Source organism: Mycobacterium sp. E136, from assembly GCF_001666865.1.
In the GTDB taxonomy this organism is placed as follows: Bacteria; Actinomycetota; Actinomycetes; order Mycobacteriales; family Mycobacteriaceae; genus Mycobacterium.
In genome coordinates, this window is record NZ_LZJE01000161.1 from 1 (window position 1) to 48194 (window position 48194).

Below are 48194 nucleotides of genomic sequence, written 5' to 3' on the forward strand. Positions count from 1 at the left end.
GGGTCGGCGTTGGGTCTGTGGTCGGTGGCCACGGGCGGCATCACTTCTTCGATGCTGATGCCGTCCGGCGCCGAGCCGTCGGACTTGCGGGCGAGCGCACCTTTTCCGTGGCGACTCGAGACCACGCCGTAGGGAACGCGCGGAATGGCCTGAAGCGTCTCGATTTTCAGCACGTCACCGGGCTCGGCGCCGGACGGCATCAGCATCGAAGAAGTGATGCCGCCCGTGGCCACCGACCACAGACCCAACGCCGACCCCACCGAGTACGGCAACGTGTCCACCTTCACCGCCGTCGAGGACGGTCGCGGCGTCATGTCCTACGGTGGCGCCCGGGTTCGATTCCCGTTGTCGCCCTTCATGGGAATCATGGGTGTCGCCTTCTCTCAGGATCGCGACCCCACCGCGGCGACCGCGAACTCGATCCCACCGACCGTCGGGGGCGGCAACATCGACATCCGGCTATTGGGGGAGGGCTCCACGTTCTATCTCCCCGTGTTCGCCGAGGGAGCGTTGTTCTATGTCGGCGATCCCCACATGGCGATGGGCGACGGTGAGGTGGCGCTGACCGCGATGGAGGGATCGCTGCGCGGCACCTATCGCCTGACGGTCTGTAAGCCGGGATCCGGTGACGCGCCGTCCGTCGCTTATCGCTATCCGTTCGCCGAGACCGAATCTGCGTGGGTGCCAATAGGATTATCCGATCCCGACGGCGCGATAGGAGGCAACAGCAGCGATCTGAACATTGCGATGCGGCGCGCAGTGGTCAATGCCCTCGACTTCCTGCAGAACGATCGGGGGATGGACCGCGCCACGGCCTACGCATACCTCTCGGCCGCATCCGATTTCGTGGTGTCACAGGTCGTCGACCGCACGGTGGGTGTGCACGGCCAGATCTACAAGACGCACTTCGCGGCGTGACTCTCGACGACCGGCGGCGCGTCAGCGCGACGACAGGTACTTCTCGAGTTTGTTGAGCGAAGCCTTGTAACCCCACTTCATCCCGAACGCCGCCATCTTGGCCTTGGTGCCGATGTTGGTGATCGTGACGTGCAGCGTGACAACGGTCTTACCGTCGCGCTCGGTGAGGACGACGTCGTTGGTGTGCTCGATGGTCGAACCGTCCTCTTCACCCTCGGTCCACGACCGCGCGTCATACGTCAGGCGCGAATGTTGTTCGATGCGGGTGAACGTCCCGCTCATCGGCCAGCGGGTGCCCTGGTACTTGCCCATGGCCTCGCCGGCCTCCATGACGATGTGAATCCTGCCGCCGACCACCAGGTCGATCTCGCACTCCGGCACGAAGGTTTTCTCGGGGCCCCACCACTGCCGCACCATGTCGGGATTTGTCCATGCCTGCCATACGGTTTCGATCGGCGCGGCGTACGAGCGTTCGAGATTCAGCTCCTTGGTCTTCTTGAACATCTGCATCAACATGGCGGATTCTCCTGTAGCGATCGGTGGGATTTGGCGGGGGGAGCGGTCAGTCTTGGGCGTGGCCTTCGGTCCTTTCGCTGATCGATTCGAGATACCGGCCCAAGGAGTCGAGACGGGCCTCCCACAGTTGTGCGAACGATTCGGCCCAGCGGCCGATTTCCTCGAACGGTGCGGACTCGAGGTGGTAGATCCGTCGCCGGGCCAGCGCTTCGCCGGCGACGATGCCCGAATCACCCAACACCCGAAGGTGTTTGCTGACCTGCGGCTGCCGGATGTCAAGCGCTTCGGCGATCTCGCCGACCGAAAGTGGCCCTGTGCGTAGCAATTCGACGATCTTCAGGCGGCTTGGCTCGGCCAGAGCTCCGAAGACCGTCGACTGCACGCTACGACGGTACGACCGGGGACATATTCCTGTCAAGGAATATGTCAGAGTCGGAGCGAGCTACCGTGGATGTATGGCACGCATTCTGATCATCGGTGGCCACGGCAAGGTGGCACTGCACTTGTCCGGCATCCTCAGTAAACGTGGTGATGAGGTGACCTCGGTGTTCCGCAACCCGGATCACTCCGAAGAGGTCATGGTGACCGGAGCGCAGCCGCTGGTGGCAGACATCGAGAACCTCGACACCGAAGCGCTCGCCGACATCGTGAAGGGGCACGACGCCGTGGTGTTCTCTGCGGGTGCCGGCGGCGGCAACCCGACGCGGACCTACGCGGTGGACCGTGACGCCGCGATCCGCGTCATCGATGCCGCCGAGCAAGCGGGCGTGGACAGGTTCATCATGGTCTCGTATTTCGGTGCGAAGCTGGATCACGGTGTTCCGAAGGACAACTCGTTCTTTCACTACGCCGAGGCGAAGGCCGCAGCTGATGCGCATCTGAGGCAGAGCGGTCTGCGTTGGACGGTGTTGGGCCCTGGCGGTCTGACGCTCGAGCCGGGAACCGGTCGCATTGCGATCGGGCCCGATGCCGCCGGTGGCCAGGTGTCGCGCGAAGACGTCGCTGCGGTTGCCGCCGCCTGCCTGGCGAACGACGCCACCGTCGGGCACACCATCGAGTTCAACAACGGCGATATGCCGATCGACGAAGCCCTGACTCGTCTCACGTGAGCGCTTCGAGCCGATCATGAAATAGGCGACTCTGCCCTTCGAAATTTTCGGAATGGTACGCCCGTCAGAAGAATGGCGTTATTGCACGTTTATTTCCGCAGCATGACGGGTGTTGCATTCCATCCGGTATGGTCCGTTCGCCGCAACGGCGCATTTGCCGAGTTGAGAGCGTCGGGGTCGAAATAGCGCTTGCCAGCCGATTCGAATTTCGGCTAGCCATTTCGCGAAATTCGTCCGCCAACCATTCCGTCGTGCCACGATTCGGCATGTTCATGGTCAACGACAGAAAGAACCAGCATGAAACCGAAATTCGTGGCAGCGATTTTGGGTGGCTTAACCGCGTCCGCCTTCATGTGTGCACCGTTAGCGACGGCCAGCCCTGAAGACGTCTGCGTGAACGTCCTCGAAGATGCGGGAGTCACCTGGCCGGGCGCCACTCCGGACAACATGGTCGAGGCAGGTAAGGGGGTGTGCACGGACTGGGCCAACGGCGCGACCCTCGACGGCGAAATCGCCGGTCTCGCTGAGCATCTCGATCCACATGATGCAGGTGTGCTCATCGGCGCGGCAACGGCGGCATTCTGCCCCGAATACGAAGACAAGGTCACCGCGGGCTGATCTCGCTGGTCGACGTTGCCCCGTCGCATGCGTGCCGGCCCCAGGATCGGCGCAGCATCCGCGCGTTCGGCGGACCGAGAAAGGTGCAGAGCCTGTGACAATTGAATCAACGGGAGAGTGCGTGCGCCGGGTGAGGCCGTCCCGGATTCTGCCCGTGGTGGCGGCCGCGGTGCTGATGTTGGGTTGTGGTGCTTCCGGAGGGGAGTCCTCGGACACAACCACCAAGTCGAAATCGCCTGACTCGCAACAGTCTCCGGCCGCAGAGAATCCCGATCCATCTCCGGACCCCAATGCGCCCGCCGACGGCGAGATGGTCATCTTCTACGACGCGGCCACGACGCCGGAAGCGACCAACGGACGCGACATCATTCAGAACGATCAACTGCTCGAAAGCCTCGCCGCCGATATCAACGAGACGCTCAAGCTGCCGCACGACATCTCGTTGCGCGGGTCGGAGTGCGGACAACCGAACGCGTTCTGGAGCGTCAACGACAACACCATCACCCTCTGTTACGAAGATGCGGACTGGGCGCAGCGGGTGTTCAGGGAGGCGGGGGATCCCGATCCCACCGAGTCGGCGTTGAATTCCGAGTACGCGACGTTCTACCACGAGGTGGGGCACATGACGATCAGCATCTACGACCTGCCCGCGACCGGACGCGAGGAGGACGTGGCCGACCAGCTCGCCGCATACATCCTGCTGGCCCCCGGCGAGGACGGTCGAGCCGATCCCGAATCTGTCCAGGCGGTCAAGGACTTCGCGCGTGCGTTCGGCGCCTCCGGTGCTCAGAACACGGTGATCAGCGCGGACGAATTCGCCGACGAACACTCGTTGGACGAGACCCGGATGTACAACCTCGAGTGCTGGATCTATGGATCGGACCCCAAGGCCAATGCCGATCTCGTCTCCAGCGGTGAACTACCCGAGGACCGGGCATCTGGATGCCCAGAGGAGTGGGAACAACTCGACAAAGCCTGGTCGACATTGCTCGACCCGTATTTCAAGTAGCGGTCAGTCCTCTGGCGGGTAGAGCAGGGAGTGCACGACACCGGCTGCCTCGTAACGGAATTCGTGCACGGGAAGTCGCAAAGGCTCGACGGTTCCGTCGTCGTGGACGATGAGCCCCCCGCCGGAGGGGATGCCGAGCCCCGCCGCGGCACCCTCCATCGTCTGGATGGTGCCCGCCAGCCGCGCCCACTCGGAGCGTTCGTCGTGCGTGTCGACAATGGCGGGAACGAACTTGAACACATTGAGCAACTCGGTTGCCGAGGACTGCGCTTTCTCGACGATCCCGTAGAGCCCGAGCTGGACCGCGCCCGCCGAGATCCCGATCAGCAGCGCGCCGTGCGCGTAGCGCGTCCGGATCACGTCTGCCATCCCGGTTCTCTCGAAGACGTTCCAGCCTCGCCGCACATCGCCACCCGCGAGGAGGATCACCCCGGCCCGCTCGAGGAACTCCCGATCGCCCGCGCCGAAGGACGAATCGACCATGCGTCGGTCGGTGATCCCGACGGCCTCCACGGCCGCTTCGAAGATCTCGTAGAACTCGGGACGATCGCCGTTCGAGGCGCCGATGTAGGCGGCGCTGACCGGCAGGTTGTCGGCCAGGTCACCGATAGCCGACTCGAGAAGCAGGTGGTCGCCGCGCTTCCAGAACAGCAGCTGGCTGTCGGCCAGGAGATAGAGCGGTTGCAAGCGGCCCGGGGAATTGGCCGTCAACTGGCGTCCCGCGACCGCGACCGGCCCAGCCGCCACTTGTTCTTCTTGGGGGTCTGGTACGCGTCATGTGTCCAGGCGTCCCACATGGCCTCGGACTCCTCCCGGACGGGGCTGTTGGTGATCTCCCATCCGAGGCTGACGACTTCCGTTGTGGACCACCGCATCAGATTTCCGTCGGCACCGATCTCCTGGGCGAGGAGCACTCGATCGTCGGGACTGAGCTTGTCGCTGAACGCCTGCATGGCTGTCTTCAAGCGCCAGTAGGGCACGGCCCCGTCGCACTGGCGGCACAGACTCACGAGCTCGACCCGCGCGTGCCCGAGCAACGACGTCGGCTCATCCTCGGTGCCGGGGCTGTCGTGGGCGATGACAACGTCGGGTTCGCGCTGACTCTCATCGTGCTCGGTCAGCCGACGGTATTCCGCGCGCAGTTCTTCGAGCTCGGCCTCGGCGGCCAGGGCTCGTTCGCGCCACCATGCGGCGTGGTACTCCGCCAACCTCGCTTCGCAGTCGGGGCAGACCGCCAGGTCGTTCGCGGCCTCGTCGTGCGTGGTCGGGCTGGTGAGCACGAGACCGCAGAGCGCCCGGTGGAGATCCCGGTTGAGGTAGTCCCCGTGGTGCACCACCGAAGCGGATGACTCCCGTACAAAGCTGTGGGGTGGTTCCACATGAGCCAAAGTAATTGAGCGGAACCGGCGTTTCCGTTGGTTCGATGAAAACGGTCGACAGCCCCGGGGCGCGATCGCCCCGGGGCTGCCGATTGGGTGAAGAACTAGTTGCCGGTGCCCGTCCCTTCGGTGCCCGACGGGCCGGTGCCCGTCGCTCCGGTGCCCGACGTGCCGGCACTCGACGTCCCGACACCACCCGACGACTCGGGGGTCGTCCCGTCGGCACGCTCCGCGTTGCCCTTCGGGCCCTTCTCATTGGTCTTGGCGCCCGGTGAGAAGTTGAGCGAATTCTTGATCACATTGATCGAAGGCGGCCGCAGCTTCGATAGCGGTTTCGACAACAGTCCGCCCAGCGGACGCTTGATCTGTTGAGTGGTCTTCGGCTGTTCCGAATCGAGCTTCAGATCGGAATCGTTGATCTCGGCCTTCTTTTCGACCTGCTCGACTTTCTCGACCTTGAGCGGCGTCACCGTGGTCCCCGAGTTGTCTTGGCGCTGGATGGTTGCCTCCGGCGCCGACCCCTCGACGGCGTCGTGAATTGCGCCGTTGACCCGCTCGGTCGCGCTCCACAGGCCGTTGCGGAAGTTCTCGACCAGGTTCTTCGGTCCGCCGAGCGGCGCAGGAAGCGCATCGCGCAGGCCGTAGAGGACCGGGTCGGCCACCCACAGCGGTCCGTCGACGATGTTCTCCACGGCCTTGAGCGCATCTTCGGTATTGCCCTGGGCGACCGCGGCAGCCACCTGGATCACGCCCACCGGGCCGAGAACGGCAGCGGCGGCGAGCCTCAGCGCGCTCGCGATGGTGCCTTGGGTGACACGCGAGAACGCGTCGATCGGTCCCTTGACCGCTACGTACTCGACCGGGCCCTTTGCTTCGAACGCTTCGATCGTCCCGTCGACGAAGCGCTGCACCATCGCGCCCGGATCCGCCAACCCGTCGTTGATCTCGGCGGTGAGCCGGTACAACTGATCGCGGATGGCCATGACGAGCCCGTCCTTGCCGCCGAGCGGCGCGGGCAACGCGTCACGCAACGCGAACAACGCGGGGTCGACCACCCACAGCGGTGCATCGACGATGTTCGTCACCAGTGCTCGGAAACCCTCTTCGCCTTTACCGTCGCTGATGGCTTGGGCGAGTTCGATCAGGCGAAGCGGGGCGAGCGCGGTGGCGCCCAGCCGCAGACCCGATGCGGCGACTCCCTGGCCGATGCGGCCGACCGCGTCGAGCCCGGTGACCGGGCGCGGGTTGTTCACGGCGTCGGCGCCCGAACGGTTGTACGCCTCGAGGGTGCCCTTGATGAAGTCCTCGAGCAGGCCGCCGGACGCGAGGTCCTCCAGCAAAGTCCGTGTGGCTTCGATTTGGCTGTCGATCTCGGTCTTCTGCGCGGCGGCGGTCAGCGCCACCTCGTACGACCGGCTGTCATCTGCGATGTTCGCTGGTGCCGGTGCGACCGGACCTGCGGCGATGACACCTGCCCCCACAAGTGCCACCCCGGCGGTCATGCATTTCTTGGCGCTGGCTTTCATAGCCCCTCCCCTGGTTGTTGCGCGTCGAGCTGCTAGCAACCTACGCCAGCGTTGATATTTATGGCAAGTCTCACAGCAGTTTGGCTGAATGATTGCTGTCAGGTGACGCCCAGTGTCGTGGCCACATCAGATATGAGCCTCTGAACTGGCTAAACGTCGAATTGATCGTCAGGGTCGATCATGAGCGCCGCACGAACTCTTCGCTGTCGAGGCGCGTGCCGTTCGATACGGAACGATCTTGGAATACCTATGGCAAACATGCATTGTAGGGCGATAGGTTGCTGGCCGCGTGACGGCCCTGCCGAGAGGGCAAAGGGCCAGGGGGCCAGGCGAGCCGCTCGGTCCACACCGCGACCACTTTGTCCAATTTGCGAAGCGGAGCACCCGCTGGTAGCTGCCAAAGCGCATGTCAGCGCGTCGGATCGCCGGGAGGGCTCGGCCTGCTCGGCGCATGAAGCAAATCAGCCGGCGAGGATCGTCGCTGTCAACCGAGTTGCGGTGGACGCCCGTCGCGGCCGTCCACAGTAACTACTGCACCAGCGACGGAATGTTGAACGGCTGGCCGTCCCTGGCGGCCAGGTACTCCGGCCGCGGGGTCTCGGCGGCGTAGGGCGAGACGAGTTGGTTCTCGACGGAGTTGAACACCAGGAAGACGTTCGACCGCGGATACGGAGTGATGTTCGACCCCGACCCGTGCATGATGTTCGAGTCGAACCAAAGGGCCGTGCCGGCCGGTCCGGTGACCTGGTCGATACCGTGGCGCGCGGCAGCTTCGGTGAGCGTGGCATGGCTCGGGACGCCGATCTCCTGTTTCACCAGTGACGACGTGTGGTTGTTCTTCGGCGTCGCACCGACGCACGGATAGAACGTCTTGTGCGAACCCGGCATCACCATCAGCGACCCGTTGTAGGGGAAGTTCTCGGTCAGCCAGATCGAGCAGGACACCGCCCGCATCGCAGGCATGCCGTCCTCGGCGTGCCACGTCTCGAAGTCGGAGTGCCAGTAGAAGCCGGTCCCGGTGAACCCGGGCATCAGGTTGATCCGCGCCTGGTGCAGGTAGACGTCGCTGCCCAGCAGCTGGCGGGCGACGGGCAACACGGTGTCGAGGGTGATCACCTCGGAGATGACATCGCTGAACAGGTGAGGTTGGAACACCGACCGGATGCTGCCGCCGGGTTCGCGGATGATCCGCTGATCTTCCCGATCGGCCTTGGCGTCGATGTTGTCCAGCTCGCCGCGCAGCGTCGAGATCCAGTTGTCGCCCACCGCCTCACGCTGCAGCAGGTAACCATTGGCGTCGATCGACTGGAGGTCGGCGTCGCCCAGCGGGCCGTCCGATTCGCTTCCCCAGACCGTTGGCTCGGCGCGGGGGATGGGGTCGGACGGTTCCGCGAGGCGCGTGGGATATCTGTCTACGGAGTCAGTGAATCGGGTTTCGCTCAACTTGCTTGCACCGCCGGGGGTGGATAGGTACCGGTTTCGTCGTGGACCTCTTGGCCGGTCACTGGAGGATTGAACACACACAGCATCCGAAGCTGAGTATCACACGTGACGCGGTGACGTTCATGCCCGTCGAGCAGATACATGGTGCCCGGGCGCAGGGGGTGCTCTTCACCGGTCTCGTGGTTGGTCAGGGTGCCGGTGCCCTCGACCACCCACACCGCCTCGACGTGGTGGCGGTAGTGGAACTCGCTGACGGAGTTCGCGTTGATGGTGGTCTCGTGGAAGGAGAAGCCGACCCCGTCACCCGCGAGGATGATGCGCTTGGATCTCCAGTCCTTCGCCGACACATCGCGATCGGTGCCGGTGATCTCGTCGGTGGTACGCACGATCATGTCGTGCTCCTTTCAAGTGAATGTGGTCAGGAAAGCGCCGCGGCGACGGACTCGGCGAGCACGTCGATGCCCGCGTCGAGGTCCGCCTCGGAAGTGGTCAGCGGCGGAAGCAGCTTGACGACCTCGTCGGAGGGACCGCTGGTCTCCATGAGCACGCCGCGATCGAACCCCGCGCGGCACACCGCCGAGGCCGTCGGCGCGTCTTCGAACTTGAGGCCCTGTGCCATTCCTCGTCCGCGCGCGCTGACGCCCGGATACTGCGCGGCGATGCTCTCCAGGCGAGCGCGGATCTGCTCACCCTTGGCGATGGTGTCGTCACTGAACGTCTCGGTCTGCCAATAGATTTCAAGCGCCTTGCTGGCAGTCACGAACGCCGGGTTGTGGCCGCGGAACGTTCCGTTGTGCTCCCCGGGGGTCCACACGTCGAGGTCCCTGCGGAACAGGGTCAGCGCCATCGGCAGACCGTATCCGCTGATCGACTTGGACAGCGTGACGATGTCGGGAACGATGCCGGCCTCCTCGAAGCTGAAGAAGCGACCGGTGCGCCCGCAGCCCATCTGCACGTCATCGACGATCAGCAGGATTTCGCGGCGGCTGCACAGTTCGGCGAGCGCCTGCAGCCATTCCATTCGCGCGACGTTGAGGCCGCCCTCACCCTGGACGGTTTCGACGATCACCGCGGCAGGATGGTTGAGTCCGCCGCCCGAATCATCGAGCACCCGCTCGAACCAGTGGAAGTCCTCGGTGGCGCCGCCGAAGTAGTTGTCGTATGGCATCGGTGTGGCGTGCACCAGCGGGATGCCTGCGCCGGCCCGTTTCATCGAGTTACCCGTGACCGACAGTGCACCCAGCGTCATTCCGTGAAACGCGTTGGTGAAGTTGATGATCGATTCACGACCGGTGACCTTGCGGGCAAGCTTGAGGGCCGCCTCGACGGCGTTCGCGCCGGTGGGCCCCGGGAACTGCACCTTGTAATCGAGACCGCGCGGTTTGAGGATCAGTTGTTCGAAGTTCTGCAGGAACTCAGTCTTGGCCGCGGTCGCCATATCGAGCGAGTGCACGATGTTGTCGTTGGTCAGGTACTCGATCAACGGCCGCTTCAACTCGGGGTTGTTGTGGCCGTAGTTCAGCGCGCCGGCTCCGGCGAAGAAGTCGAGGTAGCGCCGACCGGAGGTGTCGGTCACCCACGAGCCTTGGGCGACGGCCATGGTGGCGGGCCAGCCCCGGCAGTAGCTGCGGACCTCGGATTCGACCGAGGAGTACACCTCGGGGAGGTCGGATTCGTCGGGACGGGGGAGTGTTGCTGGCGTAGACATGTGTCCTTTCTGAGGTGTCTAGTCGGCCAAAGGTGTGGTGATGGGTCCAATTCGGACCGTCGGCTCGTCCTCGTGAGACTGGTCGGCGGCCAGGTGCGCGGCGGTGAAGCGGGGCTCCTCGATGAGGGGCACCCCGTTTCGCCGAGCGAACGCACCGAAGAACGCGCGGGACGCTGAGTTGCTCGGCGCGACCGTGGCTTCCACGGTGACGGGGTGGCCTCGACGCTCGGCGCGGACGCGATGGACGAGGTCGTCGAGCATTGCGCTGGCCAGTCCGGTTCCTCGGGCGCTCGCCGCGACGGCCACCTGCCACACGAAGAGCACTTCAGGTCGCGCGGGCGGGTGGTAGCCGGTGATCAACCCGCAGATCTGGCCGTCTTTCTCCGCCACAATCGAAGTACTGGCAAAGTCCGTGGCCATCAACAGATAGGTGTATGTGGAATTCAGATCGAGCACTTCGGTCTCGGCCACCAGGCGATGCATCGCGACGGCATCGCCCTCATTGGGCGACCGAAGATGATCGGTCCATGAAATTGGCTGCACTGCTGGCGCTTTCGAACCAGCATTCCGCTCATCCGGAGCCACGCCCGGGTCGCGAATGGTCACTTGCGTTGTCACCACCGAACAAAATTATCGAGTCACATCAGTTACGTCATCGGCGTTATGACCGTATGCCAGCAAAAAATGACAGGCAAGTTTCGACCCCTCGCTCACGCCCGTTTGGTGCGTTACGTAGCGGCGAATCACCTGCGCGGATGCCGATTCTTGAGACACCCGTCACGTGATCAACCGTTACCAAAACGTTATCTAGCGTCCGCCGTCAATGTTTTGATTGGCTAACGACGGGTAGTTTGTGACGCAACCGTCAATCCGCCTGGACTGACAAATGGAGTGTTCGGGGGTCCGCTCCGACGCTTTTTTCGTGCGCGGTCGATGCCGATGAGCGCGCGACATCAAGGAGGTATCGAAGGAGATTTTTCGTGCGACGCATCATCGGATTGCCGATCGCTGCCGGTGCCACCGCGGTCGCGTTCGCCGCGCCCGCGGCAGCCGACCAGGCCGACTTCGTGCGCCAGCTTCAGGAACAGTACGTGTTCCTCGGCGCGGATCAGCTGATCTCCGCGGGCAACTACGTCTGCGCGGAGGCGGCACGTGGCGTGCCGGCCGCCGAGACGGTGATGAAGATCCGCGACGACCTCGGAATCTCGACCGCCGCCGCCGGCGACATCGTCAGCCTCGCGGTAGTCGAACTCGACTGCTGACCGCGTGCCGGCGACGTCGCGGCTGACTTTCGGTAACAAGCGGGTCAAGCGGTGCGTGGCGCGCTCTGCGCAGGGACGCGGAATTGTTAGCTTCCCCGCGTGAATTCGTCTGCCGGCAGACTCTTGGTCGCTCTGATCGCGATGGTGCTCATGTGCGTGGGGTTCGAAATCCCCACGGCGGCTGCATATTCGCGGGATGGGCTCCCTGTGGAAACCCTCGACGTGCCGTCGCCGTCGATGGGCCGCAACATCCGCGTGCAGTTCCAGGGCGGCGGTCCGCATTCGGTCTATCTGCTCGACGGGCTGCGCGCACAGGAGGACGCCAACGGCTGGGACATCAACACCGGTGCGTTCGAGTGGTTCTACCAATCCGGCATCTCGGTCGTCATGCCCGTTGGCGGCCAGGCCAGCTTCTACACCGACTGGTACCGCCCGGCGGCGGGAAGCGCAGGCACCGTGACCTACAAGTGGGAGACATTCCTCACCCAGGAGTTGCCCGCCTGGCTCGCAGCCAACCGGGGACAGGACCCGTTCGGCAATGCCGTTGTGGGGCTGTCGATGTCGGGCAGTGCGGCGCTGACCCTCGCGGTCTGGCATCCGAGGCAGTTCATCTTCGCCGGTTCACTGTCGGGATATCTCAACCCGTCGAGCGGGCTGTGGCCCACGTTGATCGGCTTCTCGATGAAGGATGCGGGCGGCTACAACGCGACCGATATGTGGGGCCCGTCGTCGGATCCGGCATGGCGCCGCAATGATCCGATGGCCAACATCAACACGCTGGTCGCCAACAACACCGCGCTGTGGATCTACTGCGGCAACGGCGCGACCTCCGAACTCGACGACGGCGCAAACTTCGGGGCGCAGTACAGCGCGCAGTTCCTCGAGAACATCACCCTGTCGACGAACAAGGAATTCCAGCGCAAGTACCTCGCGGCCGGCGGACGCAACGCGGTGTTCAACTTCCCGCCCGACGGTACGCACACCTGGGCGTATTGGGGTTCGCAGCTGCAGGCGATGAAGCCCGATCTCGTGCGCATTCTCGGGCCCGCCCAACCCTGACCGCTTTCGGTCATACGATGGGCCGGGAAATCGATCCAGGGGTGGACATGACCGATGACTCCGGCGGTCTTCATGACGAGATCGCACGGCTGGCGCGCAGCCTGCACAGCCAAAAGGGCGCGGACGTGAGCGTCGACAATCTTGTCGACGAGGTCACGGCGACGGCGGTGCGCATCCTGCCGGGTGTCGACCATGCGGGCATCTCGCTGGTCGACCCCAAGAGTCGGCGCGTCCGATCGGTCGCGGCCACGGGTCCGGTGCCCAAGGAACTCGACAACCTGCAGGAGAGCCTTCAGCAGGGACCCTGCGTCGACACCATCCACGATCGGGTGACGGTGCGCGTCGACGACTACGAATCAGAGAACCGATGGTCGCAGTTCATGCAGCGTGCACTCGAAGTCACGCCGGTGCGCTCCAGCTTGTCCATCCAGCTCTACACCCATGAGTCGGAGATCGGGGCGCTGAGCCTGTACTCAGAGCGTGCGCACGCGTTCACCGCGCAACTCGAGGACCTGGGGTTGGCGGTGGCGGCACACGCCGCGATCGGATTGGCGAGCGCGCGCCGCGACGATCAGTTCCGGACCGCGCTGGCATCGCGCGACATCATCGGTCAGGCCAAGGGCATGATCATGGAGCGCTTCGATCTCGACGCCGCTGACGCGTTCAACCTGCTGGTGAAGCTCTCCCAGGAGAAGAACACGCCCCTGCATTTGATCGCTGTGCAACTGGTCAGCCGGCCGCATTCGCCCGCGTAGCCGCCGCTGCCCCTTGGCCGGCGCACCACCCACCACTCATCGACCATGTGGGCCCTGACCGGCGCGAATGGGTCCCCGTTTATGCATCGGTACCGTGAAGTCGCTACCCTATTGCGCGGGTTAAGACTGCAGCCTCGCGTGAACGGCCATGACCGCTACGGTGGTTGCCAAACAAGAGGTGAGGCTTGGACGGACAACTTTGTACCGAGAACTGGGTGGGACGCGTCGCTGTCGTCGCCGCCTCCGGTGACCTCGACATGCTCACGGCACCGCAGCTGCGGGAAGCCGTGCAGGCGGCGTTGGGTAAGGATCCGGTCGGTCTGATCGTCGACCTGACCAGCGTGGAGTTCTTGGGATCCGCGGGCATGCAGGTGCTGATGGAGACCCACAACCAGACCGACGGCACCGAGACCCGCTTCGCGGTCGTCGCGGAGGGTTCCGCCACCAGCCGGCCACTGAAGATTACGGGGATCGCCGATTTGATCGACCTGTTTTCCTCGCTGGACGTCGCGCTCGACAACATCACAGCTTGAGCCGCGGCCGGACGGGGTAATCAGAAGCGACATGAACGCTCCGACGGAACTTGGCTTTTCGAGTAACGGTCCTGCCGATGCGCAGACCGTTGCCGAGTTCCGCAATGCGTTCGCACAGTGGCTGAAGTCGAACTTCGCGCTCGACGCCGACCGCCTCAGTGACCTATTGCTCGCGGTGAACGAGGCCCTGACCAATGCCGCCGAGTTCGCTTACGTGGACTCCGAGCAGGCCGGGACGATGTCCGTGACGGCCCGTTATGACGCCCAGGAGCGTCGACTGACCGCGATCGTCACCGACCAGGGCGCCTGGTTGGAGAAAGAGCCGGACGCGGCGAGCACTCGCGGTCGCGGCATCCAGTTGATGCGGGCCCTGTCCGACCGCGCGACTGTCGACGGGTCGGCGTCAGGCACCCGCGTTCAGCTCGAGTTCGACGACTGCCGGCTCGCCTCGGAAGAGCCGTTCGCCACATCCGCCTGACGTGTGTTTGGTCCGCGGTCGACGCGGGTAAAGGCGCTTCGCTGACTTCCATCGCAGAAAGCGAGCGCAGGTATGGGTAATGAACCCCGGGGCGTCGACCGTCCTAAATCCGGTACCTGCGCCAAGCGCGGAACCCGGTAACCGGACGCGGTCGGGTACCGAGAAATGTCCGTCGTCGCGGTCCACCGCCCGCCATCGCAGCCCAGGCGGGTGCTGTCCGTCGTCTCCACCACCTGCGCCGTCGGTGGGCCAGACCACATCGTCGTGTCGGTGACGGGTGAAATCGATGCCGCAAACGTCAAGGACTTCGCGGCGATCGTCCTCGACGCGGTCACCGACGCCGCGCGTGTCACCCTCGACCTGTCCGGTCTGGACTTCTTCGCGATCGACGGGGTGACCGCACTTCACGCGCTCAACGCCCGACTGCTGCGGGCGGGCGTGTCGTGGTGCGTGGTCCCAGGCGTCGCGGCGTCGCGGGTGCTGGCGCTGTGCGACCCCGAGGAGCTGATTCCGATGGTTAATGTGCAGCCGCCGTCGCCGCCGCAAAGGCCGAGGCTGCGTCTGGTGCGGTAGTCGCTCTGCGGTCTGTGTGACGGTCGTGGCGCCTGTGGCCGATTTGCTGTCGTGTCGCCCTGTGATCTACGGCTCACTTTGGGCCCTAAAGCTAAGAATTCGTAATACGTGCCGTCGGCCACATTCTTCGGAACGCCTTGCGGCACCACCGTTTACACAGGTCATTAGCGGTTTATTCGAACTCACCAATAGGTAACAATCGGGTAACGGGCGCTTTTCTAAGCGGTGTCTGAGAGGTTCACAGGGGCGCTCGGTGCCCGCCTATCGCGTCGCCCGGGGATGTCCGAATTCGTCGCTAGACTCGTTGCAGACCGCGCCGAAACGGCGCGATACGACTTGGAATCTAGGGCCGGTACACGCATCCGGCGGAGGTACCGAAAGACAATGGCTGACTTTTTGATGCCCGAACATGGGCCCACCGCGCTGGGTGCCGTCGAGTTGAGTCGAGGGCCGATCGGCGACATCGCCGCGACCGGCGCGGGTACCACGCTGGTCACCCACCCCGGTGACGACAGCGTCGCCGTGCTCAATGCCCGCACCCTGGCGGCGGAGGCGATCGTCGCCGTTCACGGTGAACCGTTCGCGGTCGCGATCCACGACGACCGCGCCTACGTGAGCACCTCCTCGTGGAGCCACAAGGACGAGGTCACCGTGCTGGATACGGCGACCAGGTCGGTGATCGCGTCGTATCCGCTGGCGGACAACGTGACGGCGCTCGCGGTCAGCCCCGACGGTAAGCGGGTCTACGCCGGGCGCACCGGCGACGGGCGCATCGACATCGCGGTGATCGACATCCCCGCCGACCGTGTGGGCGCCATCGACGTCGCGACCGGAGCCGGCATCGGAATCGACGCACTCGCCGTCGACCCGACCGGAACCAAGCTCTACGTCGCCACCACCGATGCGCGTGGCAGCGCGGTCGTCACAGTCGAACTCGAGACCGGGCGCGTCGGCGGCGCGGTGCGGATCGGTTCCCCGATTCGCGATATCGCGCTCGCGGACGACACGGCGTTCGTCCTCAGCTCGGACCGGGCTCGCGGTGGCGTGGTGCACGTGGTGGACCTCACGACAACGGGGCGCATCACCGACATCATCGAGATCGGTGGTGCCCCAACCCAACTTGCGATGGGTGAGGACAAGAGCAGGGCATACATCGTCGACTACGACCATGTCGCGGTGCTGTGCACGCTCACCTTGCAGATCATCGACACGATCACCCTCGAAGCCCGCCCGTCCTGTGTGACGGTCGATTCGCGCGGTGGTCGCCTCTACGTGGCCGACTACGCGGGCGGTGTGACGATGTTCGCCGTCGATGCGACGATGCCGATGCTCTATTCGGAGTTCGTCGCGACCGACCCCATAGCGACGCCCGCGATGCGCGAATTGGAGACGCTCACGGCGTAAGACGTCGCGGCGTCTGGAGTTCGGCTGCCGCGACGGCGAATATCTCGTCGCCCGAGCCGATCGCGACGAAGTGACCGGCGCCCTCGACGGGGTGCCAGACCGCGCCCGGCATCGCATCGGACACCGCCTTGTTGATCGGGTCCGGCACGAGCCGGTCGTCGAGTCCCTGCCACAGATGCACGGGTCGGTCGATCCGCGAGACATCGAAATCCCAACGCCGATAGAGCAGTTCGGCGTCTCGTACCAAGCCGACCGATCCGGGGGCGAAGCATTCGGCCACCGCGTTCATGAAGTCGTCCGCGACCTCGGACCGGCTGAGGATCTCTTGGTCGTACTCGTTGACCGAGCCGCGAAGGGTCTTCAGGAATCCGTTGCGCATGTGCTTGGCGGACAAGCCCAGCGCGGCGTACATGAGCTTGAATCCCGCAGGGAACCGGAGCGCCAACCGACCACCCATGGCGTCGACCTTCGACAGGTACGGTGCTGCCGAGTTGTCGCCGAACGCGCCGTAACTGCCGGGCGCGATGCTGCTGACGTGACGTAACCGCTGCGGATCGATGTAAGCGGCCGCAGCCAGTGCCCACGGGCCACCCTCCGACCATCCGGTCACGCCGAACTCGCGGTGACCGAGTGCATCCGCAACGGCCGTCAGATCCTCCGCCCAGCCGCCGTAGGACCGGGCCTTCTGAACGCTGGAGCGTCCGATGCCCGGGCGGTCGACCCCGACGAGCCGGATGCCGTTGCTCGTCGCGGAATCGGCCAGAAGGCGAACCTCAAGGCGGCTGCTGGGCCCGCCGTGATTGTGGATGACGAGCGGCCCGTTCGGATCACCGACCTCTTCGTAGGCGAGTCGACGGCCGTCGCGCGTCGTCACTTCCGCCGTCACGCCATCCCTCCGGCAAGTGGTGTTGAACCTTTGGCGCCGCTAACCCGTCGTACCCCCTGAAAGGCCGCAGGGGCCTTCACGACACGAAGGGAGCGCGCCATGCGCGCAATACTGTTGACAATGACCGGGCTCGCCGCGGCGGCGTGCGGGGCGATCCTCACGCCCCCCGCGATCGCTTCGGCCGCCGAATCGGCCCAGCTGACCATCGCCACGCTCGAGGCGCAGGGCTTCGATGTCAAGGTCAACAGGATCGGGAGCGCGCCACTCGACGAGTGTGTCGTCACTGATGTGCGAAACGCCCGGGAGCGAACGGAATTGGTGCGGCGCGGCGACGACCTGATCCAAGTGGTCGCCCAGCGCACGATCACGGTCACCGCGGACTGCTCGCGCCGGTGAGGCGAATTCCTAACGACCGCTGCAGTCCAGCGACACCGAGATCGGTTTGCTGATGGTCACCGGGAACAACACCCCGTCCTGGTTGCCGCCCAGAAGCGGCACCAGCTGGGTGAACTGCTGGGGATTGCGCACGCTGGTGACCACGCATTCGGACATCGGGGCGGTGCCGATCTTGTCGATCGTCACGTTGTACCCCTGGTCCTGCAGCTTGGAGATGACCTGTTGCGCCGATTCCTGGTCGTCGGCCGACGCGAGGCCCGCGGGCGCGACGACTGTCGCACCCACGAGGGCTGCGGCTCCGGCGAGGATCCATGTGGTCCGCATGCGGTCCATGATTCCCTATCAGCGCTCGGCGCGCTGGTAAGCGGTCACAACGGCCGCGCCACCGAGCCCGATGTTGTGCTGAAGCGCCGCGGTGACACCCTCGACCTGCCGCTTGTCGGCCGTGCCGCGCAACTGCCACGTCAACTCCGCGCACTGCGCGAGGCCGGTCGCACCGAGCGGATGGCCTTTCGAGATCAGCCCGCCGGAAGGGTTGACGACCCAACGCCCGCCGTACGTGGTGTCGTTGTTGTCGATGAGCTTGGGCGCCTCACCTTCGCCGCACAGGCCGAGGGCCTCATACAGCAGCAACTCGTTGGCAGAGAAGCAGTCGTGCAGTTCGATGACCTGGAAATCGGTGGGGCCGAGCCCGGACTGATCGTAAACACGCTGCGCAGCTTGAACATTCATGTCGTAGCCGATCAGGTTCTTGGCGCTGCCGTCGAAGCTGGACTGGAAATCGGTGGTCATCGCCTGGCCGACGATCTCCACCGCCTGGCCCGCTAGACCGTGCTTGTCGACGAAATCCTCGCTGGCCACGATCGCCGCACCGGAGCCGTCCGAAGTCGGCGAGCACTGGAGCTTGGTCAGCGGGTCGGAGATCATCTTCGCGCCCAGGATGTCGTCGAGGGTGTACTCCTCCTGGAACTGCGCATACGGATTGTTCACCGAATGCTTGTGGTTCTTGAATCCGATTTTCGCGAAATGCTCTGCGGTGCTTCCATACTGGCGCATGTGCTCACGGCCCGCGGCGCCGAACATCCACGGCGCCACGGGGAAACCGAACTCGTCGATCTCGGCCATCGCCGCGACATGCTTGGCCATCGGTGATTCACGATCGTCGTGGCCGCCCTGCAGGGAGCCCGGCTGCATCTTCTCGAAACCGAGCGCGATCACGCAGTCGGCGAGTCCACCGCGAATCGTCTGTGCGGCAAGGAAGAGGGCTGTGGAACCCGTCGAGCAGTTGTTGTTGACGTTGGCGATCGGAATGCCGGTCAAGCCGAGTTCGTAGAGCGCCCGGTTGCCCGAGGTCGAGTCGCCGGCAACGTAACCGACGAATCCCTGCTCGACTTCGGAGTAGTCGATGCCGGCGTCATCGAGCGCCTTGGTGCCCGATTCCTTGGCCATCTGGGGGTAGTCCCAGCCCTCGCGGCGGCCCGGCTTCTCGAACTTCGTCATCCCCACGCCCACGACGAAAACCTTGTTGCTTCTGGCGCTCGACATACCCTCATCCTTTCGCTGCGCTGCGATTGACGACAAACATACAGCGCGCGATGTGTCTAGCGGCCAACGGAAGCTAGCCCCCTCAGGGCCGCTGTCCTCGACCCTGTAGGACTCCGGTGGTCATTGTGACCCGCGCGGGTGGGGTTGTGGTGTAGACCTGCAAGAGTAGAACGTGTTCTAGTTTCTCGGTGAAGGAGTCGGCATGGGCCTGCAGGTGGTGCAGTGGGCGACCGGTGGCGTGGGCGTCGCGGCGATCAAGGGCGTGCTCGAACACCCCGACCTCGAACTGGTCGGATGCTGGGTGCACTCGCCGCAGAAGGCGGGCAAGGACGTCGGCGAGATCATCGGCACCGAGCCGCTGGGCGTGACCGCGACCAACAACGTCGATGACATCTTGGCCCTCGACGCCGACGCCGTGATCTACTCCCCGCTGCTGCCCGATCCCGACGAGGTGGCCGCGTTGCTGCGCTCCGGTAAAAACGTCGTCACACCCGTCGGATGGGTGTATCCCAGCGACCGGCAGGGCGCACCGCTGCGGGAGGCCGCGATCGCGGGAAAGGCCACTCTGCACGGCACCGGCATCGCGCCCGGCGGGATCAGCGAGAAGTTTCCGCTTCTGTTCTCCGCCTTCTCGACGGGTGTGACTTTCGTTCGGGCCGAGGAATTCTCGGATTTGCGCACCTACGAGGCGCCCGACGTCGTGCGCCATGTGATGGGTTTCGGCGAGGTGCCCGACAAAGCGCTCAGCGGTCCGATGCAGAAGCTGCTCGACGGGGGTTTCATCCAGGCGGTCAAGATGATCGTCGACAAGATGGGTTTCCGCGCCGACCCGAAAGTTCGTTCTTCGCAGGAGATCGCGGTCGCGGCGGCACCCATCGAGTCCCCGATCGGCGTCATCGAACCGGGTCAGGTCGCCGGGCGAAAATTCCACTGGGAGGCCCTCGTCGACGAGGAGCCGGTGGTGCGGGTCACCGTGAACTGGTTGATGGGTGAGGAAAACCTCGACCCCGCTTGGACATTCGGCCCGGAAGGTCAGCGGTACGAGATGGAGATCCGCGGCAACCCTGATGTCAACATCGTCGTCAAGGGTTTCCAGTCGGCGGTCGGAGGGGAGGGGCCGGAGTACGGCATCGTGGGCACCGCCGCGCACTGCGTGAACTCGGTGCCTGCCGTGTGCGCCGCCGAACCCGGTATCGCAACGTATCTGGATCTGCCGCTGATCAGCGGCAAGGCCGCCCAGGGACTCGCTTAGCTCCTGGGCCGCGTCGGCGGACGCCCGTCGCCTGGCACACTCACGGGCTGTGACGAGACGCGCACTGGTACTGGCCGGCGGCGGCCTGGCGGGGATCGCATGGGAGACCGGCATCCTGGCGGGTATCGCCGACGAATCACCCGCCACCGCCGAGGCGTTGCTGGCCTCCGATGTCCTTGTCGGTACATCCGCCGGATCCACGGTCGCCGCGCAACTCGTCAGCGGACTCGGGTTGGAGGCGTTGTTCGAGCGGCAGACCGCGGCGACGTCGTCAGAGATCAATCCCGGTGCGGGCATCGAGGGCATCACCGAGATGTTCCTCAAGGCGATGACCACGCCCGGCTCGAAAACCGAGAAACTGCAGCGCATCGGTGCGGTCGCGCTGTCCGCCGACACCGTCACCGAAGAGGTGCGCCGGAGGGTCATCGAGCAGCGGCTGCCGTGGCACGACTGGCCGGACCGCGATCTGCGCATCCCCGCGATCGACGCCGCGACCGGTGAACTGGTGGCCTTCGACCGCTCCTCGGGCGTGTCGCTCGTCGACGCGGTCGCGGCGAGTTGCGCGGTGCCCGGGGTGTGGCCGCCCGTCACGATCGGGTCGCGCCGGTACATGGACGGCGGCGTCGGCAGCACCGTCAACCTGGCGCTCGCCGACGACTGCGATGTTCTGATCGCGTTGATTCCGCAGGGTCTGTCGTCTCCGTCGCCGTTCGGGACCGCGGCCAGGGACGAGGCCACAGCACACGGCGCCTTCGCCGTATTCGCCGACGACGAGTCGCTCGCGGCGTTCGGGGACAACCCGCTCGATCCCGCATGCCGGGCGCCGTCGGCGCACACCGGACGCCGGCAGGGCCGCACAGTCGCAGCCCAGATCGCCGACCACCTCGGCCTCTAATCCCCGGTGGCGGCGCCGTTTTCGGGTGCGGTGTCGAACGCGTCCAGTGCGGCGGCGGTCAACTCGATCCCGATGTCGATCACCTCGGCGGCCCGGTGGAACTCGAGGCTGCGGCAGGCCGAACGCGGCACCTCGATGAGCATGTCGGGCGGGTACCCGGCGAGCTGATGCCGCGCGAGCGCGGCCTGGGCGATGTCGATCGTGCGGTTCATCACCTCGAAGCTGCCGAGTTTGGGCACCACCGCCGACGCCTCCTTGGTGGCGTCGACGAGTTCTTCCTCGCTGTCCCCTTCCGCGGGATCGCCTTCCTGCGCGGTGCCGAAACGATTCAGCACCGCATTGGACTCGAACAGCGACGTGGTGCTGCGCCACACCCGGGTCAGCCATTCGGTGCTCGCGCGCGAGCCGTGCGGGGCCGGCTCGTCGGCGCCGCCGGCCTCGCTGCCTGCCAGGGACACCGCGATGGTGAGGTCGGCGTTGACGGCCGCGATCGGCGCCATCGGAAGCGGTTCGAGGATGCCGCCGTCGGCGAGCAGGCGGCCGTCGAGCACATGCGGCGCGATCACACCCGGTATCGCGATCGACGCCCGGATCGCGGCATCCACCGGGCCGCGCTGCAGCCATACGGACTTGCCGGCGATGAGATCCGTCGAGACCGCGGTGTACGGGATCGGCAGGTCCTCGATGCGAACGTCACCGAGGATGTCGCGGACCGCGTCGAGGATCTTCGTGGCGCGCAGCACGCCCGCCGCGGTGATCGAGGGGTCGAGCAGCCTCAGCACTGCGCCCTGGGTGAGCGACTTGGCCCATTCGGAGAACTCGTCGAGCTTCCCTGCCGCGTGCAGCCCACCGACGAGGGCGCCCATGGACGATCCGGCGACGCCGACGATCTCGTAGCCGCGCTCCTGCAGTTCCTCGATCACCCCGATATGGGCGTAGCCGCGGGCGCCGCCACTACCCAGCGCCAGTGCGACCCGCTTAGCCATGCCGCCATTGTCCCGCGCCCGGACGGGTGCGGGTCAGCCGTTTGTGTCGCAGAGGTGGTCGGCGGCCGCCTGCACGGCGACGATCACCGCGGCCTGACGCGGCGGCGGCAACTGCGACCAGGGGGTGCCGTACGTGCCGGGCCCCGCCGAATCCGTGGATTGGAGCATGCCGAGGTAGGGCTCGATGTGGTCCTTCGGGTCGCCGCCGCGTTCGGCCATGAACTGCCACGCCGCTTCACAGGCCTTGGCGTACTCCTCCTCGGTCGAGTCGGCAGGGGCGCCGACCGCCGTGGTGACGCCGCCAGGGGAGACCGCGACGGATCCCGGTGCCGCCGTGGGTGTTTCCGAATCAGGAGCGGCGGAGGCCGACTCGGCCGGCGACGAGGCCTCCTCGGAGGTGCCTTCGGTGTCCGATGAACATCCCGCGACGACAGCGATCATCGCTGCGGCCGCCGCGACGCCGTGACGCATGCGCATGTCGGTCAATCTAGGCAATGGCCGGCCGGCGGCGAACACCGGCTGGACGGATCGTCGGGGTTGGGCTCACGGTGAATCTATTCTCCGACGCCGGCATCATGCGCCTGGCCTGCGGCGATGCCTCACCCGTCCGGGAGGGACGGCCACGGTCCGGGAAGTGGCGGGTGACCCGTGCCAGACTTGCGACCATGACGACCGGACGCCAGGAGTGTTGTTGGGCTTAGCGCCCCGCCCTGCCCGTTTCCGGTTTCCCTGGAGCTTTGATGGTCTCCCCTGCAGTCCTGCCCCCTGCCGTCCCCGCAGTCTCCGCGCCGACCCAGCTGCGTCTGCCCGATCTTCTGCTCGCCACCGACCGCGGCGCCGACGATGTGCTCAGCGGTCGCTACGACCACCTGCTGCCGGCCGGCGGCCCGCCCCGCGACGAGCGGTGGTTCACGCGCCTTCACGGCGATGACGAGCTCGACATCTGGCTGATCAGCTGGGTGCCCGACCGGTCGACCGAGATGCACGACCATGGCGGCTCACTCGGCGCGCTGACCGTAGTTTCGGGTGCGCTGCGGGAGACCCGTTGGGACGGCGGGGCGTTGCGGCATCGTCGGCTGCGCGCCGGGGATCAGGCCGCCTTCCCGCTGGGATGGGTGCACGACGTGGTGTGGGCGCCCGATCGCGACACGTCGGCCCCCATCACGCCGACGTTGAGCGTGCACGCCTACTCGCCGCCGTTGACCGCGATGTCGTACTACGAGGTCACAGATCGGAATACGTTGCGCCGCAACCGGACCGAGCTGACCGACGCGCCGGAGGGATGATCGTGACGAGTCGTATCGACCGAATCCTGTACGACGCCCGCGCCCGGCTGCGCCGGATGCCGGCATCCGAGGTGCCCGTGGCGTTGGACCGCGGCGCGATCCTGGTCGACATCCGGCCTCAGGCCCAGCGCGCCCGCGAGGGTGAGGTGGATCAAGCGCTGGTGATCGAGCGCAACGTGCTCGAGTGGCGCTGCGATCCGACCAGCGACGCCCGGTTGCCGCAGGCCGTCGACGACGATGTCGAATGGGTGGTGCTGTGCTCGGAGGGATACACCTCGAGCCTAGCCGCGGCGTCGCTGCTCGACCTCGGGCTGCACCGCGCGACCGATGTCGTCGGCGGATACCACGCGTTGAAGACCGTGCTGGCTTAAGCGTTCTCGTCGTTCGACAGCAGCGGTCGGAGGCGCTCGGTCTTCTCCGGAGTCCATCCCGGCGGCTGCAGAATCGCCGCCCACGCGTTGGCCACATCCTTGACGTAGACGTGACCGTGACCGTCGGGCACGTCGACCGCCACCGCCATGTCCGCCGACACCTGGAGGAACGTCACCACCGGGATCCACTGCATCCGCCCGGAGACGTCGTATCCACGCGGCTCCTTGAGCCAATCCGGTTCGGCGAAAAGCAGATCCGGGTTGAACCACGCGATCGGGTCCGAGGCGTGCTGCAGGTACACCACCCGCGGGTTGTCCCACGGTGCGTCGGGGCGGGCCAGATTCTCGGCGCGCGCGGCGAAATGCACATTCTCGCCGTCGTCGTAGATCGGCAGCCACATCGGCGAGCCGGGGTCGCGGTCGCGGGTCAGCTGCGTCCAGATCGTGTTGTTGAACGTCGGACCGCTGAATAGGGCGCCGTCCGTGCGGGCGACGAGATTGTTGAGCGCGAGGAACGGGGCTTCGCCGCCGAACGATCCGAGGCTCTCGCCGAAGACGACCAGGCGCGGTCGTTGTCCTTCCGGCATCTCGCGGATCAGCGCGTCGACGGCCTCGAACAACGCCTGGCCCGCCTGGCGCGCGTTCTCCTTGTCGACGAGGAACGACAACCAGCTCGGCAGGAACGAATACTGCATCGACACGATCGCGGTGTCGCCGTTGTACATGTATTCGAGCGCCGAGGCCTCGGCCTCGTTGATCCACCCGGTGCCGGTGGTGGTGGCCACGGCGACGACGTCACGGTCCAGCCCGCCGGTGCGCTGCAGTTCGCGGGCGGCCAACTCGGCGGTGGCCTTGATGCCGTCCGCGGAATGCAATCCGGCGTAGGCGCGGATGGGCTCGACGGCCGGCCGGCCGTTGAACGCCGTCAACTCCTCGACCGTCGGCCCCGCGGCCACGAACACCCTGCCTTGGTGACCGAGCGACTCCCAGCTGGCCAGTGATCCGGGGCCGCCGGAGCGCAACGGCGAAGTGGGCGCGGGGAAGTCGGGATCGGTTTCGTCGTTGACCGCGGCGAACGTGCGGTTGATGGTGCTCATCGCGAAGCGCACGACGACGCCGTTCAGCAGCGCGATCGTGAGCGCGAGCAGCAGTACCACGACGACTACCGCCGAGACCCTCGGTGGCGCAACGCGTTCGAGCTGGCGTACCAGGAACCGGACGAGCTTGCCGATCAACTGCCCGATCTCGACGAGCACGAACAGCGTCACGATCGACAGCACCGCGGTCAGCGGGTGATCCCAGAAGCCCATGCGCGCTACGCCGTTGAGGTCGCGCACCTCGTCCTGCCAGATGTGGAAGTAAACGATCATCAACACCTGGCCGATGACGCCGATGACCGCCAGCGCGATCCACGCCTGTCGCGGTGCCGGCGGGGTGGCGTCCCTCGACAGCATGTAGCGCACCAGCCACACCACGAACACGCCGAGCATGTATCCGAAAGCGCCTGCGGCGCCGCTGACGAGGCCCTGGAACAAGGGCCCGCGGGGCAGCAGCGACGGCGTCAGCGATAGCCAGATGAAGATCAGCCCGAGCGCGGTGCCCGTGAAGGTGTAGTGCCGCACCCACCACGCGGTGTCTTTCGGCTTGTCGGCCGGTTCTTCCCGCGGCGGTTCGTCGACCGTCGTATCGGTGGTGTCGTCGCGGGTGTCTGTCACCCCCGAAGATTAACGGTGGCGGAAGTTCGGTGGGCGTTTCTCGGTGAACGCGTTCATACCCTCGGTCTGGTCCTCGGTCGCGAACGCCGAGTGGAACAGCCGGCGCTCGTACAGAAGTCCCTCGGCCAGCGTCGATTCGAAGGCGCGGTTGACGGCCTCCTTCGCCATCCGCGAGGCCGACAGCGACATCCCGGCGATGGTCTTGGCGACGGCGTTGGCCTCGTCGAGCAGCGTGTCGGCGGGCACCACCCGCGACACCAGGCCCGCCCGCTCGGCCTCCTCGGCATCCATGTTGCGGCCGGTCAGGATCAGGTCCATCGCCTTGGCCTTACCGATGGCGCGGGTGAGCCGCTGCGAACCGCCCATACCGGGCAGCACGCCGAGTTTGATCTCGGGCTGGCCGAATTTGGCGGTGTCGGCGGCGATCAGCAGATCGCACATCATCGCCAATTCGCATCCGCCGCCGAGCGCGTATCCGGCGACGGCCGCGATCGTCGGGGTGCGGGTGGCCGCGAACTTGCCCCAGGCGGCGAAGAAGTCGCTGGAGAAGACGTCGGCGAACGACAGGCTGGCCATCTCCTTGATGTCCGCGCCGGCGGCGAACGCCTTCTCGTTGCCGGTGATGATGATGGCGCCGATCGCCGGGTCATTGTCCAATTCGGCTGCAGCGGAGGTGACTTCGTGCATCACCTGGCTGTTGAGCGCGTTGAGCGCCTTGGGCCGGTTCAGGGTGATGGTCGCGACGCGGTCGTCGCGCGTGACGAGAATGGTCTCGTAATCGGTCATGAGAACTCCAGTTCGCGATCGGCCGGCGTGAAATACTCCTCGACGTCGGCGGTGGTGACCGCCGCCAGCGAGGCGGGCGACCATTTCGGGTTGCGGTCCTTGTCGACGACCTGGGCGCGGATGCCCTCGACGAAGTCGTGGGAGCGCAGGGCCCCGCACGACGTCCGGTACTCCTGCCGCAGCACGTCTTCGAGTGTGGCGAGTTCGGCGGCGCGGCGCAGGGCTTCCAGCGTGACGGAAACCGAGACGGGGGAGCGGGTCTCGATGAGGTCGGCCGCCTCGGCGGCGGCATCGCCACGGCCGCGCAGGGCAGCGACGATGTCGAGCGCGGATTCGCCCGCGTAACACTCGTCAATCCATTCGCGTTGGCGCACAAGGTTGCTCGGCGGTGGCTCGGTGGCATGGGCGGCGAGTGCGGCGTCGATGCCGTCCGCGACGATCGCGGACTTGAAATCGGCGAGCCTGTCGCGGGGGACGTAATGGTCGGCGAAGCCCATCGCGATGGCGTCGGCGCCGTCGAAGTTCGCGCCCGTGAGCGCGGCGTGATAGCCGAGCCGGCCGGGGGCGCGCGAGAGGATCAGTTGGCCGCCGACGTCGGGAACGAAGCCGATGCCGACCTCGGGCATCGCCATCTTGGTGGTGTCGGTGACCACCCGAACGTTGCCGTGTGCGCTGACCCCGACGCCGCCGCCCATGACGATGCCGTCCATCAGGGCGACATACGGTTTGGCGAACCGGCCGATCTGGGCGTTGAGCAGGTATTCGTCGTACCAGAACTCTCGCGCTTCGCGGCCCTTCTCGGAGCCTTCGGCTCGCGCGCTGTGGTAGAGCGCGACGATGTCGCCGCCCGCGCACAGGCCGCGTTCGCCTGCGCCGTCGACCACGACGGCGGTGACGGCGTCGTCGTCCTCCCAGTCGGTGAGCACGCGCGCCATGGTCGCGACCATGGAGTGGTTCAGCGAGTTGATGGCCTTGGGCCGGTTGAGGGTGATCAGGCCGACGCCACGGTCAACTGTTACTAGGACATCCTCGTTTTCGCCCACGGGTATGCAATGTAGAACGTCGCCCGACCTGCGATTGCTTTGGGTAGGGTTTCCTGGGAACAAGCTGGGAAAGTTCGACGGCGTTGCCGGGAACCGAACCAGGGACACGGATCGTTGACGGTGTGTTCGCCGATTGACGATCGACTTCACACGAGAGGAACCGACGGTGCGGGAATCCAGCAACCCCGTATTTCGCACCCTGCCAAGGACGCAGGGCGGATATGCGCAATTCGGTACCGGGGCCGCCGGCTACGGTACGCAGGCGGTACACGCCGACCCCTATGTGTCGCAGTACCCGGAGCAGCGGCAGGCGGGTGTTGCGCGGCCGCTGACCATCGATGACGTCGTCACCAAGACGGGTGTCACGCTCGCCGTGCTGTCGGCCGTCGCGGTCGTCTCCTACTTCCTGGTCGCGCAGAACATCGGCCTCGCCATGCCGTTCACCTTGGTGGGCGCGCTCGGCGGCTTGGTCTTGGTGCTGATCGCGACGTTCGGCCGAAAGCAGGACAACCCGGGCATCGTGTTGAGCTACGCGGCGCTCGAGGGCCTTTTCCTCGGCGCGTTCTCGTTCGTGGTGGCCAACCTGATGGTGTCTGGCGTCAGCGCCGGAGCGCTGATCAGCCAGGCCGTTCTGGGCACCATCGGCGTGTTCGCCGGCATGCTCGTGGTCTACAAGACCGGGGCGATCCGCGTGACGCCGAAGTTCACCCGCTTCATCGTGGCCAGTCTGTTCGGCGTCGTCGTGTTGATGCTGGGCAACCTGGTGCTCGCGATGTTCGGTGTCGGTGGCGGTGAGGGCCTCGGCCTGCGCAGCGGCGGCCCGCTCGCGATCGTCTTCTCGCTGGTCTGCATCGGCCTGGCGGCGTTCAGCTTCCTGATCGACTTCGACGCGGCCGACCAGATGATCCGCGCCGGTGCGCCGGAGAAGGCGGCGTGGGGCATCGCGCTCGGCTTGACCGTGACGCTGGTCTGGCTGTACATCGAGATCCTGCGCTTGCTGGCGTACTTCAACAGCGACTAGCAGACTCACGAAAAGGCCCGGCACGAAACGTGCCGGGCCTTTTTCGTGCGTCGACTCTGCGTCCATGGCGCGATGTATCCACAATTTCGCGCCATGAACGCAAAGTGAATGCCAATTGGTCGGTTGCGATCAGCACGCTGGCGGCATGGGGGAAGCAGGCCTGCGCTCCAACGATCGCCGTTCGTCGGCACGGAAGCGCTCGCACAGGGTGCGCTGAACCGGTATCAGCTGCGCCGGTACTACCGGCCGCTGATGCCGAATGTCTACCTGGACCGAGAATTCGAGCCGACCCTACGGCAGCGCACCGTTGCCGCTTGGCTGTGGTCACACCGCGAAGCGGTTATTGCCGGGGCGGCGGCATCGGCGATGCTGGGCGCGAAGTGGATCGACGACGACGTGCCTGTCGAGTTGATCTGGCGTAACGCGCGTTCTCCGAGCGGTGTAGTGACTCGCCACGACCTGTTGCTGTCCAACGAGTTCGAGCGAGTCGATGGTATCCCCGTCACCACTGCGGAGCGCACAGCATTCGACCTGGGCCGCCGTTTTTCGCTGGGTAGTGCGGTCGCTCGCCTCGATGCACTCGCCGCTGCCACCAGGTTCAAGACGTCCGCGGTCGAAGAGCTCGCCCGAGCGCACCGGCACACCCGTGGCCTGCGTCGTCTCGAGAGGGCACTTGCACTGATGGACGCCGGAGCGGAATCTCCGAAGGAAACATGGTTGCGGCTGTTGGTAATTCGTGACGGCTACCCCCGACCGCGTACCCAAATACCCGTCGCTGGGCCGGATGGATGGCCGATGTTCTACCTCGACATGGGGTGGGAGGATCTCCGTCTCGCGCTCGAGTACGACGGTGGTCAGCACTGGAACGGTCCGATCCGTGTCGCCTACGACCTCAAACGCGCCGAATACATACAGGATTCGGGCTGGAGCGTGATACGCGTGACGAAGGGGCACCATCCGGTCGACGTACTGGCGCGGTTGCGGAGGGCCTGGAACAGAGCGACTGTACGGTCAGCTACGCGTTGACTCTGCGTCCACGGCGCGATTTTCGCACGGATAACGCCGTGAGCGCAGAGTCAACGCGAAGAGCTAGGAGAGCCGCTCGAGCACCATCGCCATGCCCTGGCCGCCGCCGACGCACATCGTCTCCAGGCCGAACGTCTTGTCGTAGGTCGTCAGGTTGTTGAGCAACGTGGCAGTGATGCGCGCGCCGGTCATGCCGAACGGATGGCCCAGCGCGATCGCGCCGCCCGAGACGTTGAGCTTGTCCTCGTCCATGCCGAGTTCGCGCGCCGAGCCGAGTACCTGGACGGCGAACGCCTCGTTGATCTCGTAGAGGTCGATATCGCCGATCGACATCCCTGCGTTCGCGAGCGCCTTCTTCGTCGCTTCGATCGGGCCCAGTCCCATGATCTCCGGCGACAACCCGCTCACACCCGTCGAGACCACACGCGCCAGCGGCGTGAGACCGAGCTCGCGAGCCTTGGTGTCGGACATGATCACCACCGCCGCGGCGCCATCGTTCAACGGGCACGCGTTGCCGGCGGTGATGGTGCCGTTCGGACGGAACACCGGCTTGAGCTGGCTGATCTTCTCGTAGGTGGTGCCCGCGCGCGGACCGTCGTCCTTGGACACCACAGTGCCGTCGGGCAGCGTCACCGGGACGATCTCACGCTCGAAGAAGCCGTTCTTGATGGCCTCCTCGGCGCGGTTCTGCGACCGGACCCCCCAGTGGTCCTGGTCCTCGCGGCTGATGCCGGTGTGCAGCGCGACGTTCTCCGCGGTCTGGCCCATCGCGATGTACACGTCGGGCAGCACGCCGTCCTCGCGCGGGTCATGCCACTCCTCGGCGCCCGCGGCCGCCTGGTCCGAGCGGGCCATGGCGTCGGCGAACAACGGGTTCTTGCTGTCCGGCCAACCGTCGGCCGTGCCCTTCGGGAAACGCGAAACCGTCTCCACGCCAGCCGAAATGAACGCATGTCCCTCGCCGGCCTTGATCGCGTGGAACGCCATCCGGGTGGTCTGCAGCGACGACGAGCAGTAGCGGTTCACCGTCGTCCCGGGCAAGAAGTCGTAACCGAGCTGGACGGCGACCGCCCTGCCGATGTTGAACCCGGCCTCGCCCGCGGGCTGCCCGCAGCCCATGATCAGGTCGTCGATCTCGCGCGGATCCAGCGCGGGCACCTTGTCCAGCACCGCGCGCACCATCTGCGCGGCCAGGTCGTCGGGCCGGATGTCGACAAGTGAACCCTTCGCGGCGCGGCCGATCGGCGACCGCGCGGTCGCGACAATGACGGCTTCAGGCATGGTGTCTCCTCGCATCGGTGGCTATGAGGAGAACCTAGCCCGCGGACGCCACGATGGGTGCGGGGACCCCAGTCGAGCGCCGCCACAGCCTGCTCAGCCCGCCAACCCGGGCCGGCAGCGCGAAGCCCTCGCCCGAGCGCGTCCGCCACGGCAACTCCGGCGCCACACCACCGAGCCAGTCGCTCAAGGCATTACACAGCGCGGGCAGCAGTTGCTGCGCGGCGAGCGCATATCCCGCACCGGACGGATGGAACATGTCCGGCGAGAACAGCACGTCGGGGGTGGACCGGAAGTGCGGTGCCAGCAGATCGGCCAGGGGCACGGGAACACCGCCCTCGGCCCGGACAGCGGCAGTCTGGGCGCGGGCCAGTCGCAGGCCGCGGCTGCGGGCGATCGCGCGCAGCGGTTGCGGTATCGCGGTGATCACACCGAAGTCGGGGCACGTCCCGACGACCACGACGGCGCCGGCGGCGCGTAACCGCCGCACCGCCTTTCCCAGGCGATGCGCGGACTGGCGGATGCCGTTGGGTCGGGTGATGTCGTTGGCGCCGATCATGATTACCGCGGCGTCAGGCGGCGGTCCGGCGACGAACATCGCGTCTATCTGGCTGGGCAGCCCCTTCGACGTCGCCCCGACGATCGCCTTGGTGCTCAGCCGAATCCGTTTCCCGGAGACCTCGGCCAGCCCTCGGGCGAGCAGAACCCCTGGTACCTCTTCTGCGGTGGTGGCGCCGTAACCGGTTGCGGTGGAGTCGCCGAACACCATCAGATGCAGGTCGAACGGCACATCACGATGCCACCGCTCGACCGAACCGCCGCCGGGGGAGTACACGCCGTCGGCCCGCGGCGGAATGTCCCACGCCTGTGGGATGGCGCGTCGCGCCTGATCGGCCTGACCCATCAGCAGGTTGCGCGCACCGATATAAGCGGAGCCGAGCGTGGCCGCGGCCGCGAACGCGAGGGTGGTCGTCCGGCGCGGTGTGCCCACGCAGGCAAGTTTAGGTGGGTTTCCTCGGGCTATCCGCGTGGCGAGAAGCGGTAGGGGGTCACATTGCGGTATCAACTCCGGTATCGAATATGACTCGCTCATTGTTGGAATGAACGTATGGTGTCAAGCTAAGGCGCGAGTCACGTCCAGAAAATTAGGCGTACTCAGCACTACCGGCTTCAAACGTCGGAGGGGGTGGTTGTCATGACCGCACCGAGCCAGATCGGCCCTATTGGCCGACCCACCGTATCGCCTTTTCACGCGCGTAAGCCACGCAGGTTCCCAGTCAGCGACGGGGCGCCGGTAGAGATTGTCGAAGAGGGGCCGAGCCTTGGCGGCCGCCTGGTATCCCTGGCGGCCCTGCTAACTGTGAAACCCACGTTAGCTATCGGTAGTTATGCGCCGCGGCTGCCGTGGCCCTGGGGCCTGGTCGACTTCGTCTCGCGTATCGCACGGCCAGCACCCGGCACCGTGCGCGCAACGATTGGTTTGCCGAACTGCACCGCGCAACTTGTCCGGGCGCCCGGTGTGCTGCCCGCTGACGGCAAACGCGGCGTCATCCTCTACATGCACGGCGGGGCCTTCCTGACCTGCGGCGTCAACTCGCATGGCCGACTGGTCCAGGCGCTGTCGGGCTACGCGGATTGCCCGGTGCTGGTAGTCAACTACCGGATGATCCCGAAGCACTCCGTCGGCATGGCTGTCGACGACTGCTACGACGCCTACCAGTGGCTGCGTGAGCAGGGTTACGAGGCCGGGCAGGTCGTGCTTGCCGGCGACTCGGCGGGCGGCTATCTGGCCCTCGCGCTGGCCGAACGCCTGCAGAGGGAAGGCTTCGAGGGCGAGGTGCCCGCCGCGATGGTGACGATGTCGCCGCTGTTCGAGATCGACAATGAGGCCCGCGCCAACCACCCGAACATCCGCAGCGACGCGATGTTCCCGCCGCGAGCGTTCTACGCGTTGGTCGACCTGATCGAAGAGGCCGCAAAGCGGAGCAGCAAGGACGGCGCGGCCGAAGAGGTCTACGAGCCGCTCGACCACATCGAGCCTGGGCTGCCACGCACACTGATCCACGTTTCCGGATCCGAGGTGCTGGTCAGCGACGCCCGCAAGGCCGCCCGGCGGCTGGCCGCCGCGGGCGTACCGGTCGAGGTCCGCGTCTGGCCAGGGCAGATGCATGTGTTCCAGATTGCGGCGCCGATCGTGCCGGAGGCCAAACGCTCACTGCGTCAGATCGGCGACTATATCCGAGAGGTCACCTGGTAACCCAGCTGGTGACGGGGAAAGCCGCCTGACACGATGGAGTCATGCGCATCGCCCGGCACGTCAGTGAGCTCATCGGCAACACCCCCCTGGTACAGCTGAACTCCGTTGTCCGCCAGGGAGCGGGCACGGTCGCGGCAAAGATCGAGTACCTCAACCCCGGCGGCAGCTCCAAGGACCGCATCGCGATCAAGATGATCGATGCCGCGGAGGCCAGCGGTGAGCTGAAGCCCGGCGGCACGATCGTCGAACCGACGTCGGGGAACACCGGCGTGGGGCTGGCCTTGATTGCCCAGCAGCGCGGTTACAAATGCATCTTCGTGTGCCCCGACAAGGTCGGCGAGGACAAGCGCAACGTGTTGCGGGCCTACGGTGCCGACGTGGTCGTGTGCCCGACCGCGGTGCCACCGGACCATCCGGACAGCTACTACAGCGTCTCGGACCGGCTGGTGGGCGAAATCGACGGGGCGTGGAAACCCGACCAGTACTCCAACCCGATGGGTCCCGAGTCGCACTACGAGACGACCGGCCCGGAGATCTGGGCCGACACCGACGGCAAGGTCACGCATTTCGTGGCGGGCGTCGGCACCGGCGGCACCATCACCGGCGCCGGGCGCTACCTGAAGGAGGTTTCCGGCGGCAAGGTGCGTGTGATAGGCGCCGATCCGGAGGGTTCGGTGTACTCCGGCGGGACTGGACGGCCGTATCTGGTGGAGGGAGTCGGCGAGGACTTCTGGCCCAAGGCCTACGACCCCGCGGTGCCCGACGAGATCATCGCGGTCTCGGACGCCGATTCGTTTGAGATGACGCGCCGGCTGGCCCGCGAGGAGGCGCTGCTCGTCGGCGGGTCGTGTGGTATGGCGGTCGTCGCCGCCAACAAGGTGGCCGAGCGGGCCGGCCCGGACGCGCTCGTGGTCGTTCTTCTGCCCGACGGCGGAAGAGGTTACCTCGCAAAGATTTTCGACGATGACTGGATGTCATCCTACGGATTCCTGCGCAGTCGGCTGGATGGTTCGGTGGAGGAGTCGACGGTCGGCGACGTGCTGCGCGGAAAGTCGGGGGCGTTGCCCGACCTGGTCCATACGCACCCGTCGGAAACGGTGCGCGACGCAATCGGAATCCTTCGCGAATACGGCGTCTCGCAGATGCCCGTCGTCGGTGCCGAACCACCGGTGATGGCGGGAGAGGTCGCGGGCAGCGTGTCCGAGCGCGAACTGCTTTCGGCCGTGTTCGAGGGCCGGGCCAAGCTCGCTGACGCGGTGGCCGACCACATGAGTCCGCCGCTACCGCTGATCGGGGCGGGCGAAACCGTCAGCGCCGCGGCGAAAGAGCTTCGCGAGTGCGACGCCGTGATGGTCGTCGAGGAAGGCAAGCCGGTAGGCGTGCTGACCCGTCACGACCTGCTCGGTTTCCTGTCGGACGGCAGTAAGCGCCGGGTTCGCTAGCACTCGCTTCGGACGTCCGCATTCCGCGCAGAAATCCCTGCGCAAGGGCGCTTCTCCGGTAATGTAAGCACGCTTGATCCCAGCTAAGAAGCAGACTGGAGTCGTCCGATGACCGATCAGCCGCAACCCCCCGGGGACTATCCGCCCCCACCGCGTGGTGGCTATCCGCCACCGCCACAGGGTGACGGCACGCCGCCGACGGCGACGGGTTATCCATCTCCGGCACAACCGGTTCAAGCGCTGCCGAAAGAGGCTTACACGTCGTGGTTCACCCGCGTGCTGGCCTGGCTGGTCGACTCGATCCCGATCTTCATCCTCTGGGGTATCGGTTACGCGTTGCTGCTCGGCACTCAGGAAACCGCTTGCATCACCGACGTTTCCGATTACGAGCTCGGCGAGTTCTGCGCGACGGGCGCCTCGACGGTCGGCCAGCTCGCACTCACGATCACATCGATACTCGTTCTGGGGTACGTGATCTGGAACTACGGCTACCGCCAAGGCGTCACCGGCTCCAGCATCGGCAAGTCGATGCTGAGATTCAAGGTAGTTAGCGAAAAAACCGGTCAGCCAATCGGTTTCGGCATGTCAATCGTTCGCCAGCTGGCGCACATCGTGGACGCCGCGATCTGTTACATCGGGTATCTGTTCCCGCTGTGGGACGCCAAACGGCAGACCATTGCGGATAAACTCATCCACACCGTCTGCTTTCCGTTGTAAATCAACCGGGAAAGGTCACATGACTGATCAACCGCCCCCTCCGACAGGAAACAACCCGCCACCGCCGCCCGGTGGCTATCCACCTCCGCCTCCGCCGGGAGGTTATCCGCCGCCACCGCCTCCGGGGGGTTATCCGCCACCGGGGGTCGGTTATCGGCCGCCTCCGCCGGGCGGTTATCCGCCAGCAGGTGGCTACCCGCCGGCGGATGGGCCGGGATTCCCTGGGGCACAGCAGTACAGCGTCGGCGACGCGTTCTCGTGGGCGTGGGGCAAGTTCACTTCCAACGCCGCTGCGCTGATCGTTCCGACGCTGGTCTACGGTGTCATCGTCTCACTGCTGCAGGTGCTCTTCGGCGTGCTGTCGGCTGTCCTGGAACCCGAATCAACTAGTTATTCTTCTGATAGCGATGGCTTTTTCTTCTCATTCAACGTTTCGGGTCCCATTAGCCTCGCGGTCACCATTGTCGGTTGGCTGGTCTCCCTGGTGGTCGGCGGCATCATCCAATCCGCCTACTACAACGGCATATTGAGCGTCGCCAACGGCGAACGGGTGACCATCGGGTCGTTCTTCAAACCGCGCAACGTCGGTGCCGTCATCATCGCGAGCGTAATCGTCGGGTTGCTGACCTCGATCGGCTTCGCGCTGTGCTTCATCCCTGGGTTCATCGTGGCCATCTTCACGATGTTCACCGTGATCGCCCTGCTGGACCGAAACCTGTCGCCGATCGATGCCATAAAGACCAGCTTCGACATCGCGAAGAACAACTTCGGTCAGGTGCTGCTGACCTTCCTCGTGGTCGTCGCGGTCACGCTCGTCGGTGCGTTGCTCTGCGGTGTGGGCCTGCTCGTCGCGCTTCCGCTGAGCGCGCTGATCGAGGTCTACGCGTACCGCAAGCTCAGCGGTGGTCAGGTCGCCGAACTGAACCCGCAACCCCTGCCGCCGGGCCCGCCGCCGCAGGTTCCGCAGCAGTAGAACGGTTCATCGGAAGGCGCTGACACCGGTCAGCGCCTCTCCGATGACCAACTGGTGCACCTCCGACGTGCCCTCGTAGGTCAGCACCGACTCCAGGTTGTTCGCGTGCCGGATGACCGGGTACTCCAGGGTGATTCCGTTGGCACCCAACAGGGTTCGGCACTGCCGGGCGATCTGGATGGCCTCGCGGACGTTGTTGAGCTTGCCGAAGCTGACCTGCTCGGGCTTGATCCGCCCCTCGTCCTTGAGCCTGCCCAGGTGAAGCGCCAGAAGTTGAGCCTTCCCGAGTTCGACTGCCATGTCGGCGATCTTGGCCTGGGTCAGCTGATAGGCCGACAGCGGCTTGTCGAACACCTCGCGGGTGCCGACATAGTCCAGTGCGGCCTGCAGGCAGTCCCTGGCCGCACCGACGCTGCCGAACACGATCCCGAACCGGGCCTCCGACAGGCAGCTGAGCGGCCCGGACAACCCACGGGCCTCGGGCAGTTTCGCGTCGTCGGGCAGCCGGACATCGTCGAGGTGCAGCTCCGAGGTCACCGAGGCCCGCAGCGACAGCTTGTGCGTCATGTCGGTGGCCTCGAAACCGGGCGTGCCGGCCGGCACCAGGAAGCCGGCCACCCCGTCGTCGGTCTGCGCCCAGACGACCGCCACATCGGCGACCGAGCCGTTGGTGATCCACATCTTCGAACCGTTGAGGATCCAGTCGGACCCGTCGCGCTTGGCGTTCGTGCGCATGCCACCCGGGTTGGAGCCGAAGTCGGGTTCGGTCAGCCCGAAGCATCCGATCGCCTCGCCGGCGGCCATCGCGGGCAGCCACTGGTTGCGCTGCTCCTCGCTGCCCCAGCGGTGGATCGCGAACATCGCCAGCGAGCCCTGCACCGAGACCAGGCTGCGCAGCCCGCTGTCGACGGCCTCGAGTTCCTGGCACACCAGGCCGTAGGCCGTCGCGCTCGACCCGCCGCAGCCGTAACCGGTCAGGTGCATGCCGAGCAGGCCGAGCTTGCCGAGATCGGCGGCCAGTTCGCGGACCGGGACCTGACCGGTCTCGAACCATTCGGCGATGGACGGCCTCAGCCGTTGCTCGCCGAACCGGCGCACGGTCTGGCGCAGTTCGATGTCTTCGGGTGACAGCAGTGAATCCAGCTCGAGCATGTCCTCGAGGCGGGTCGCAGAGCTCATGGGACATGTCTACCCGGTCGGCGCGGCTCACAGTCGTGGCTAGGCTGAGCGGTGATGTCTGAGAAGCAAACGCACGGTCTGTCCGCTCGCGGCCTTTCCACGACGGCCATCCACGCCGTCCGCCCCGACCTGGCCACCGGTGCCGTCAACGCCCCGATCTACGCCAGCTCGACGTTCGCGCAGGACGGGGTCGGTGGGCTGCGCGGCGGTTACGAGTACGCCAGGACCGGCAACCCCACCCGCGCGGCGCTGGAGGCCTCCCTCGCCGCGGTGGAGTCGGCCGCCTACGGTCGCGCGTTCTCGTCGGGCATGGCCGCCACGGACTGCGCGCTGCGGGCGATCCTGCGACCAGGCGATCACGTCGTGATGCCCGACGACGCGTACGGCGGGACGTTCCGGCTGATCGACAAGGTCTTCACCAATTGGGGCATCGGCTACACGGCCGTCTCGCTCGCCGACCTCGACGCGGTGCGCGCCGCGGTCACGCCGAACACCCGGCTGATCCTGGTGGAGACGCCCACCAACCCGCTGCTCTCGATCGCCGACATCAGCGCGATCGCTCAGATCGGGGCGGACTCGAACGTCAAAGTGTTGGTGGACAACACGTTCGCCTCACCCGCGTTGCAGCAGCCGCTGCTGCTGGGCGCCGACATCGTGTTGCACTCCACCACCAAGTACATCGGCGGGCACTCCGACGTGGTGGGTGGGGCGCTGCTCACCAACGACGAGGAGCTCGACGCCGCATTCGCATTCCTGCAGAACGGCGCGGGTGCGGTGCCGGGCCCGTTCGACGCCTACCTCACGCTGCGCGGCCTGAAGACCCTGGTGATCCGGATGCAGCGGCACAGCGACAACGCGGCCGTCATCGCCGAGTTCCTCGACGGGCATCCGGCGATCGAGACCGTCCTCTATCCCGGCCTGCCCGGCCATCCCGGCCACGAGGTCGCGGCCAGGCAGATGACCGGGTTCGGCGGCATGATCTCCGTGCGGCTGCGCGGGGGGGCGGAGGCCGCGCGCAAGTTCTGTTCGCGCACAGAGGTTTTCATCCTCGCCGAGTCGCTGGGTGGTGTCGAGTCACTGATCGAGCACCCCGGCGCGATGACCCATGCTTCGACGGCCGGTTCCCAACTGGAGGTCCCCGACGATCTGGTGCGGTTGTCGGTCGGCATCGAGGACGTCGCTGATCTGCTCGCCGACCTCGAACAGGCGTTGAGCTAGCCGCTGCGCAGCGCCGGACGCAGCGCCGAGGCCGTGACCGCGAGGTTCATCTCGGGCAGCGCCGTCGGGGACTCGTCGACCCAACTGCCGAGCGCGATCTCGCCGGCGCGCGCGTGCACCCACCGCCACCCGCGGTCGTTGAGGCTCAGTAGTGCGCCCAGACCGTCGACCGCGTGCAGCAGCGAGATGATCGCCGCCGTGGACGGCGTCGGCGCGGTGCGATCGAACAGCGCCGACAACAGCGCCGAACGGGCCTGTCCCGCACGGTTGCGATTGGTCAGTGGCCAGGCGAAGTCGTGCCCGAACCGCTTGTCCGGCAACGGGACACGGCGGATCTGCCCGGTGCGTTCCAGGTGGCCGGCGAGTTGCCCTTCGGTGTGCTTGGCCAGCCGCTTGACCGCGGTCCGCGGACGCAGCGGGCGGCGTTGCAACAGCTCGAACGCCGGCTGGGTCACCGGATCCGGCGGGCCCGGCACCGACAACGCAATCAGGCGGCCCGGTTCGACCGGCTCGCCGTCGACCGAGGGCCGCACCCGGCACGCCAGGGCCAGATCGAGCAGCACCGCCGCGGCCAGCACCCGCTCACGCCGCCCACGATCGAGAACGGGCTGCGCGGACGCGTTGTCGAGCAGCAGCAGGAACAGGTCCTCGGCGATCTGCGCCATGAGCGGATGCTAAACCGCCCCCACCCCCGGACCCGAATTCAGCCGGAGGCCTCGGTCAGGCGTGGTAGGGCTCGGCCTCGAGCAGCTTCACCTTGACCGTGCTGCCGCTGGGCACCGTGTAGGTGCGCACGTCGCCGACCTTCGCGTCGATGAGCGCCTCGCCCAGCGGCGACTTCGGCGAGTACACCTCGAGCTTGCCGTCGCTGATGCCCTCCTGGCGGGTGGCGATCAGGAAGGTCTCGGTGTCGTTCTCGTCGTCGCCGTACTGCACCTTGACCACCGAGCCGGGCAGCGCGACACCGGATTGCTTGGGCGCTTCGCCGACCTTGGCATTGTTGAGCAGTTCCTGCAGCTGACGAATCCGGGCCTCCTGTTGGCCCTGCTCTTCGCGGGCGGCGTGGTATCCGCCGTTCTCGCGGAGGTCGCCCTCTTCGCGACGGTCGTTGATTTCAGCGGCGATGACGGGCCGGTTGGCGATCAGCTGGTCGAGCTCCGCCTTCAACCGGTCGAATGCCTCCTGCGTGAGCCAGGTGACCTGCGTATCGGTCATGTCGTCGCGCTCCTGTCTATTGCGTGTTCTCGCGCTCTTCTCGCGTAAGAAGTCTGGTGGTACGGCGCCGGGGCTTGACGTGTATTGCCGCGTCGGCGCGTTCGATCACAGCACCAAATGCAGCAATACACGGCTCCAGCAGGAACCGTGTACTCGCCCATGGTAGCACCGAAGGGTCAACCGGTTTTCACAAATTCGCAGTTCGCCGTTTGCTGGGCCGACGAATCACCGTGATCTCAAGGCGCCACGAGATAGGGCGGCACGTCGGCCCCGCAGCCGTAGATGTCGCCGATCACGGGCTGGCGGGTGGCCTTGACGGGCGCGGTCACTTGCACGGTCTGTTGCGTCGACGGCGGTATCAGTACCTCGCGCCGACCGGTCTCGGCGCCGTCGATGGACCGTGCCCGAACGATGCAGACGGCCGGTTGGGACGGGTCTTCCCGCGTGACGCTGATCGTCACCGACACCGTCCGGTCGTCGATCAGCTCGTATGCGCTCAGCTCACCCTTGACCGGCTCGCCTTCGAACCGGTCGAACGCGACGACGGCGATCGCCACACCCACGCCGAGGGCGAGCAGGGTCAAGCCGACGACGATCCAGCGGCGGCGGCCACGGGACAGCCGCTGACGCCCATAGCGTGCGGCGGGGCGATCGATCATCTAGTTTTCTATGCCCGTCGGTCGGATAGATCTACAGAACTGGAACTATAGGGACTACTGAAAAGTCTCCGCGGGTTGATATGGCCGGAGACGACAGCGCGATGGTAAGGCAGAGCAGGTTGAGCGAACTGCGGTTGATGGCGGTGCACGCCCACCCGGACGACGAGTCCAGCAAGGGCGCCGCCACGATGGCTCGGTACGTCGACGAGGGCGTCCGCGTGCTCGTCGTGACGCTCACCGGCGGCGAGCGCGGCGACATCCTCAACCCCGCCATGGACCTGCCCGAGGTCCACGGACGGATGGCCGAGATCCGCCGCGACGAGATGGCCAAGGCCGCCGAGATCCTCGGTGTCGAACACCACTGGCTCGGCTTCGTCGACTCCGGCCTGCCCGAAGGCGACCCGCCGCCACCGCTGCCGGAAGGTTGCCTCGGCGTGGTCCCGCTCGAGCAACCGGCAGAGGCGCTGGTCCGCGTCGTGCGCGAGTTCCGGCCGCACGTGATGACCACCTACGACGAGAACGGCGGCTACCCGCACCCCGACCACATCCGGTGCCACCAGGTGTCGATGGCTGCCTACGAGGCGGCCGGCGACCACCGCTTGTTCCCGGACGCCGGCGAGCCGTGGAACGTCCAGAAGCTGTACTACACCCACGGCTTCCTGCGGCAGCGCATGCAACTGCTGCAGGACGAGTTCGCCAAACACGGCGAGGTCGGGCCCTTCGACAAGTGGCTCAAGCACTGGGACCCCGACCACGACATCTTCGCCAAGCGGGTGACCACCCGCATCGAGTGCGCCAAGTACTTCGCCGTGCGCGACGACGCGCTGCGCGCGCATGCCACCCAGATCGACCCCAACGGAGACTTCTTCCGTGCCCCGATCGAGTGGCAGCAACGGCTCTGGCCCACCGAGGAGTTCGAGCTGGCCCGCTCCCGGGTGCCGGTGTCGCTGCCCGAGGACGACCTCTTCGCCGGGATCGAGGACCGATGAACCTGCTGCTCGCCGTCGGCATGCTGGCCCAGGACCCGCCACGGGACACCGGACCCGACTTCGGAAAGGCCAGCCCGATCGGCCTTCTGGTCGTCGTGCTGCTCCTGATCGGCACGTTCCTGCTGGTGTGGTCGATGAACCGGCAGCTGCGCAAGGTGCCGAAGTCGTTCGACGTGCAGGCGCCGGAGTCGGAGCAGATCGCCGAGCCGTCCGACGGAGCGCAGGCGCCGAGTGAATCGGAGGCGCCGCCCGACGGGACGAAGCGTGAGCCCGGGGGCTAACACCCTCGCGCGGGCCACCAGCCCGTATCTGCGCCAGCACGCCGGGAACCCGGTGCACTGGCGCGAATGGACGCCCGAGGCGCTGGCCGAGGCGGCCGCTCGTGACGTACCGATCCTGCTGTCGATCGGCTACGCGGCCTGCCATTGGTGCCACGTGATGGCTCACGAGTCGTTCGACGACGACGAGGTGGCCGCGGCGATGAACGACGCGTTCGTCTGCATCAAGGTCGACCGCGAGGAGCGGCCCGACCTCGACGCGGTGTACATGAACGCGACGGTCGCGCTGACGGGCCAGGGCGGCTGGCCGATGACCTGCTTCCTCACCCCGGACGGCAGGCCGTTCTTCTGCGGCACCTACTATCCGAAGCCGACGTTCCTCCAGTTGCTGGCCGCGGTGACCGACACCTGGCGCAACCGCCGCGGTGAAGTGGAGGAGGCGTCCGATCGGATCACCGAGGAGCTGCGGTCGATGGCGGCCGGCCTGCCCGGCGGGGGGCCGCCGCTGCAACCGGCCCTGTGCGACCACGCCGTCGCCGCGGTGCTGCAGGACGAGGACGTGGCCCGCGGCGGGTTCGCCACGAATCCCGCGGGCGCTCCGAAGTTTCCGCCGTCGGCGTTGCTCGAGGGACTGTTGCGCAACCACGAGCGCACCGGCGACATCATGCCGGCGGAGACCGTCGAGCGCACCTGCACGGCGATGGCCCGCGGCGGCATCTACGACCAGCTGGCCGGGGGTTTCGCGCGCTACAGCGTCGACGCGGCCTGGGTGGTCCCACACTTCGAGAAGATGCTGTACGACAACGCCCTGCTGTTGCGGGTGTACGCGCACTGGGCGCGGCGGACAGGAAATCCGTTGGCGCACAGGGTCGCCGCCGAGACCGCCACGTTCATGATCGACGAGCTCGGCGCCGACGACATGTTCACCTCGTCATTGGACGCCGACGCGGACGGGGTGGAGGGGCTGACCTATGTGTTCACCCCTGCGCAGCTGCGCGAGGTCCTCGGCTGCGACGACGGACGTTGGGCGGCAGAGCTTTTCGCGGTAAGCGACGAGGGCACCTTCGAGCGCGGCGCATCGGTGCTGCAGTTGCCGCGTGACCCCGAGGACCCGGAACGATTCGCCAGGGTGCGGGCGGCGTTGCTGGCTTCTCGGCTCACCCGGCCCCAACCGGGCCGCGACGACAAGATCGTCACCGCGTGGAACGGGCTGGCCATCACCGCGCTGGCAGAAGCCGCCGTCGCACTCGACCGGCCCGAATTCCTCGACGCCGCAACGCGATGCGCGCGGGCGATCTGCGACCTGCACGTGGTGGACGGCAGGCTCCGTCGGGCCAGCCTCGGCGGGCGGGTGGGCGACAGCACCGGAATCCTCGAGGACCACGGCGCGCTGGCCACCGGTCTGCTGACCGTTCACCAGATGACCGGCGATCCGCAGTGGCTGGAAGCGGCGACGACGCTGCTCGACATCGCGCTCGACCACTTCGCCAACCCGCAGCGCCCCGGCCGGTGGTTCGACACCGCCGACGACGCCGAGGCGTTGATGGTCCGCCCGGCCGACCCCCTCGACGGGGCGACGCCCTCGGGAGCGTCGCTGATCGCCGAGGCACTGCTCACCGCGGCGCACCTGGTACCGGCCGAACGGGCCGACCGCTACGCCGCGGCGGCCGACGCCACGCTGGCGGCGGCCACACCGATCCTGACCCGGCTGCCGCGTTCCGGAGGTCAGTGGCTCGCGGTCGCGGAGGCGGCGGTGCGCGGGCCCATCCAGATCGCGGTGGCGTGCGACTCGGCGCGGTCGGAGCTGTTGTCGGCCGCGCGGCGGCTCGCGCCGGGCGGGGCTGTCGTCGTCGGTGGTGCGGTGAACTCGTCCGAGCTGCTGACCGACCGCGATCGCGTCGACGGTGCCGACGCCGCCCACGTGTGCCGCGGCCGAACGTGCGACCTGCCGGTCACCACCGCACTGGAACTCGCTGCCGCACTGGGCGCGTCCGTGTAGCGTTCGGCGCATGCCGACGCCGGAAGACAACGCCAAGACCGTCACCCGCTACCTCGAGTTGGCCGCCCAGGGCAAGGCCGACGACATCGCCGAGCTGTACGCCGACGACGCCACTGTCGAGGATCCGGTCGGCGGTGAGGTGCACATCGGCCGCGAGGCGATCCGCGGGTTCTACGACGCGCTGCCCACGATGGGCGCCCAGGCCGACGTCGTCACGCTGCGCGCGCTCGGAAACGAGGTGGCGTTCTTCTGGTCGCTGACCATCGACCTCGGCGAGAACAAGATGCGCATCGAGATCATCAGCGTCATGACCTTCAACGAGGAGGGCAAGATCGCCTCGATGAAGGCCTACTGGACCCCGGAGAACGTCACCCAGCTCTAGGGAACGTCTAGAAGACGGCGAACCACATCGCGATGTAGTGGCAGATGGCCGCCACCGCGGTGCACGCGTGGAAGAACTCGTGGTGGCCGAACACCGTCGGCCACGGGTTGGGCCACTTGAGCGCGTAGAGCACGCCGCCGATGCTGTAGAGCGCGCCGCCGACGATCAACAACACCAGCGCGGCGACCCCCGCGCCGTGGGTGATCGGTCCGACGAACCAGGCCGCCACCCAGCCCAGCAGGATGTAGAGCGGCACGCCCACCCACCGCGGCGCCGACGGCCAGAAGCACTTGAGCAGCACGCCCGCGATCGCCCCGCCCCAGACGATCCAGAACAGCACCATGCCGTCGGTCTCCGGCAGGGCCAACAGGGCGAACGGCGTGTAGCTGCCCGCGATGAACACGAAGATCATCGAGTGGTCTAGTCGCTTCATCCACTTGCGGGCGGTCGGGGACTTCCAGTTGACCCGGTGGTAGGCGCCGCTGACGCTGAACATCGCCACGATGGTGAGCGTGTAGATCAGGGTCGCGATGCCCGCGCGCGTGGACTGCACCGACCAGGAGACCGACACCAGCGCGGCGCCGCAGATGGCGGCGATCACCGCCGCGTAGACGTGGATCCAGCCTCGGGCACGCGGTTTGTTGATGAAGTTGGCGACACCGTCGACGACGGCTTCCGGGAAGTCCTCCGGGCTGCTCTGCGGGTCGCGCGCCTTGTCGGAATCGGTCTCGTCGATGGATCGCGTCATGTCACCTCCACTAATGCCATGGGGGTTATCGAACCTCACAGTAGTCTGGATCTTCGTGGAGCTCATTCCCCCGCGCCTCAAAGAGCCGGCCTACCGGCTGTACGAGTTGCGGCTCCGCCAGGAGCTGGCGCGGGCCAAATCCCAACTGCCACGCCATATTGCCGTTTTGTGCGACGGCAACCGCCGCTGGGCGCGTGACCTTGGCCACGACGACGTCAGCGTGGGATACCGGATGGGCGCCAAGAAGATCGCCGAGATGCTGCGCTGGTGCCAGGAGATCGGCATCGAGATGGCGACGGTGTATCTGCTGTCGACGGAGAACCTGCAGCGCGCCCCGGACGAGCTGTCCCCGCTGATCGAGATCATCACCGACGTCGTCGAGGAGATCTGCGCGCCTGCCAACCACTGGAGCGTGCGCACGGTCGGCGATCTGGAGCTGATCGGCGAGGAACCGGCGCGCCGGCTGCGCGATGCGGTCGGGTCGACGCAGTCGGAGGCTCCTACCCACACTTTCCATGTCAACCTCGCCGTGGGCTACGGCGGCCGCCAGGAAATCGTCGACGCCGTGCGCCAACTGCTGTCCAAGGAGCTGGCCAACGGCAGCACCGGTGAACAGCTCATCGAGGCCGTCACCATCGACGCGATCTCGGAGAACCTCTACACCTCCGGCCAACCCGATCCCGACCTGGTCATCCGGACGTCGGGGGAGCAGCGGCTGTCGGGCTTCCTGTTGTGGCAGAGCGCCTATTCGGAGATGTGGTTCACCGAGGCGTACTGGCCCGCGTTCCGCCGGGTCGACTTTCTGCGCGCGCTGCGCGATTACACCGGCCGCCATCGCCGGTACGGAATGTGATGCCACACTGAGAACATGGCTGCGCTGTCGGCGGTGGTCTTCGCGCTCAGCTGGTGGTTGGGGCTCTATCTGCTGGCCCGCGACCCCCGAAAACCCGTGCTGGTTCTGGCCGCGATCGGGTTGACGAGCTTCGCGGCGGTGGTGGCGCTGGACGCCGTGCGCACGATCAGCGGCGCCGACGTGCTCGGCCGCATCGAGGTCTACCTCGTCGCCGTTCCCGGCATCGCATGGTTCGCGGTGCTCCTCGAGATGTCCCGGCCGCGTGACACCTGGCGCAGCCGCGCGGGTGAGCTCGGCTTGGTGGCGGCGGTCGCCGCGGCGGCGTTCGTCGGCGCCGCGATGGCTTCAAGCGTCGACGGTCCGCTGCGGACCGGGCATTGGGTGATGTTCGCGGCGGTGTCGCTGTCGTCGCTGGGAGCGCTTGTGCACGCGGTGATTCGCCGGTCGCAGCCGCGTCGGGTAGTCGGGTTCGTGGTGATCGCGACGTTGTTCTTCGCGCTGGGCAACGCGATCCTGGTGATCCCTCTGGGTCTGGTGCCGAGCTGGCTGGCGTTGGCGTCGACGGGGTTCGACGTGGCGCTGCTGGGTTTGGCGGTCGCGATCGGCGACGCGTTCGACGAGGGACAGGCGCTGCGCGCCGACATGTTGCGCTCGTTCGCGGCGACGACGGTGGTGGCGGTGTTGTTCGGCGGGCAGGCCCTGGTCGGGTTGGCGGTGACCGGCCACGACACCGCGCTGACCGTACTGCTGTTCACCAGCCTGGCGGTCGCGATCGCGATCAACGTGCTGGCCGACCCGTTGGCCGGCGCGCTCGACAGGTTGGCGTTCTCGCGGTCGCCGACCCTGCGCGCCGACCGCGCCGCGCTGCGCAGTACCGAGGCCGCGCTGCCGCTGCGTAAGGACAACCCGCTCGACGGCGTCGACGAGGAGGCGTTCGCCCGGCTGACCCGCCGCGCGCTGGGCCACTACGGCGATCTCTCGAAGCTGATCGCCAGCCCGCTGACCCGGTTGCCGATCATCGACGACCGGTTGGCGGCGCGCGGTGCACCCGATCAGCCGCTGGAACGCGCGACGGAACTCAAGGCGCTGCTGGCCGAGCGCATCGCCCGGCTCAAGCCGCGCGACGGCGGCGAGTTCGGCACAACCGAGGAGTGGCGCCACTACAACTCGCTGTACTTCCCGTACGTCGTCGGGGTGCGGGCCTACGCGCAGAACGCCACCGCCGCCGGGCTCGATCCCGTCGCCCGCCAGGCCTGGCAGTGGTTCGTCACCGAGGTGCCGCAACGGTCGCTGCACAACTGGCAGAACGCGGCGGCGCGGCTGATCGCCGCCGACCTGCGCGGCAACCTGGTCGCCGCGCGAAGCGACGCCTGAACCCGTGACCTGCGGTTGGCAGTAGCTGGCAGCGTTCTGCGTCGATCTGGCAGCGGGATCTGAGCAGTGTCGGTGCCATGACCACAGCAACCCGCCCGATCCGCGACACCGCCGACGACGGCGATGTCGGGACCGACTCCCTCCTGCGCTTCGCATTGCGCGCCGATGCGACCCTGTGCGGCGGCCTCGGGCTGATCATCGTGATGGCCGCCGATCCGCTCTCCCGAGTGAGCGGCCTGTCGGCCACCAGCGAGTGGATCGCCGGCGCAGCGCTCGTCGCCTACGGCCTCGCGCTGTTCCTGGGCGCCGCGGTGCCCGACGTTCGGCGCCTCGGCGTCGGCGTGCTCGCCGGCAACGTCGCGTTCGCGGTCGTCGTGAGCGCGGTGCTGGTGGCCGGCCTGCTGCCGCTGACCGAATTCGGCGTCGTGGGCATCGCCGCGTTCACCGTCGCGACCGTCGCGTTCGCGTGGGCTCAATACCTCGGGATCCGTCGCCTGACGTGATCCCCACATGACTGGTCCGGAGCCGCCGTCGTCAGAGGTTGCGGCGTCGGCTCCGGAACGGTCCCCTCACCCCACCAGAAAGGAAATACGATGACCGCTATCTCCACGCCAAGACTGCGCGAGTCCAACGACTCGTTCCTGCGTTTCGCATTACGGGCCGACGCGATCGCCAGCGGGCTGATGGGCCTGCGCAAGGACGCCGACCATTCGATCAACCGGTTGCGCCTGCGCAAGCTGTAACCGTCACCGATTGATGCGGCGGATTCCCTGGTATTGCAGTTCGGCCATCACCAACGTGTAGACGCCGGTCGCCAGGGTCAGCACGACTCCGGTGGTCGTCAGCGGGAAGACGTCGGCCAAGACGAACACGACGGTGGCGACGGTGTACGCCACGTTTCCGACAGCGATCACGATGCCGGTGGCTTTCACCGACGGCATGGCGGCGAATGCGAACACACCGATCGCAAACGCGATGAAGACAGCGCCCACCGCGTACTCGAATGCGACCGACGTCCCTGAGATCTCGGCCAGCCACCCCGCCAGCAAGACACCGGCCAGGCCCATCAGCCCGCTGGCGATCGCGTCGGCCCGTAATGCGAAACGCAGGAACGAGTCGTTGGACTCGCGCAGTC

The 48194-nt window shown here is 66.6% G+C and carries 55 protein-coding genes and 2 pseudogenes; 31 read left to right on the forward strand and 26 right to left on the reverse strand.

Annotated elements, in window-relative coordinates:
* Positions 1-233: pseudogene (locus tag A5698_RS10535) on the reverse strand (acetamidase/formamidase family protein); the annotation flags it as partial.
* Here A5698_RS10535 and A5698_RS10540 point away from each other — a divergent pair.
* A pseudogene (locus A5698_RS10540) lies at positions 181-918 on the forward strand (acetamidase/formamidase family protein); the annotation flags it as partial. The pseudogenes A5698_RS10535 and A5698_RS10540 sit on opposite strands and share 53 nt — an antisense overlap.
* A gap of 21 nt (positions 919-939) precedes the next feature.
* Here A5698_RS10540 and A5698_RS10545 read toward each other — a convergent pair.
* Together A5698_RS10545 and A5698_RS10550 are read right to left on the reverse strand one after the other, a co-directional pair.
* Entirely contained in the window at positions 940-1434 is a 495-nt protein-coding gene (locus A5698_RS10545) for an SRPBCC family protein (RefSeq protein ID WP_068296150.1), read from the reverse strand.
* A gap of 46 nt (positions 1435-1480) precedes the next feature.
* Positions 1481-1816, reverse strand: a complete 336-nt coding sequence (locus tag A5698_RS10550; RefSeq protein ID WP_067089243.1) for an ArsR/SmtB family transcription factor — start codon at positions 1814-1816, stop codon at positions 1481-1483.
* A 73-nt stretch (positions 1817-1889) separates the two neighbouring features.
* Between A5698_RS10550 and A5698_RS10555 the strand changes: the two genes are divergently transcribed.
* From A5698_RS10555 to A5698_RS10565, 3 genes are all read left to right on the forward strand, one after another.
* Positions 1890-2543, forward strand: coding sequence for an SDR family oxidoreductase (locus A5698_RS10555; RefSeq protein WP_068296156.1), 654 nt, complete (start codon positions 1890-1892; stop codon positions 2541-2543).
* 297 nt (positions 2544-2840) lie between these two features.
* On the forward strand, positions 2841-3161 hold the full coding sequence (locus A5698_RS10560; RefSeq protein ID WP_084792375.1) for a DUF732 domain-containing protein: 321 nt from the start codon (positions 2841-2843) through the stop codon (positions 3159-3161).
* Between the two features lie 175 nt (positions 3162-3336).
* A complete protein-coding gene (locus A5698_RS10565; RefSeq protein ID WP_068296264.1) occupies positions 3337-4170 on the forward strand; it encodes a DUF4344 domain-containing metallopeptidase in 834 nt (277 codons plus the stop codon).
* Positions 4171-4173: 3 nt separating this feature from the next.
* Here A5698_RS10565 and A5698_RS10570 read toward each other — a convergent pair whose 3' ends face one another.
* The 7 genes from A5698_RS10570 to ectA all read right to left on the reverse strand — a co-directional run bounded on the left by A5698_RS10570 (position 4174) and on the right by ectA (position 10709).
* On the reverse strand, positions 4174-4881 hold the full coding sequence (locus A5698_RS10570; protein WP_068296267.1) for a Type 1 glutamine amidotransferase-like domain-containing protein: 708 nt from the start codon (positions 4879-4881) through the stop codon (positions 4174-4176).
* Complete coding sequence (locus A5698_RS10575; protein WP_231967372.1) at positions 4878-5549, reverse strand: hypothetical protein; 672 nt, start codon at positions 5547-5549, stop codon at positions 4878-4880. The genes A5698_RS10570 and A5698_RS10575 overlap by 4 nt, the downstream gene beginning before the upstream one ends.
* Before the next feature lie 104 nt (positions 5550-5653).
* Positions 5654-7075, reverse strand: coding sequence for a hypothetical protein (locus A5698_RS10580; protein ID WP_068296161.1), 1422 nt, complete (start codon positions 7073-7075; stop codon positions 5654-5656).
* Between the two features lie 528 nt (positions 7076-7603).
* Positions 7604-8518 (reverse strand): ectoine hydroxylase, encoded by a 915-nt coding sequence (gene thpD / locus A5698_RS10585; RefSeq protein WP_068296165.1) that lies wholly within the window; start codon positions 8516-8518, stop codon positions 7604-7606.
* Positions 8515-8910: an ectoine synthase gene (locus tag A5698_RS10590; RefSeq protein WP_067089228.1), complete on the reverse strand. Its 396-nt coding sequence runs from the start codon at positions 8908-8910 to the stop codon at positions 8515-8517. The genes thpD and A5698_RS10590 overlap by 4 nt, the downstream gene beginning before the upstream one ends.
* 26 nt (positions 8911-8936) lie before the next feature.
* Entirely contained in the window at positions 8937-10226 is a 1290-nt protein-coding gene (gene ectB, locus A5698_RS10595) for a diaminobutyrate--2-oxoglutarate transaminase (protein WP_068296169.1), read from the reverse strand.
* Positions 10227-10244: 18 nt separating this feature from the next.
* A complete protein-coding gene (ectA, locus tag A5698_RS10600) occupies positions 10245-10709 on the reverse strand; it encodes a diaminobutyrate acetyltransferase (RefSeq protein WP_156670694.1) in 465 nt (154 codons plus the stop codon).
* Positions 10710-11206: 497 nt separating this feature from the next.
* Between ectA and A5698_RS10605 the strand changes: the two genes are divergently transcribed.
* From A5698_RS10605 to A5698_RS10635, 7 genes are all read left to right on the forward strand, one after another.
* Positions 11207-11488 carry a DUF732 domain-containing protein gene (locus A5698_RS10605; protein ID WP_231967373.1) on the forward strand — a complete coding sequence of 94 codons (282 nt, stop codon included), beginning with the start codon at positions 11207-11209 and terminating at the stop codon, positions 11486-11488.
* Between the two features lie 141 nt (positions 11489-11629).
* Complete coding sequence (locus A5698_RS10610; protein ID WP_068296280.1) at positions 11630-12547, forward strand: esterase family protein; 918 nt, start codon at positions 11630-11632, stop codon at positions 12545-12547.
* Positions 12548-12564: 17 nt separating this feature from the next.
* A complete protein-coding gene (locus A5698_RS10615; RefSeq protein WP_231967374.1) occupies positions 12565-13302 on the forward strand; it encodes a GAF and ANTAR domain-containing protein in 738 nt (245 codons plus the stop codon).
* Positions 13303-13487: 185 nt separating this feature from the next.
* Positions 13488-13835, forward strand: a complete 348-nt coding sequence (locus tag A5698_RS10620) for an STAS domain-containing protein (RefSeq protein ID WP_067089221.1) — start codon at positions 13488-13490, stop codon at positions 13833-13835.
* Positions 13836-13866: 31 nt separating this feature from the next.
* The gene (locus tag A5698_RS10625) at positions 13867-14313 is read left to right on the forward strand and encodes an ATP-binding protein (RefSeq protein ID WP_068296176.1); all 447 of its coding nucleotides are present in this window, start codon (positions 13867-13869) and stop codon (positions 14311-14313) included.
* A 165-nt stretch (positions 14314-14478) separates the two neighbouring features.
* The gene (locus A5698_RS10630) at positions 14479-14886 is read left to right on the forward strand and encodes an STAS domain-containing protein (protein ID WP_068296180.1); all 408 of its coding nucleotides are present in this window, start codon (positions 14479-14481) and stop codon (positions 14884-14886) included.
* 384 nt (positions 14887-15270) lie between these two features.
* Positions 15271-16290 (forward strand): MmpL3/TtfA transport complex stabilizer, encoded by a 1020-nt coding sequence (locus A5698_RS10635; RefSeq protein WP_084792382.1) that lies wholly within the window; start codon positions 15271-15273, stop codon positions 16288-16290.
* Here A5698_RS10635 and A5698_RS10640 read toward each other — a convergent pair.
* Positions 16280-17176 carry an alpha/beta fold hydrolase gene (locus A5698_RS10640; RefSeq protein WP_068296182.1) on the reverse strand — a complete coding sequence of 299 codons (897 nt, stop codon included), beginning with the start codon at positions 17174-17176 and terminating at the stop codon, positions 16280-16282. The genes A5698_RS10635 and A5698_RS10640 overlap by 11 nt on opposite strands.
* Before the next feature lie 99 nt (positions 17177-17275).
* On the opposite strand from A5698_RS10640, the gene A5698_RS10645 reads away from it, so the two are divergent.
* Positions 17276-17572 (forward strand): hypothetical protein, encoded by a 297-nt coding sequence (locus A5698_RS10645; RefSeq protein WP_068296185.1) that lies wholly within the window; start codon positions 17276-17278, stop codon positions 17570-17572.
* Positions 17573-17581: 9 nt separating this feature from the next.
* On the opposite strand, the gene A5698_RS10650 is transcribed toward A5698_RS10645, so the two are convergent.
* Both A5698_RS10650 and A5698_RS10655 read right to left on the reverse strand, forming a co-directional pair.
* On the reverse strand, positions 17582-17896 hold the full coding sequence (locus A5698_RS10650; RefSeq protein ID WP_068296286.1) for a hypothetical protein: 315 nt from the start codon (positions 17894-17896) through the stop codon (positions 17582-17584).
* A gap of 18 nt (positions 17897-17914) precedes the next feature.
* A complete protein-coding gene (locus A5698_RS10655; protein WP_068296189.1) occupies positions 17915-19117 on the reverse strand; it encodes a lipid-transfer protein in 1203 nt (400 codons plus the stop codon).
* A 202-nt stretch (positions 19118-19319) separates the two neighbouring features.
* Between A5698_RS10655 and A5698_RS10660 the strand changes: the two genes are divergently transcribed.
* Complete coding sequence (locus tag A5698_RS10660; RefSeq protein WP_068296192.1) at positions 19320-20369, forward strand: NAD(P)H-dependent amine dehydrogenase family protein; 1050 nt, start codon at positions 19320-19322, stop codon at positions 20367-20369.
* Positions 20370-20418: 49 nt separating this feature from the next.
* A complete protein-coding gene (locus A5698_RS10665) occupies positions 20419-21264 on the forward strand; it encodes a patatin-like phospholipase family protein (protein ID WP_156670695.1) in 846 nt (281 codons plus the stop codon).
* Here A5698_RS10665 and A5698_RS10670 read toward each other — a convergent pair.
* Positions 21261-22250, reverse strand: a complete 990-nt coding sequence (locus tag A5698_RS10670) for a patatin-like phospholipase family protein (RefSeq protein ID WP_068296197.1) — start codon at positions 22248-22250, stop codon at positions 21261-21263. The genes A5698_RS10665 and A5698_RS10670 overlap by 4 nt on opposite strands.
* Positions 22251-22283: 33 nt before the next feature.
* Positions 22284-22727 (reverse strand): lipoprotein LpqV, encoded by a 444-nt coding sequence (lpqV, locus tag A5698_RS10675; protein WP_068296200.1) that lies wholly within the window; start codon positions 22725-22727, stop codon positions 22284-22286.
* Between the two features lie 263 nt (positions 22728-22990).
* On the opposite strand from lpqV, the gene A5698_RS10680 reads away from it, so the two are divergent.
* Together A5698_RS10680 and A5698_RS10685 are read left to right on the forward strand one after the other, a co-directional pair.
* Positions 22991-23536, forward strand: a complete 546-nt coding sequence (locus A5698_RS10680) for a cysteine dioxygenase (RefSeq protein WP_068296202.1) — start codon at positions 22991-22993, stop codon at positions 23534-23536.
* Positions 23533-23907 (forward strand): rhodanese-like domain-containing protein, encoded by a 375-nt coding sequence (locus tag A5698_RS10685; RefSeq protein WP_068296205.1) that lies wholly within the window; start codon positions 23533-23535, stop codon positions 23905-23907. Before A5698_RS10680 ends, A5698_RS10685 begins: the two co-directional genes overlap by 4 nt.
* Here the strand turns inward: A5698_RS10685 and A5698_RS10690 are convergent.
* The 3 genes from A5698_RS10690 to A5698_RS10700 are packed head-to-tail and all read right to left on the reverse strand — an operon-like array spanning position 23904 to position 27451.
* Entirely contained in the window at positions 23904-25622 is a 1719-nt protein-coding gene (locus A5698_RS10690; RefSeq protein ID WP_068296208.1) for an alpha/beta hydrolase, read from the reverse strand. The genes A5698_RS10685 and A5698_RS10690 overlap by 4 nt on opposite strands.
* A gap of 9 nt (positions 25623-25631) precedes the next feature.
* A complete protein-coding gene (locus tag A5698_RS10695; RefSeq protein WP_067089186.1) occupies positions 25632-26408 on the reverse strand; it encodes an enoyl-CoA hydratase in 777 nt (258 codons plus the stop codon).
* A complete protein-coding gene (locus A5698_RS10700; protein WP_068296210.1) occupies positions 26405-27451 on the reverse strand; it encodes an enoyl-CoA hydratase/isomerase family protein in 1047 nt (348 codons plus the stop codon). Before A5698_RS10700 ends, A5698_RS10695 begins: the two co-directional genes overlap by 4 nt.
* 166 nt (positions 27452-27617) lie before the next feature.
* Here A5698_RS10700 and A5698_RS10705 point away from each other — a divergent pair, with 166 nt between their 5' ends.
* Positions 27618-28472: a Bax inhibitor-1/YccA family protein gene (locus tag A5698_RS10705; RefSeq protein WP_068296289.1), complete on the forward strand. Its 855-nt coding sequence runs from the start codon at positions 27618-27620 to the stop codon at positions 28470-28472.
* A 123-nt stretch (positions 28473-28595) separates the two neighbouring features.
* A complete protein-coding gene (locus A5698_RS10710) occupies positions 28596-29498 on the forward strand; it encodes a type IV toxin-antitoxin system AbiEi family antitoxin (protein ID WP_068296213.1) in 903 nt (300 codons plus the stop codon).
* 63 nt (positions 29499-29561) lie between these two features.
* Here the strand turns inward: A5698_RS10710 and A5698_RS10715 are convergent, their stop codons facing one another.
* Together A5698_RS10715 and A5698_RS10720 are read right to left on the reverse strand one after the other, a co-directional pair.
* Positions 29562-30779, reverse strand: coding sequence for an acetyl-CoA C-acetyltransferase (locus A5698_RS10715; protein WP_067089178.1), 1218 nt, complete (start codon positions 30777-30779; stop codon positions 29562-29564).
* A 34-nt stretch (positions 30780-30813) separates the two neighbouring features.
* A complete protein-coding gene (locus A5698_RS10720; protein ID WP_068296216.1) occupies positions 30814-31767 on the reverse strand; it encodes an SGNH/GDSL hydrolase family protein in 954 nt (317 codons plus the stop codon).
* Between the two features lie 204 nt (positions 31768-31971).
* Here A5698_RS10720 and A5698_RS10725 point away from each other — a divergent pair, with 204 nt between their 5' ends.
* The 4 genes from A5698_RS10725 to A5698_RS10740 all read left to right on the forward strand — a co-directional run bounded on the left by A5698_RS10725 (position 31972) and on the right by A5698_RS10740 (position 36165).
* Positions 31972-33033: an alpha/beta hydrolase fold domain-containing protein gene (locus A5698_RS10725; protein WP_068296220.1), complete on the forward strand. Its 1062-nt coding sequence runs from the start codon at positions 31972-31974 to the stop codon at positions 33031-33033.
* Between the two features lie 41 nt (positions 33034-33074).
* The gene (locus tag A5698_RS10730; protein WP_068296223.1) at positions 33075-34475 is read left to right on the forward strand and encodes a cystathionine beta-synthase; all 1401 of its coding nucleotides are present in this window, start codon (positions 33075-33077) and stop codon (positions 34473-34475) included.
* Between the two features lie 108 nt (positions 34476-34583).
* Positions 34584-35192, forward strand: coding sequence for an RDD family protein (locus A5698_RS10735; RefSeq protein ID WP_068296226.1), 609 nt, complete (start codon positions 34584-34586; stop codon positions 35190-35192).
* A 19-nt stretch (positions 35193-35211) separates the two neighbouring features.
* On the forward strand, positions 35212-36165 hold the full coding sequence (locus A5698_RS10740) for a DUF2189 domain-containing protein (RefSeq protein WP_068296229.1): 954 nt from the start codon (positions 35212-35214) through the stop codon (positions 36163-36165).
* A 6-nt stretch (positions 36166-36171) separates the two neighbouring features.
* On the opposite strand, the gene A5698_RS10745 is transcribed toward A5698_RS10740, so the two are convergent.
* Positions 36172-37344, reverse strand: coding sequence for an acyl-CoA dehydrogenase family protein (locus tag A5698_RS10745; RefSeq protein ID WP_156670697.1), 1173 nt, complete (start codon positions 37342-37344; stop codon positions 36172-36174).
* Between the two features lie 54 nt (positions 37345-37398).
* Here A5698_RS10745 and A5698_RS10750 point away from each other — a divergent pair, with 54 nt between their 5' ends.
* A complete protein-coding gene (locus A5698_RS10750; protein WP_068296232.1) occupies positions 37399-38562 on the forward strand; it encodes a cystathionine gamma-synthase in 1164 nt (387 codons plus the stop codon).
* On the opposite strand, the gene A5698_RS10755 is transcribed toward A5698_RS10750, so the two are convergent.
* From A5698_RS10755 to A5698_RS10765, 3 genes are all read right to left on the reverse strand, one after another.
* Entirely contained in the window at positions 38559-39227 is a 669-nt protein-coding gene (locus A5698_RS10755; protein ID WP_068296237.1) for a GOLPH3/VPS74 family protein, read from the reverse strand. The genes A5698_RS10750 and A5698_RS10755 overlap by 4 nt on opposite strands.
* Positions 39228-39282: 55 nt before the next feature.
* The gene (gene greA, locus A5698_RS10760) at positions 39283-39777 is read right to left on the reverse strand and encodes a transcription elongation factor GreA (RefSeq protein ID WP_067290146.1); all 495 of its coding nucleotides are present in this window, start codon (positions 39775-39777) and stop codon (positions 39283-39285) included.
* 236 nt (positions 39778-40013) lie between these two features.
* Positions 40014-40436 (reverse strand): DUF4307 domain-containing protein, encoded by a 423-nt coding sequence (locus A5698_RS10765; protein ID WP_068296240.1) that lies wholly within the window; start codon positions 40434-40436, stop codon positions 40014-40016.
* A gap of 119 nt (positions 40437-40555) precedes the next feature.
* Between A5698_RS10765 and mca the strand changes: the two genes are divergently transcribed.
* The 4 genes from mca to A5698_RS10785 are packed head-to-tail and all read left to right on the forward strand — an operon-like array spanning position 40556 to position 44084.
* Positions 40556-41425 (forward strand): mycothiol conjugate amidase Mca, encoded by an 870-nt coding sequence (gene mca / locus A5698_RS10770; RefSeq protein WP_067089569.1) that lies wholly within the window; start codon positions 40556-40558, stop codon positions 41423-41425.
* Complete coding sequence (locus tag A5698_RS10775) at positions 41422-41706, forward strand: hypothetical protein (RefSeq protein ID WP_068296243.1); 285 nt, start codon at positions 41422-41424, stop codon at positions 41704-41706. The genes mca and A5698_RS10775 overlap by 4 nt, the downstream gene beginning before the upstream one ends.
* Positions 41690-43702, forward strand: coding sequence for a thioredoxin domain-containing protein (locus A5698_RS10780; RefSeq protein ID WP_068296246.1), 2013 nt, complete (start codon positions 41690-41692; stop codon positions 43700-43702). Before A5698_RS10775 ends, A5698_RS10780 begins: the two co-directional genes overlap by 17 nt.
* A gap of 10 nt (positions 43703-43712) precedes the next feature.
* On the forward strand, positions 43713-44084 hold the full coding sequence (locus tag A5698_RS10785; protein ID WP_068296249.1) for a nuclear transport factor 2 family protein: 372 nt from the start codon (positions 43713-43715) through the stop codon (positions 44082-44084).
* Positions 44085-44091: 7 nt separating this feature from the next.
* Here the strand turns inward: A5698_RS10785 and trhA are convergent, their stop codons facing one another.
* Positions 44092-44832, reverse strand: coding sequence for a PAQR family membrane homeostasis protein TrhA (gene trhA, locus A5698_RS10790; RefSeq protein WP_068296253.1), 741 nt, complete (start codon positions 44830-44832; stop codon positions 44092-44094).
* A 55-nt stretch (positions 44833-44887) separates the two neighbouring features.
* Here trhA and A5698_RS10795 point away from each other — a divergent pair, with 55 nt between their 5' ends.
* From A5698_RS10795 to A5698_RS28570, 4 genes are all read left to right on the forward strand, one after another.
* Positions 44888-45685 carry a (2Z,6E)-farnesyl diphosphate synthase gene (locus A5698_RS10795; RefSeq protein WP_067089140.1) on the forward strand — a complete coding sequence of 266 codons (798 nt, stop codon included), beginning with the start codon at positions 44888-44890 and terminating at the stop codon, positions 45683-45685.
* Positions 45686-45700: 15 nt separating this feature from the next.
* Positions 45701-47059, forward strand: coding sequence for a hypothetical protein (locus A5698_RS10800; protein ID WP_068296255.1), 1359 nt, complete (start codon positions 45701-45703; stop codon positions 47057-47059).
* A 77-nt stretch (positions 47060-47136) separates the two neighbouring features.
* A complete protein-coding gene (locus A5698_RS10805) occupies positions 47137-47562 on the forward strand; it encodes a hypothetical protein (RefSeq protein ID WP_068296258.1) in 426 nt (141 codons plus the stop codon).
* Between the two features lie 90 nt (positions 47563-47652).
* Entirely contained in the window at positions 47653-47802 is a 150-nt protein-coding gene (locus tag A5698_RS28570) for a hypothetical protein (RefSeq protein ID WP_156670698.1), read from the forward strand.
* 3 nt (positions 47803-47805) lie between these two features.
* On the opposite strand, the gene A5698_RS28950 is transcribed toward A5698_RS28570, so the two are convergent.
* A complete protein-coding gene (locus tag A5698_RS28950; RefSeq protein WP_068294205.1) occupies positions 47806-48192 on the reverse strand; it encodes a hypothetical protein in 387 nt (128 codons plus the stop codon).
* Positions 48193-48194 lie beyond the last annotated feature (2 nt).

What these genes read in the sequence shown, in the direction of transcription:
- A5698_RS10545 (WP_068296150.1), bottom strand. Translation starts at nt 1,434, where the DNA reads ATGTTGATGCAGATGTTCAAGAAGACCAAGGAGCTGAATCTCGAACGC.
- A5698_RS10555 (WP_068296156.1), top strand. Translation starts at nt 1,890, where the DNA reads ATGGCACGCATTCTGATCATCGGTGGCCACGGCAAGGTGGCACTGCAC.
- A5698_RS10560 (WP_084792375.1), top strand. Translation starts at nt 2,841, where the DNA reads ATGAAACCGAAATTCGTGGCAGCGATTTTGGGTGGCTTAACCGCGTCC.
- A5698_RS10565 (WP_068296264.1), top strand. Translation starts at nt 3,337, where the DNA reads ATGTTGGGTTGTGGTGCTTCCGGAGGGGAGTCCTCGGACACAACCACC.
- A5698_RS10580 (WP_068296161.1), bottom strand. Translation starts at nt 7,075, where the DNA reads ATGAAAGCCAGCGCCAAGAAATGCATGACCGCCGGGGTGGCACTTGTG.
- A5698_RS10590 (WP_067089228.1), bottom strand. Translation starts at nt 8,910, where the DNA reads ATGATCGTGCGTACCACCGACGAGATCACCGGCACCGATCGCGATGTG.
- ectB (WP_068296169.1), bottom strand. Translation starts at nt 10,226, where the DNA reads ATGTCTACGCCAGCAACACTCCCCCGTCCCGACGAATCCGACCTCCCC.
- ectA (WP_156670694.1), bottom strand. Translation starts at nt 10,709, where the DNA reads ATGCATCGCCTGGTGGCCGAGACCGAAGTGCTCGATCTGAATTCCACA.
- A5698_RS10610 (WP_068296280.1), top strand. Translation starts at nt 11,630, where the DNA reads ATGGTGCTCATGTGCGTGGGGTTCGAAATCCCCACGGCGGCTGCATAT.
- A5698_RS10615 (WP_231967374.1), top strand. Translation starts at nt 12,565, where the DNA reads ATGGGCCGGGAAATCGATCCAGGGGTGGACATGACCGATGACTCCGGC.
- A5698_RS10625 (WP_068296176.1), top strand. Translation starts at nt 13,867, where the DNA reads ATGAACGCTCCGACGGAACTTGGCTTTTCGAGTAACGGTCCTGCCGAT.
- A5698_RS10630 (WP_068296180.1), top strand. Translation starts at nt 14,479, where the DNA reads ATGTCCGTCGTCGCGGTCCACCGCCCGCCATCGCAGCCCAGGCGGGTG.
- A5698_RS10635 (WP_084792382.1), top strand. Translation starts at nt 15,271, where the DNA reads ATGGCTGACTTTTTGATGCCCGAACATGGGCCCACCGCGCTGGGTGCC.
- A5698_RS10645 (WP_068296185.1), top strand. Translation starts at nt 17,276, where the DNA reads ATGCGCGCAATACTGTTGACAATGACCGGGCTCGCCGCGGCGGCGTGC.
- A5698_RS10650 (WP_068296286.1), bottom strand. Translation starts at nt 17,896, where the DNA reads ATGCGGACCACATGGATCCTCGCCGGAGCCGCAGCCCTCGTGGGTGCG.
- A5698_RS10655 (WP_068296189.1), bottom strand. Translation starts at nt 19,117, where the DNA reads ATGTCGAGCGCCAGAAGCAACAAGGTTTTCGTCGTGGGCGTGGGGATG.
- A5698_RS10660 (WP_068296192.1), top strand. Translation starts at nt 19,320, where the DNA reads ATGGGCCTGCAGGTGGTGCAGTGGGCGACCGGTGGCGTGGGCGTCGCG.
- A5698_RS10670 (WP_068296197.1), bottom strand. Translation starts at nt 22,250, where the DNA reads ATGGCTAAGCGGGTCGCACTGGCGCTGGGTAGTGGCGGCGCCCGCGGC.
- lpqV (WP_068296200.1), bottom strand. Translation starts at nt 22,727, where the DNA reads ATGCGCATGCGTCACGGCGTCGCGGCGGCCGCAGCGATGATCGCTGTC.
- A5698_RS10680 (WP_068296202.1), top strand. Translation starts at nt 22,991, where the DNA reads ATGGTCTCCCCTGCAGTCCTGCCCCCTGCCGTCCCCGCAGTCTCCGCG.
- A5698_RS10685 (WP_068296205.1), top strand. Translation starts at nt 23,533, where the DNA reads ATGATCGTGACGAGTCGTATCGACCGAATCCTGTACGACGCCCGCGCC.
- A5698_RS10695 (WP_067089186.1), bottom strand. Translation starts at nt 26,408, where the DNA reads ATGACCGATTACGAGACCATTCTCGTCACGCGCGACGACCGCGTCGCG.
- A5698_RS10715 (WP_067089178.1), bottom strand. Translation starts at nt 30,779, where the DNA reads ATGCCTGAAGCCGTCATTGTCGCGACCGCGCGGTCGCCGATCGGCCGC.
- A5698_RS10725 (WP_068296220.1), top strand. Translation starts at nt 31,972, where the DNA reads ATGACCGCACCGAGCCAGATCGGCCCTATTGGCCGACCCACCGTATCG.
- A5698_RS10730 (WP_068296223.1), top strand. Translation starts at nt 33,075, where the DNA reads ATGCGCATCGCCCGGCACGTCAGTGAGCTCATCGGCAACACCCCCCTG.
- A5698_RS10735 (WP_068296226.1), top strand. Translation starts at nt 34,584, where the DNA reads ATGACCGATCAGCCGCAACCCCCCGGGGACTATCCGCCCCCACCGCGT.
- A5698_RS10740 (WP_068296229.1), top strand. Translation starts at nt 35,212, where the DNA reads ATGACTGATCAACCGCCCCCTCCGACAGGAAACAACCCGCCACCGCCG.
- A5698_RS10745 (WP_156670697.1), bottom strand. Translation starts at nt 37,344, where the DNA reads ATGAGCTCTGCGACCCGCCTCGAGGACATGCTCGAGCTGGATTCACTG.
- A5698_RS10750 (WP_068296232.1), top strand. Translation starts at nt 37,399, where the DNA reads ATGTCTGAGAAGCAAACGCACGGTCTGTCCGCTCGCGGCCTTTCCACG.
- A5698_RS10755 (WP_068296237.1), bottom strand. Translation starts at nt 39,227, where the DNA reads ATGGCGCAGATCGCCGAGGACCTGTTCCTGCTGCTGCTCGACAACGCG.
- greA (WP_067290146.1), bottom strand. Translation starts at nt 39,777, where the DNA reads ATGACCGATACGCAGGTCACCTGGCTCACGCAGGAGGCATTCGACCGG.
- A5698_RS10765 (WP_068296240.1), bottom strand. Translation starts at nt 40,436, where the DNA reads ATGATCGATCGCCCCGCCGCACGCTATGGGCGTCAGCGGCTGTCCCGT.
- A5698_RS10775 (WP_068296243.1), top strand. Translation starts at nt 41,422, where the DNA reads ATGAACCTGCTGCTCGCCGTCGGCATGCTGGCCCAGGACCCGCCACGG.
- A5698_RS10785 (WP_068296249.1), top strand. Translation starts at nt 43,713, where the DNA reads ATGCCGACGCCGGAAGACAACGCCAAGACCGTCACCCGCTACCTCGAG.
- trhA (WP_068296253.1), bottom strand. Translation starts at nt 44,832, where the DNA reads ATGACGCGATCCATCGACGAGACCGATTCCGACAAGGCGCGCGACCCG.
- A5698_RS10800 (WP_068296255.1), top strand. Translation starts at nt 45,701, where the DNA reads ATGGCTGCGCTGTCGGCGGTGGTCTTCGCGCTCAGCTGGTGGTTGGGG.
- A5698_RS10805 (WP_068296258.1), top strand. Translation starts at nt 47,137, where the DNA reads ATGACCACAGCAACCCGCCCGATCCGCGACACCGCCGACGACGGCGAT.
- A5698_RS28570 (WP_156670698.1), top strand. Translation starts at nt 47,653, where the DNA reads ATGACCGCTATCTCCACGCCAAGACTGCGCGAGTCCAACGACTCGTTC.